40 protein-coding genes and 2 pseudogenes are annotated in these 43,041 nt (G+C 69.6%); 28 read left to right on the top strand and 14 right to left on the bottom strand.

What is annotated here, in order from left to right; all coding sequences use genetic code 11:
- Positions 1-1,182: helix-turn-helix domain-containing protein (locus ACFYUZ_RS36290; protein WP_389316548.1), on the bottom strand; the 1,182-nt coding region annotated here is incomplete at its 3' end.
- Positions 1,183-1,355: 173 nt separating this feature from the next.
- Here ACFYUZ_RS36290 and ACFYUZ_RS36285 point away from each other — a divergent pair.
- Positions 1,356-1,487, top strand: a complete 132-nt coding sequence (locus tag ACFYUZ_RS36285; RefSeq protein WP_389316547.1) for a hypothetical protein — start codon at positions 1,356-1,358, stop codon at positions 1,485-1,487.
- 623 nt (positions 1,488-2,110) lie between these two features.
- On the top strand, positions 2,111-2,335 hold the full coding sequence (locus ACFYUZ_RS36280) for a hypothetical protein (protein ID WP_389316546.1): 225 nt from the start codon (positions 2,111-2,113) through the stop codon (positions 2,333-2,335).
- Between the two features lie 393 nt (positions 2,336-2,728).
- Here the strand turns inward: ACFYUZ_RS36280 and ACFYUZ_RS36275 are convergent, their stop codons facing one another.
- The gene (locus ACFYUZ_RS36275; protein ID WP_389316544.1) at positions 2,729-3,085 is read right to left on the bottom strand and encodes a hypothetical protein; all 357 of its coding nucleotides are present in this window, start codon (positions 3,083-3,085) and stop codon (positions 2,729-2,731) included.
- Positions 3,082-3,351 carry a hypothetical protein gene (locus ACFYUZ_RS36270; RefSeq protein WP_389316542.1) on the bottom strand — a complete coding sequence of 90 codons (270 nt, stop codon included), beginning with the start codon at positions 3,349-3,351 and terminating at the stop codon, positions 3,082-3,084. The genes ACFYUZ_RS36275 and ACFYUZ_RS36270 overlap by 4 nt, the downstream gene beginning before the upstream one ends.
- Before the next feature lie 394 nt (positions 3,352-3,745).
- Between ACFYUZ_RS36270 and ACFYUZ_RS36265 the strand changes: the two genes are divergently transcribed.
- The 3 genes from ACFYUZ_RS36265 (at position 3,746) to ACFYUZ_RS36255 (ending at position 7,735) form a co-directional block, all read left to right on the top strand.
- Positions 3,746-3,964 carry a hypothetical protein gene (locus ACFYUZ_RS36265; RefSeq protein WP_389316540.1) on the top strand — a complete coding sequence of 73 codons (219 nt, stop codon included), beginning with the start codon at positions 3,746-3,748 and terminating at the stop codon, positions 3,962-3,964.
- A gap of 289 nt (positions 3,965-4,253) precedes the next feature.
- Entirely contained in the window at positions 4,254-4,469 is a 216-nt protein-coding gene (locus tag ACFYUZ_RS36260) for a hypothetical protein (protein WP_389316539.1), read from the top strand.
- 1,061 nt (positions 4,470-5,530) lie between these two features.
- Positions 5,531-7,735 (top strand): hypothetical protein, encoded by a 2,205-nt coding sequence (locus ACFYUZ_RS36255; RefSeq protein ID WP_389316537.1) that lies wholly within the window; start codon positions 5,531-5,533, stop codon positions 7,733-7,735.
- A 350-nt stretch (positions 7,736-8,085) separates the two neighbouring features.
- On the opposite strand, the gene ACFYUZ_RS36250 is transcribed toward ACFYUZ_RS36255, so the two are convergent.
- Positions 8,086-8,541 carry a helix-turn-helix transcriptional regulator gene (locus tag ACFYUZ_RS36250; RefSeq protein WP_389316535.1) on the bottom strand — a complete coding sequence of 152 codons (456 nt, stop codon included), beginning with the start codon at positions 8,539-8,541 and terminating at the stop codon, positions 8,086-8,088.
- 216 nt (positions 8,542-8,757) lie between these two features.
- Here ACFYUZ_RS36250 and ACFYUZ_RS36245 point away from each other — a divergent pair, with 216 nt between their 5' ends.
- The 11 genes from ACFYUZ_RS36245 (at position 8,758) to ACFYUZ_RS36195 (ending at position 20,809) form a co-directional block, all read left to right on the top strand.
- Positions 8,758-9,870 (top strand): hypothetical protein, encoded by a 1,113-nt coding sequence (locus tag ACFYUZ_RS36245; protein WP_389316534.1) that lies wholly within the window; start codon positions 8,758-8,760, stop codon positions 9,868-9,870.
- A gap of 45 nt (positions 9,871-9,915) precedes the next feature.
- The gene (locus tag ACFYUZ_RS36240) at positions 9,916-10,167 is read left to right on the top strand and encodes a hypothetical protein (RefSeq protein WP_389316532.1); all 252 of its coding nucleotides are present in this window, start codon (positions 9,916-9,918) and stop codon (positions 10,165-10,167) included.
- Between the two features lie 2 nt (positions 10,168-10,169).
- Positions 10,170-10,733 carry a hypothetical protein gene (locus ACFYUZ_RS36235; protein WP_389316531.1) on the top strand — a complete coding sequence of 188 codons (564 nt, stop codon included), beginning with the start codon at positions 10,170-10,172 and terminating at the stop codon, positions 10,731-10,733.
- Positions 10,730-13,291 carry an ATP-binding protein gene (locus ACFYUZ_RS36230; protein ID WP_389316529.1) on the top strand — a complete coding sequence of 854 codons (2,562 nt, stop codon included), beginning with the start codon at positions 10,730-10,732 and terminating at the stop codon, positions 13,289-13,291. Before ACFYUZ_RS36235 ends, ACFYUZ_RS36230 begins: the two co-directional genes overlap by 4 nt.
- The gene (locus tag ACFYUZ_RS36225) at positions 13,288-13,899 is read left to right on the top strand and encodes a hypothetical protein (protein WP_389316527.1); all 612 of its coding nucleotides are present in this window, start codon (positions 13,288-13,290) and stop codon (positions 13,897-13,899) included. The genes ACFYUZ_RS36230 and ACFYUZ_RS36225 overlap by 4 nt, the downstream gene beginning before the upstream one ends.
- A 4-nt stretch (positions 13,900-13,903) precedes the next feature.
- Positions 13,904-15,946 carry a hypothetical protein gene (locus ACFYUZ_RS36220; protein ID WP_389316525.1) on the top strand — a complete coding sequence of 681 codons (2,043 nt, stop codon included), beginning with the start codon at positions 13,904-13,906 and terminating at the stop codon, positions 15,944-15,946.
- 6 nt (positions 15,947-15,952) lie between these two features.
- On the top strand, positions 15,953-16,726 hold the full coding sequence (locus tag ACFYUZ_RS36215) for a hypothetical protein (protein WP_389316524.1): 774 nt from the start codon (positions 15,953-15,955) through the stop codon (positions 16,724-16,726).
- Positions 16,727-16,758: 32 nt separating this feature from the next.
- Positions 16,759-17,943, top strand: a complete 1,185-nt coding sequence (locus tag ACFYUZ_RS36210; RefSeq protein WP_389316522.1) for a peptidase M23 — start codon at positions 16,759-16,761, stop codon at positions 17,941-17,943.
- A 12-nt stretch (positions 17,944-17,955) separates the two neighbouring features.
- Positions 17,956-18,774: a hypothetical protein gene (locus ACFYUZ_RS36205; RefSeq protein ID WP_389316521.1), complete on the top strand. Its 819-nt coding sequence runs from the start codon at positions 17,956-17,958 to the stop codon at positions 18,772-18,774.
- 870 nt (positions 18,775-19,644) lie between these two features.
- Positions 19,645-19,890: a hypothetical protein gene (locus tag ACFYUZ_RS36200; protein WP_389316519.1), complete on the top strand. Its 246-nt coding sequence runs from the start codon at positions 19,645-19,647 to the stop codon at positions 19,888-19,890.
- Position 19,891: 1 nt separating this feature from the next.
- Positions 19,892-20,809: a Crp/Fnr family transcriptional regulator gene (locus ACFYUZ_RS36195; protein WP_389316517.1), complete on the top strand. Its 918-nt coding sequence runs from the start codon at positions 19,892-19,894 to the stop codon at positions 20,807-20,809.
- Between the two features lie 274 nt (positions 20,810-21,083).
- Here the strand turns inward: ACFYUZ_RS36195 and ACFYUZ_RS36190 are convergent, their stop codons facing one another.
- Positions 21,084-22,487, bottom strand: a complete 1,404-nt coding sequence (locus ACFYUZ_RS36190) for a hypothetical protein (protein ID WP_389316515.1) — start codon at positions 22,485-22,487, stop codon at positions 21,084-21,086.
- A gap of 463 nt (positions 22,488-22,950) precedes the next feature.
- A complete protein-coding gene (locus ACFYUZ_RS36185; protein ID WP_389316513.1) occupies positions 22,951-23,754 on the bottom strand; it encodes a peptidoglycan-binding protein in 804 nt (267 codons plus the stop codon).
- Positions 23,755-24,671: 917 nt separating this feature from the next.
- On the opposite strand from ACFYUZ_RS36185, the gene ACFYUZ_RS36180 reads away from it, so the two are divergent.
- Positions 24,672-25,733 (top strand): peptidoglycan-binding protein, encoded by a 1,062-nt coding sequence (locus ACFYUZ_RS36180; RefSeq protein WP_389316511.1) that lies wholly within the window; start codon positions 24,672-24,674, stop codon positions 25,731-25,733.
- A gap of 532 nt (positions 25,734-26,265) precedes the next feature.
- Here the strand turns inward: ACFYUZ_RS36180 and ACFYUZ_RS36175 are convergent.
- The gene (locus ACFYUZ_RS36175; RefSeq protein ID WP_389316510.1) at positions 26,266-26,394 is read right to left on the bottom strand and encodes a hypothetical protein; all 129 of its coding nucleotides are present in this window, start codon (positions 26,392-26,394) and stop codon (positions 26,266-26,268) included.
- 514 nt (positions 26,395-26,908) lie between these two features.
- Here ACFYUZ_RS36175 and ACFYUZ_RS36170 point away from each other — a divergent pair.
- Both ACFYUZ_RS36170 and ACFYUZ_RS36165 read left to right on the top strand, forming a co-directional pair.
- Positions 26,909-27,919 carry a peptidoglycan-binding protein gene (locus tag ACFYUZ_RS36170; RefSeq protein WP_389316508.1) on the top strand — a complete coding sequence of 337 codons (1,011 nt, stop codon included), beginning with the start codon at positions 26,909-26,911 and terminating at the stop codon, positions 27,917-27,919.
- A 437-nt stretch (positions 27,920-28,356) separates the two neighbouring features.
- Entirely contained in the window at positions 28,357-29,040 is a 684-nt protein-coding gene (locus tag ACFYUZ_RS36165) for an HNH endonuclease family protein (RefSeq protein WP_389316507.1), read from the top strand.
- 216 nt (positions 29,041-29,256) lie between these two features.
- Here ACFYUZ_RS36165 and ACFYUZ_RS36160 read toward each other — a convergent pair whose 3' ends face one another.
- Positions 29,257-29,676, bottom strand: a complete 420-nt coding sequence (locus ACFYUZ_RS36160; protein ID WP_389316607.1) for a lamin tail domain-containing protein — start codon at positions 29,674-29,676, stop codon at positions 29,257-29,259.
- A 634-nt stretch (positions 29,677-30,310) separates the two neighbouring features.
- Between ACFYUZ_RS36160 and ACFYUZ_RS36155 the strand changes: the two genes are divergently transcribed.
- Positions 30,311-33,439: a Tn3 family transposase gene (locus ACFYUZ_RS36155; RefSeq protein WP_389316505.1), complete on the top strand. Its 3,129-nt coding sequence runs from the start codon at positions 30,311-30,313 to the stop codon at positions 33,437-33,439.
- A gap of 52 nt (positions 33,440-33,491) precedes the next feature.
- Here ACFYUZ_RS36155 and ACFYUZ_RS36150 read toward each other — a convergent pair whose 3' ends face one another.
- Positions 33,492-33,770 (bottom strand): hypothetical protein, encoded by a 279-nt coding sequence (locus ACFYUZ_RS36150; RefSeq protein ID WP_389316504.1) that lies wholly within the window; start codon positions 33,768-33,770, stop codon positions 33,492-33,494.
- A gap of 364 nt (positions 33,771-34,134) precedes the next feature.
- Complete coding sequence (locus tag ACFYUZ_RS36145; RefSeq protein WP_389316502.1) at positions 34,135-34,428, bottom strand: hypothetical protein; 294 nt, start codon at positions 34,426-34,428, stop codon at positions 34,135-34,137.
- Positions 34,429-34,744: 316 nt separating this feature from the next.
- On the opposite strand from ACFYUZ_RS36145, the gene ACFYUZ_RS36140 reads away from it, so the two are divergent.
- Together ACFYUZ_RS36140 and ACFYUZ_RS36135 are read left to right on the top strand one after the other, a co-directional pair.
- Positions 34,745-35,662 carry a recombinase family protein gene (locus ACFYUZ_RS36140; RefSeq protein WP_389316500.1) on the top strand — a complete coding sequence of 306 codons (918 nt, stop codon included), beginning with the start codon at positions 34,745-34,747 and terminating at the stop codon, positions 35,660-35,662.
- A 219-nt stretch (positions 35,663-35,881) separates the two neighbouring features.
- Positions 35,882-36,898, top strand: coding sequence for a hypothetical protein (locus ACFYUZ_RS36135; protein WP_389316498.1), 1,017 nt, complete (start codon positions 35,882-35,884; stop codon positions 36,896-36,898).
- A gap of 113 nt (positions 36,899-37,011) precedes the next feature.
- On the opposite strand, the pseudogene ACFYUZ_RS36130 reads toward ACFYUZ_RS36135, so the two are convergent.
- A pseudogene (locus tag ACFYUZ_RS36130) lies at positions 37,012-37,197 on the bottom strand (Tn3 family transposase); the annotation flags it as partial.
- A gap of 475 nt (positions 37,198-37,672) precedes the next feature.
- Between ACFYUZ_RS36130 and ACFYUZ_RS36125 the strand changes: the two are divergent.
- Positions 37,673-37,972 (top strand): hypothetical protein, encoded by a 300-nt coding sequence (locus ACFYUZ_RS36125; RefSeq protein WP_389316496.1) that lies wholly within the window; start codon positions 37,673-37,675, stop codon positions 37,970-37,972.
- A 239-nt stretch (positions 37,973-38,211) separates the two neighbouring features.
- Here the strand turns inward: ACFYUZ_RS36125 and ACFYUZ_RS36120 are convergent, their stop codons facing one another.
- A complete protein-coding gene (locus tag ACFYUZ_RS36120; RefSeq protein WP_389316494.1) occupies positions 38,212-38,484 on the bottom strand; it encodes a hypothetical protein in 273 nt (90 codons plus the stop codon).
- 47 nt (positions 38,485-38,531) lie between these two features.
- Between ACFYUZ_RS36120 and ACFYUZ_RS36115 the strand changes: the two genes are divergently transcribed.
- Positions 38,532-38,699, top strand: coding sequence for a hypothetical protein (locus ACFYUZ_RS36115; RefSeq protein ID WP_389316492.1), 168 nt, complete (start codon positions 38,532-38,534; stop codon positions 38,697-38,699).
- A 279-nt stretch (positions 38,700-38,978) separates the two neighbouring features.
- On the opposite strand, the gene ACFYUZ_RS36110 is transcribed toward ACFYUZ_RS36115, so the two are convergent.
- Entirely contained in the window at positions 38,979-40,679 is a 1,701-nt protein-coding gene (locus tag ACFYUZ_RS36110) for a hypothetical protein (protein ID WP_389316490.1), read from the bottom strand.
- A gap of 191 nt (positions 40,680-40,870) precedes the next feature.
- Between ACFYUZ_RS36110 and ACFYUZ_RS36105 the strand changes: the two genes are divergently transcribed.
- Positions 40,871-41,047, top strand: coding sequence for a hypothetical protein (locus tag ACFYUZ_RS36105; RefSeq protein WP_389316488.1), 177 nt, complete (start codon positions 40,871-40,873; stop codon positions 41,045-41,047).
- Between the two features lie 127 nt (positions 41,048-41,174).
- Here the strand turns inward: ACFYUZ_RS36105 and ACFYUZ_RS36100 are convergent, their stop codons facing one another.
- Entirely contained in the window at positions 41,175-41,387 is a 213-nt protein-coding gene (locus tag ACFYUZ_RS36100; protein WP_389316486.1) for a DUF6207 family protein, read from the bottom strand.
- Between the two features lie 310 nt (positions 41,388-41,697).
- Here ACFYUZ_RS36100 and ACFYUZ_RS36095 point away from each other — a divergent pair, with 310 nt between their 5' ends.
- The 3 genes and pseudogenes from ACFYUZ_RS36095 to ACFYUZ_RS36085 form a co-directional block, all read left to right on the top strand.
- Positions 41,698-42,003: a hypothetical protein gene (locus ACFYUZ_RS36095; protein WP_389316484.1), complete on the top strand. Its 306-nt coding sequence runs from the start codon at positions 41,698-41,700 to the stop codon at positions 42,001-42,003.
- A complete protein-coding gene (locus ACFYUZ_RS36090; protein ID WP_389316483.1) occupies positions 41,997-42,590 on the top strand; it encodes an RNA polymerase sigma factor in 594 nt (197 codons plus the stop codon). The genes ACFYUZ_RS36095 and ACFYUZ_RS36090 overlap by 7 nt, the downstream gene beginning before the upstream one ends.
- Before the next feature lie 5 nt (positions 42,591-42,595).
- A pseudogene (locus tag ACFYUZ_RS36085) lies at positions 42,596-43,041 on the top strand (hypothetical protein); the annotation flags it as partial.

The following is a 43,041-nucleotide window of genomic DNA, read 5'->3' as shown; positions in this document are numbered from 1 at the left end:
TGCGCCGAGGATGCGGGTGTGGTCGGTGATGAGGGCGGCGTACAGGTCGCGTGCGGCGGCCGGGTCGCCTGCCTCCCCCGTCCAGCGCGCGTAGTCGAGGCGGCAGACCAGAGTGTCCTCGTGGTCGGGGCCAAGGTAAGCGGATGACAGCGCTGCGACGGTGCCGTAGAGCTGTGCGGCACCTGAAGCATCCCCGCGTGCGACGGCTTCTTCGGCTTCTTCCTGCAGTTGAAGAGCAGACTTGTTCGCTGTATCCGGGCTGGTGGGGGAGTTGTCCGGGACAAAGGGCTGCACTCCCGTTAGTGGTTCACCGGTGATCTCGGTGCTGATCCGATCGATGGTGTCCGCGTCCTCGTTGTTGATCGCTGTGGCTCGGGCGAGCGCGGCATCGATGTCGTCGGCCTCTGCGTCGCCGGCCTCTGCCGACTTCTGCGAAGGATCTCCAGGCAGGGCCGGGAGGTCGTCGTGGGGTGAGGGGCCGTCGCCGCGAAGCCGGTCGAGTTCGTCTGTGAGAGCCTCGATCTCCCGCCGGAGCTGGTCGGCAAGGTCTTCCGCCTGCCGCCGCTTCTCCTCAGCACGGGCCAGTTCCGACTCCGCCCTGGCCTTCTGATCCTCCGCCCGGTCAAGGCGCTTTCGGGCAGCCTCCACCTCACCGGAGCCCGTTTGGTCGGCGAGCCGATCGCGCTCACCGGTCAGCTTGCGTACACGCTCGTCGAGAGTGCTGACCATGCCCAGCAGTACCCAGATCAGACGAGCCGAGTTCTCCGCCGCCTGACGCAGCTCGCCCTCCTGCTCCAGCGCCCGTGTCAGCCGCTCGTACAGCTGGATCTGCTCAGCTTGCGTCTGAGCCACGACCACGGTGGGGGTCGGCGTTGGCACGGCGGTGCGGGGCGGGTTCACAGCGTCGTTCAGGCGCCGGAGCGCCTCAGCTTCCCGGCGTTCACGCAGCAGGGGCGGTGTGGTGGCGGCGATCAGCTGGATCACGAAGGCGCGGGGTGGGATGCGTCCGCTGAGGTGGGTGCTGACCTGGCTTTTGGAGTAGCCGACCTCCTTCGACAACGTCGCAAGGGTCTTTCCCGAGCTGTCGACCTGCTGCCTGAGGAACTCCGCAAGGTGGCCAGCCTGGCTGTTGACCGGACGAATCGGCGCCCACCCGCGCCCCTGCTTCTTTGTCCCCGCCACCCTGCACAACCCCCGGTCGCCTGCTGCCTACTTGTCCGACCGTCCTGAACAACGGTCAGCGCATCCGGAACTTACCTGCAATGTTCGGTCCGGAGGGTCCGTACAAGCCAGCTCCCCCGCAGCCTCTGCCCTGCAGCCGCAATCCCGCGGTTCCACCCCATGAAGGGCAGACCATGAACGACAGCATCTCCCTCGCCGCCGACATCCTCACCATCGCCGGCGTCATCCTGAGCGCGACCCTCGAAGTCCTCCGAGCTCGCCGCGAGGCCCGCCGCACCGACCCGAGGAAGAACACCAACGGATAGGGCTGGCGGCAGCCCACGCCGACATGACGTGCGCGGGTGAGGCCCGGATTCCGGTATCCAACGCCAATCAAGCAGTGCCGGCTGATCCGCTCATGAAGTCAGGACCGAGCCGACTGGTCAAAATCGCGCTCCAGGCCCTGCCTTACACCGTGCCCTCGTGTTCCGGCGGGGGCACGGCGGTGTCCCCGCCCCACCTTCGTACCCGATTGGGATCAGCGATGAAGGAGGCACGTAAGAAAAGACTGCTGCGCGGCCGAACATTTCGCGGTTACCCCCACACAACTATCACGTAGGGATGCGGCCTATCGATGTCCGCTGCTGGTAGTGCCTGCGCCCCTAACCCGGCGTCCCTGTTGAGTCCCCCTGGCCGCGCACGCCGTTTCTGCTCGGCGCCTCCCTCCACCCACAGATCCAGCGAGCCCGCAGCAGCAGCCTGGCAAGCCAACGCCCCGCCAACCCAGCCCGCCCAGGCATCCGACTCCCTAGAAGCGAACTGCGGGCCTAAGTCCTGGCTTTGCCATCACCGAGTCGTCTGCCTCCGTGCCCGGAAACAACGATTTCCGCCCTGTTCGTCCATTCGTTTCCGAGCGCTGTTCCGCGTACCACCAATCAGAAGGAGACCCATGTCCTCGTCTCAGGCCCCCATGCCCACCCCGCCGCGTGACCAGGAGTCGAAGCCGGAGCCGTCGCGCTCGACGCTCCTGCACCGCGCTGTGACCGTCACTCTCGGCCTGCTTCTCGTCGGCTATGTCCTGCACGAGCATCCCGTCGTGCGGGAGACGGCGTCAGCCGTAGCCACCGTGGCTGCCGTCGGCATTGCGGCACTTCCCTACCTGCGCCGCCGATGACCATGACCGCCGGCCAGTGAGCCGGGACGGCAGGGCGCTGGATGGAGCGTAGAAGTCCGGTTCCAGGATTCTGGAACGGTCACCGTCGCGCGGGGCGCCGCCGCGCATTTCACGGCCGCACTGGCCCGCCAGCCACCACTGCGACGGGGACTCCTGCACTACGACCACCGCTGAGCCTGCCGTGGAGGCATCGGAGGGGGACCGCCCGGGCCTTCCGCCCCGCAGCGCGCCTTCTGCGACCTTCGTGCGGGTGACGCGGACATGCGCCTGGCGGGTATGAGCGCGCTCCGTGCGGTCCTGGCTCAGGGAAGGTGAATCACGGCGAGACCGTGGCCGGCAGAGAGTCATCTTGAATGGGATGCGGTGGGCCTGACGTCTCAGCCGATCTGAGAACTACGCGCCCTGGGCTGCTTCGCGCTCGGCAGTGAACTCGTCGAGGAGCTCGAACAGGACCTTGATCGCGTGTTGCTCGTCCTCAGGCGGAAGGTTCCAAATGTTGTCCCAGCCGTGGGGGAGGGCTATATGGAGGACCTGGCCGGGCCAACCGTGATTGCAGCCGCGTCCGCGACGTGCGACGAGCCAGTTGTGCCAGCCGGTAAGTCCGTGCCCACCGTGCCGGAGAGCATGCTGGTCATAGCCGGTCAGGAACGAGGTCAGCATGTGGAAGGAGGTCTTGCCGACGAACATGCTGGGGCGCTGGCCCACCCTGGCGAAGTACTCGCGTTCGGTCATTTCCGAGAGCGGTTTCATGTATCCGACCCTTTGTGATCACTGGTGTCATCGTCCTCGGCTGGACGGAGTCTGCGGCGGGCTGCTTCCAGACGTTCGGCATAGTCCGCTGCGAAGATCCCCGGCAGCGACTTGTCGAGCATTCCAGCGATGCGGTGAAGGGGCGGCCAGACCGCCGCATCGTCGACGAGCCGACTGAGGTCCGTCATCTGTACCCGCTCTAGCCAGTCCGACAAGACCAGCGCCTCATCCGGGGTGAGCCTGAGGATGATCTCTGGGTTCTCCACTGCTCGAACATAGTCCGTTGCCGTCCCCCGGCCGCTTCGCAGTCAAGCAAAGTGACCAATCCGCGCCCACCGCGTTGATCTCCTCGCGACGCAGGGACCGAGTCGACTGGTCAAATCGTGCTCCCCATCCCTGCCTCGCACCGTGCCCCCGCCTTCGTGCGGGGGCACGGCCACAGCCAGCACGGATGCGGCACGCTAGGGTCAGCGGCAGCCCGCGTCGATATGGCGTGCGTGGGTGAGGCCCGGCGCCCAGATGCGCTCTGGGAGCAGTACCGTCGGGCCGCCTCTTCTTCCCCGCCTCCGTGCACTGGCCGCTGGAATCGTCAGCGGCCGGCGCCGGGGGCAGGAGAGCCGCACCGAGACGCCATCCGCGTCCGCTGACCAGGAGCCCGCAGTGTCGTACGTCGCCGCCCTTCAGTTCGTCCCCGGCGGTCCCCGCGTCACTGGCACATGGGACGACGAGGCGGCGGCCGAGCGGCGTTTCCTGGGCTGGGTCGGGCTTTACGACGGGCACCCCACGGCCGTGATCACTCTGGCCGAAGTGACCGCCGACGGTCGCGAGCACGTTTCGAGGGAGTGGCCGGAGAAGCAGACCACCGCCGGTTCCCGCTGACGACAGCACGCCCCCGCAAGCCCCGAAGGGCGCGGCATCCCATCCGGGATGCCGCGCCCTTCGGCATGCGCCCGCGAGGACTGGACGGTACGGGAGTCGGCCAGGTACGAGGCCGCCGCGGAGAAGCCGGGCTGTCGACTGCCTCCATGACTACGAGGGTTGCGGGGCTAAGGCCGGTCTTCTTCACCATCCGACCGTCCGACTCTGTGCCCGAGACACAAGGGTCGGAGACCTGCTCATCTACCCGTCCCGTGCGCAGTCCCGCGCGCCATCGAGCTAGGAGACCGCTGTGTCCTCGTCCCAGACCCCCACGTCCATCCCGCCGCACGACCGGGAGCCGGAGCCGCCCCGCCCGACCTACCACCACATCGCGACCGCCGGGCTTTTCCTTCTCTTCACGGCCTACGTCATGCACGAGCACCCGGCCCTGCGGGAGACCCTGGTGGCCGTGGGAACGGTGGGCGGAGCCGTCATCGCCGGCCTCGCCTACCTGCACCGCCGATGACGGGCAACCGCCGGCCCGCGTGCCGTAACGACAACAGCGCGGCACGCCGCCCTGAGCACCGGAGGCCGTACAGGCCCCGTTCCAGGATTCTGGAACGGCCGCCATCGCTCCGTCTCCGCTTTGCGCGCGCCTACGTGCTCGCGGGTGCGGGGCCGGATCCGAGCCGGCGCCGTCCCGGCACGGCTGTGTGCTCGGGGCGCTCGGCGGGGGTGGCGTCCGAGAGGAGCTCGGCGGCGAGCCGGGAACGCGGCGTGGGCGCGTCTGGCGCCTGGGGCGTCTTGGAGTCGGTTCTCAAGAGACGGCGGGTGGTGCTCATTGCGTGATCTGCCCTGTGCGCAGTTGACGCGCTGCACACAGGGAAGAGGCCCCTGCGTTGCAGGGGCCTCAGTCAGGGTCTTAGCGGCGAGTCTGGATCCACAGAATGATCAGGGACACGGCACCGCTCCCGAGCTGGGTGCCTGCGCCGTACAGAATGCCGGTGTGGACGCTGTGTCCATGGTTTCTGACGTATCTCCGCAGGCGGGACCACCTGTCGTCATGCGACTTGTCCACCGGGCTGCTAGTTCTGATGGGTGTGCTGTTGTTAGGCTTATCCACGCGAGTCCTTTCATGGTCTGTCGAGACGTAGCTAGGGCAGCGCACGCAGGGGCCCACTCGACCAGTGGCCTAGGAAACCGGGTCGAGACAGGGCCCTTTGTGCTGCCGATGATTCTACGTGCCGTCAGAAGCGTCGCCCCGGTCTCACCAGCAGCAAGTGCCTTTCGGACATGGGGATTGCGCGCAGAGCGCGCAGTCGGGCTACACCCTCAATACGCGTTGGAGCACTTTCCCTACCCGTGACCCCGGATTACTCAGGTTTCCTCCGATCCCACGGCCGCGTAAGTGATCTCAGTCACACGTTCTTTCGTTGGCGTGTCGCTACCGACCATTACGAAGTCTTCTCATCTGGCCTGCGCTCCAGGACATGCCCTGCCGCTGACGACAACCTGTCGCACGGTTCACTGGGCGAGTGTTTTCGGCTTTCTGCATAGGGTCAGCAACGTCACCAGAAGGGGGAAGACGTGACCGACGTTGCAGCTCCATGGGAGGGCGTGGACCTCTCCAGTTATGCGCTGCCTGGAGGCGGCACGTTGCTCGCGGCGCTCGCGCTCACCGCCTACGCGATGCAGGGCAAGAGCAAGGCCGGGAGCCGCTCGAACGAGGAGCTGAACGCCGCGATCGAGAGGACGGTGGGCGGCTTCTTCCGCGGGATCGGCCGATACGTCGCCGGCCGCGACCTTGTGGGTGAGCCGCGCAGCACGGCGACGTGGTGGCGTTCCGGGGTCCTGGTCAACGACGCCGGCGCCTCGGTCGAGGACGTCGCCGCCATCCCCGGCCCACGGACCCCTACTTCCCCTGTCTCGCTCTCCAAGCCCGCCCCCGCCGGTCGCCCGCCGGCCGGGCGCTGGCTGCTGATGCCGCTGCGAGTGGTGGCAAGCATGGGCCGCGCCCTCGCGGCGTGGACGCGGTGGCCGCACGCGGCCCGCTCCCTGGTGCGCCTGGCCCCGCTAGCCGTCGCCTGGGGCCTGTGGCGGCACCCCGAGCAGACCGGGCCCGTGCTGATCGGGGCGGGAGCCGTCGTGCTGCTGGTCGCCTTCACCGGGCCGGGCGGGCTCGCGTGGTGGGCTCCGCGCCGGGCAACCGATGACGAATTGCTGGGGCCGGCCGTGTGGGCGGCAGCGCGTCAGGTTCTCCGACTTGACGAAGAATCGACCCGTCGAAAATGGCTGCGACTCGATCCCGACCTGTCGGCGGAGGGGGCGCGGATCGTGCTCCGTCTGCCGCTGGAGTGGATGGGCGGCAAGGACGCCATGGGCGCGTTGCAGCACATCATCGATACCCGAATTCCGGGTGAGTGGGTGGCACAGTGGGAGCGCAGCGGGGCCAGCCAGTACGTTCAATGGACCCGGAAGCCGAAGTCTGCGGAAAAGCCGGTCCTGCCTGAATACGTGGAATGGAAGTCCACCGGAAACCGGTACGAAGTGTTCGTGGGGCAGGCGATCGAAGGGGACCGGATTGTCGATGTCATGGTCCACACGCAGAGCGCTACCCCGCACTGGGGCGTGGGCGGTGACACCGGATCGGGTAAGTCGACGGTGCTCTACATTCCGATCGTCCATGGCCGCCAGCACGGCGAACTCATCGACATTCTCGACACGAAACAGAACTCCCTGATCGAAGCCGAGGGTCATTCAGGCGTCCGCGTCCACAAGACGGTGCGCGAATGCATCTCCGCCTTCGCCGAGTTCATGGTCTCGATGATGGCCGCCGAAGGTGCCATGGGAAAGGACGCAGCCCCCGGAGCGCGGGCGCAGCTCATCCCGAGGCTGCTCGTCATCGACGAACTTCCGACGCTGATCAAAATGGCATACGTGTGGTGGCGCTACGGCCTGAAGGGGAAGGGCACGCCGCCCTTCCTGGAGTGGTTCTCCATCATCTTGCTGCAAGGCAGGTCCTCCGATCACCGCATCGTGGTGGGAACTCAGCAGTTCGCCAACACTTTCTTCGGCGGAACCATGGAACGGTCGCAGATCGGCACGAAGATTGTCGTCGGACTCCAGGACCGGATTTCCTGGGGCGTCGCGTTCGGCCAGTCCACCCCCGTCATCCAGTACGACACCACGGTCAAGGGCCGCGGTGCTTTCGCGGACAAGCGGCAGGCGCCGGACGCGGAGCACCTGTACGTAAGGGAATTCCAGCCCGCCTACATCACGCCCCACGTCGCGCAGCTCCTCGCCGCATGCCCGTCCGCACCCGGCTGGTTCGACGCCGGAGAAATGGCCCCCTGGATCACCGAGGAGGTCCTGAAAGAAGCGGACCTGGTCGCCGCCGTGCGCAGCTTCCTGCCCGGCGGCGCCTACGGCCCCACCGCGCCGACCACAGTCACACCCGCCCCCGCGGCGGGGGTACCAGCGCCTTCGCCCAGCTCAGGCCATGTGACAGGCCAGGGAGGGGCGCCGGGTGTGACTGCCCATGCGACGGCGCCCGGCGGCGGGCCGGCCCCCGCCGAGGACGACGCGCTCCCGCCCACCTACTCCCTGGCCGAGGCCTGCGCTGCGGGCATCGTGCCGTGGAAGCACGCCACCGCCCGGCAGTACAAGAAGCGGTCGGAAGAGCGCGGTATCAGCTTCCCCGAAGGGGTGACGGACGGCCGGACCACCTCCTACAGCGAAGAGGAACTGAAGGACTGGGTCACTCGCTGGCAGGCAAGCAATAAGCGCGGATGATGCCGAGGGGTAGCTAATGAGGGAAGTGGGTGTAAATGCCGCTCGGGCATCGTACGGCGCCATATACAGGCGGACGCGGAACACTGACCGCAGCTGATTTCATCGGCTGGCAAGGGCCCTTCGCCGCCCTTGCCGGTTTCCTCTTCGGAGCCTGACACGAGCACTGACGAGGAAGTCGGATATGAGCCCGCTCTGGGATGCCTATATCTCAGGGGGAACGTCGAAAGATAGTGCGACACTCAGGGATATGACCGACGTTTCCAGGGCCGGGATGTTCCCTGATTTCTGCCACCCCCAGCCGCATTTCTCGCTGAAGATCTGTAGATGATGTGTGGTGCACGAGGAAATCGCTAGTGTGCTACTCGTCGTGGCGCCGATAATCCGAGCGATTCCCGTACAGTGGACTCCGGCTGGCCGAATACATTCGCGAGAATGGGAATCCAGCGTGCGGGAACGGCCTGTCGGCCCCGCTCGACATCGCTGTACGAACCCTTCCCCCGAAGCCCAAGAGCGGCCGCCATGTCCTCCTGGAGAAGACCGCAGGAAAGGCGAAGGCTGCGCAGTGCCGAGCCGCCGGAACCTTTGAGTAATCGATGGACCTCCACGCCCAGTACGGCAGTGAGCCGGGAAAGGTGCTCCGGTGTCGGAACCGCCCGCGAGGTCTCCCACATGCCGACTGCGCTGCGGGAGCATCCCACCGCCTCGGCCAATTGCCCTTGGGTGCGGAAACCGTTCTTTCTGCGGAGGTCTCTAACGAGTGACCCGTGTATCCGTATCGGCCCCCGTGCCCGGTCGTTGTCTGGCATGGGGCCGCACTCTAGTGCGCGTCTGCGCGAGCTGAGTACCTGTACTCATGCCGGCCGAGGCGCAGAGGTGACAGGGTCGTGGCAATGCCGCCCCCGGGGCAACTGCGGTTCTTACGAACTTCTTTGACCGTGTATCAAGGGCCCCTCTAGGGTCGGTGACCCAGACATATGCCTAGGGGGGTGCGAGGAATGCCGCTTGGACCGACTGCCCGGCGTGTGCTCGGCTTACCGGATGCGGCGGACTGGGACGAGCGGAAGAAGCGCCGCGAGAAGAAGACCTTGCAGAGCGCGAGCGCGTTACCGAAGCAGCCCGTCAACCCCTGGGAGAGGGCGGCGGAGCAGCTCAAGGAGCAGCGCACCGCCCCCACCCTGGCCGCGCCCGCGCCCCGTACCGCGGCCGCCCCGGAGCCGGCCGCGCCGTGGGTCACCGTGGAGGAGCGCTCCGGCAGCGCGTTCGCCCGCCGCTTCGGCCGCGGCGTGCTGTGGACCCTGGTCGCCGCCTTCGCGCTCCTCGGTGCCAAGAGTGTGCTGATCCCGAAGAAGACGCCCGCGCCCGTGCAGTCCACCGCCCCGGCCCAGGCCGGCCCCACCTACCCGGACGACGAGGCCCAGGCCGTCGCCGGTCGCTTCGCCCGCGCCTACCTGTCGTGGGACGAGAAGGACCCGGAGACCCGTGCCGCCGCACTAGCGGCGGTCCTGCCCGAGGGCGCCGACACGAAGATGGGCTGGGACGCCAAGGGGAAGCAGGACGTCCTGGCCGTCGAGCCCGGCACCGTCACCCCGGCCGCCCAGCAGCAGGCCCGCGTACGGGTCGACGTCCTGGTCCGCCCCGTCGACTCCGCCCCGCCGGCGAAGCCCGGAGCGGCCGCCGTGCCCGTGCTGCCGGCGCACTGGGTCGGGCTCGACGTCCCCGTGGTCCAGGCCGGCGGCCGCGTCGTCGTCACCGGCCCGCCCGGACTGGTCGGCGTCCCCGCGACCGGCCCCAAGGCCCCCCAACTCGCCGGCCCGGAGGCCGACTCCGCCTTCGGCGAGCAGACCGCCGAGACGGTGGACAAGTTCTTCACCGCCTACGCGGCCGGCGGGGACACCGAGTCGGTCACCGCCCCCGGCGCCTTCGTCCCCCCGCTCCCGGCCGGTATCTCCCTGGTCGGCGTGACGTCCTGGACCGCCGACAAGGGCAGCGGTACGGACCGCACCGGCACCGCCCGCGTCATGTGGCAACTCGGCGGCGCCCAGCTCGAACAGACCTACCGCGTCCAGCTGACCCGCGTGGCCTCCGCGGACGCGCAGCGCTGGCAGGTCGCCTCCGTCCACGGCGGCACGGCATAACGCCACCCCCCCCGCTCACCGCTCATCTTTGAAGGGGATCCCCTGATGCACCACGACGTCGTGACGCTCGCCGCCCTGACCGACGGCAGCGCGCTGAGCTCCTGGGTCCTGCTCGTCGCGGGCAACCTGCTGGCCGCGCTGATCGGCATCCGCGCCTTCAAGCACTTCGTGAAGGAGGACTGGGGCGCCATGATCACGATGGCCATCGCCGCCATCTTCGTCGCCGGCTTCGTCTGGTTCCCCGGTGAGATGCGCACGCTCCTGGGCGACCTGTGGGACAAGGTCCGGGAAGCCTAAAGATGCGCACCGGCACCACCTACACCCGCCACTTCGACATCGAGACACGCCAGCACGAGCTGCTGGGCCTGGACCTGGGCGAAGGCGCGCCGCGCCGCGCCCTGGTCCTGGGCCTGGTGCTCTACCTCGTGTGGACCGGTGGTCTGCTGCTGCTCTTCGGGCTCCCCTCCCAGGTGACCTTCACGCTGTACTTCCTGCCGCCGCTGCTGGTCGCGGTCATCGGTACGCAGCGCAGCCGCAAGAGCGACCGGCGATGGAACATCACCTACTGGGCCCTCAATGCCCGGTACCTGGTGCTCGGGCACCGGCCGATCATCTGCGGCGGCCGGCGCGCCGCCGCCCGCGTCGAGTGGATCCCGCGCCGCGCGCGGTGGGGAACGAAGGGCGACGCGCTGCGCCGTGAGTCGGTACGGCGCCGCCGCGAGTACGAGATGGACACCGAGGTGCCGGTCATCGTGGCCGGCGCCCCGATCGCGCTGAACGCCCAGCCCCGGCTGTACGGACCGGACGCGGTCTACCGGGCGCGGCAGCGCGGCGGACGCAAGAGCACAGGGGGCACGGCATGAAGCTCGTGGAGCGGATCTCGAACTTCCTCGGGGTGGGCGGCGACCGCAGCGCGCCGGCCCCCCACTACGTCACCCTCGCCGACGGACTGGTAGTCACCACCACCCACGCCGAGGCCTGGTTCACCCTGTCCAGCAGCAACACCGACCTCATGTCCGAGTCGGCGCGGGATGCGGAACTGGACGAGGCCGCCGCGGCCCTCGCCAAGACCCTGGCCGGCAGCGACGTGCACCTGAAGGTGTTGTGGTCGCCGCTGAACGCGAGCGACTACATGGACGAGGCCGCGCAGCTGTTCACCTCCGGGAACTGGTCCGAGTGGGCGGCCATGCGGGTGGAGCGACTGGACCACATCGCCCTGCCCTCCCGTCACCTCCTGATGGGCGTGCGGATCACCGAGCGCACCGGGCAGGCCGCCGCCGTCAGCCGCCGCAGCCTGGCCGAGGGCCTCGGGATCGCGTCCACCGCGGTCAGCAGCCGGGAACTCGCGCGGCTGGACGCGATGATGCGCCGCCTCGGCCGCCGCCTGGAGGCCACCCCCTGGCGGGCCCAGCCGGCCGCCGTGGAACTGCTGGCGTGGATGGTCGCCCGCGAGCAGCACCGCACCACCCCCCTGCCCTCCCCGAACGCCGGACTGATCAGCGGCGCGAAGCTCGCCGCCCTGACCCGCGGCCGCGTCCTGCCCTACCCCGACCACCTGCGGGTGATGGACGCGACCGGCGAGAACGCCGCCTGGGTCGCGGTCCTGACCATGTCCGGCTTCCCGGAGAAGATGGAGTCGCCCGGCTCCGGCGAGTGGCTGCGCACCCTGTCCGAGATCACCTACGTACCCGACATCGACGACAGCGACCTCGCCGACGACGTCGACCCGGCCAGCCTGATACTGCCCGTCTCCCCAGAAGCCTCGGTCCGCTTCCGCGTCATGCCCAAGCGCGAGGCGATGCGAAAAGCCGACGAAGCCCGCCGACTCGCGAAGGAACAGCGCCGCTCCGCCTCCCAGCACTCCGCCGAAGACCCCGGCCGCGCCGTGGAAGAGACCGAAGGCGTCATGGCGGGCCTCGTCCGCGACATGGGCCGCGAGGACGTGACCCTCGTCGAAGACCACCCCCGGCTGATCGTCACCAGCACCACCTCCCTCGACGACCTGCGCGCCCGCGTCGATGCCGTCGTCACCTTCTACGGCGGCCTCGGCATCGAAGTCGGTGTGGGCGAGGAAGAGCAGCGCGAGCTGTGGCTCGAAGCCCAGGCCGGCGACCAGCTCCGCGTCCCCGACATGGGCCATGTGCGCGACGTGACCGCGCTCGCCGGGAGCTGGTGGTGGGGCGGGGCCAAGGTCGGCGACGACCAGGGGCCCATCGTCGGCTACCTCACCGGCTCCACCCCCGGCGTCTACCGCAACGACCTGACCATCGGCAGCGAGAAGGGCGACGCGACCACCACGGCCCTGATCGGCCGCTCCGGCCGCGGCAAGACCACCGCCATGATGCTGTCCCTGCTCGACGCCGCCTTCCGCGGCGCGTTCGTCCTCGCGCTCGACTTCAAGGGCGACCTCGGCGGCCTCGCCGCGGCCGGCAAGCGCTACGGCCTCAACGCCCACCTCATCGAGACCGGCCCCCGCTTCTCCGGGGTCGCGGACCTGTTCCGGCTGCTTGACAAGGAAGGCGCCGAGCGAGCACAGATCGAAGTGCCCGCCCAGCTCGGCATCGCGATGCCCCCGCACCTGCGCGCCCGCGGCGCGGAGACCCCGGTGCAGCACGCCGTGAACCAGGTGATCGCGCAGGGCTCCCCGGCCACGTGGAAGGTGATCGACTTCCTGCGGCACTCGCCGGACACGCTCGCGAGGGAGACCGGCGAGGCCCTCTATGAGCTGAGCCAGACCGCGATCGGCGCCCCGTTCATGGGCCGCCCGGCCGAAGGCGCCCCGCCCCTGACCCCCGAACCGGGCATCTGGGTGGTGCAGATCCCCGGGCTGTCCCTGCCCGGCACCGCCGACGACCGCGAGGATTGGAACGTCCTGCAGCGCATGTCGGTGGCGCTCATGCACTCGATGCTGGCGTACGGCATCACCACCGCCGGCCGCAAGGACCTTCGAGGCCTGCGCAAGGTGGTGGCCGTTCCGGAAGTCCACGTGCTGACCGCGACCAAGGAAGGATCCGCCTTCCTGGAGTACATCGCCCGCGTGGGCCGGGCCCTGTCCACGGCCCTCGTCTTGGACACCCAGGACCCGCAGTCCCTCTCGGCCCTCGTCGGCGTCGTCGAGCAGCTCACCACGGTAGTGGGCTTCCAGCTCACCAACTCCGTCCAGCAGGACGCGCTCGCCGAAATGCTCAACCTCCCCGCGGGCCGGCACACCCGGGACCTGATCCAGTCCATCGGCCTCAACCCCGACGGAGAGGTCCGCCACGGGCACGCGATCATCCGCGACCGCCGCTTCAACTCCGCGACCGCCCAGTGGGACATCCCCACCGTGGAACTCATGGAACTGCTGGACACCACCCCCCGGGCCGACCCGCTCGACGACGACCCCGCCCCTGCCCCGCAGCCCGAGGAGGCCACCGCATGAAGCGCCGCCACGCCACCGCACCCGCCTTACTGCTCGCCGCCGGCGTCGTCCTCACCGGCTGCGGCGAGAGCGCCGACGACGCCAAGCAGGACGACCCGGCCGCGGCCGCACTCGCCGTCGCCCGCGACTACCAGAGCGCCGCCAACACCTTGGACTGGCACCGGGCATGCGAGCTGAGCACGATCCGGCTGCGCCGCGGCACGATCGAGGAGTGCGCCGGCCGGAACATCGGCCCCGCCCCCACGGCGACGGCCCCCCCGACCGCATCGGCGTCTCCCACGAAGACGTTCGACCCGCCCACCTACGCGGACGGCTCCACCATGCAGCCGCTCACCCGGCCCACCCCGTCCGGCCCGGACCGCGCGTCCACCGGACCGGTCACCCCCGAGGGAGAGCCGATCGAGATCTCCGCCTACGGCGACCACCCCGCCGGATACGGAGTGATGCTGAGCTACACCGTGACCTGGCCCAGCGAGACCACCACCGCCCGCCAAACGCTGCGGGTGGTCCAGGAAGCCGGCGAGTGGCGGGTCGACCAGTACGAGGACGTCCAGGACAACGACATGGCGCACGGAGACCCGATCCGCGACACACTCAACTGGGGATAGAGCCATGACCGCCCGCCTGCCCCGTCTGCGGACGCTGGCCATTCCCGCCATGCTCGCGCTCACCACCGTGATGGTGGCCGCCGGGCACGCCCACGCCGAGACGATCGACCCCGTCGGCATCGGCGACCTGCTGCCCTCACCGAACAGCCCTGTCCCCGACGGGCAGGGGACGCTGTACGAGGAGTACAGCAACCCCAACTTGTGGATCCTCGACAACGACTACGACAAGCTCGACGTCCTGGACCCCATGGCCGAGACCATCGCGGACATCTGCATGGCCCTGATCGTGGTTCTCGGTACGGCCGTCATCGTGATCGTTCAGTGGATCTTTCAGCTCACCTCCCTGCCGGAGCTCCAGAACGCGCTCACCGGCGCCATCGGCGGTGCTGCGAAGGGTCTGTCGACCACGCTTCTGCCGGCCGCGCTCGCCGTCGGCGCGCTGGTCGCCTTCGTGAAGCACCGTGAAGGCGGCGGCGGAGGCGGTCTCTCCCAGCTCGCCTGGGTAGCCGTCTCCGGAGTGGTCTCCATTTCCCTGCTGACCACCCCTCAAGTCTGGGTCGACGGGGTCGACACCACCCGGCAGGTGGGCGCGAGCGTCGCCCTGAACGCCACCGCCGGCGGCATCAGCGCCGGTGGCCAAGAGCACCCGTTCAAGCTCGGGCACGAGCCCACGTTCACCGGCTCCGGCCGGGACGACATGATCCGTAAGAGCGGCGATGCCGTCTGGCGGTCCTTCGTGGCCACCCCGTGGTGCCTGGCCGAGTTCGGCTCGATCGAAGTGTGCGAGAAGTACGGCAAAGACCTCCTCGACCAGGGCACTTCGAAGAAGGACCGCAGGGCGTGGCTTAAGCACAACGTCACCGAGAGAGCTGTAGGGCATGACTCCGAGCTCTGGCATCAGGGGCACAGCCCCATGGGCAGGATCGCGGTGACCGTGACCGCCCTGATCGTCCTGCTGATCTTTGCCGTACTTGTCCTCGCGCTCGCCTTCGCGTCACTCGCCTCGCTGCTCGGGGCACTCATGCTCCTGATCTCGGGCGTCGTCTTCGCCTGCTTGTGGGTGATCCCCGGAAGGCCCCGGCAATGGGGCTTGAGGTGGTTCGACCAACTCCTCGGGCTCACCCTGCAAAGTTTCATCGCCACACTGACGCTCGGCAGTGTCCTGGTCGTCCAGGTCGTCACGACCAAGATGTTCGGGGTCTACCAGTGGGCCCCGTCCGCGGGCCTGTCGATCGCGGCCGCCCTGATGGCGTTCAAGTTCCGCAAGATCATCGAGTCCATCGTGGGCGTCAGCGGCACCTCGTCCTCCCCCTTCGGTGCGGTGCTCGGCATGCTGACCGCGCGCAGCCTCACCCGTGCCATGAGCCGCGGAAGCAGCTCCGGCCACAGCAAGAAGGCCGCCCCCAGCCGCGGAAGCGGATCCGCCGGCGGCGATGGCGGCGGCCGCGGGGGCGGTGGTGGCGGAGACGACGGCCCCGGCCTCGGCACCGGTCCCGGCGGCGGGGGAGTGGGCATCTCCGCCAGGTGGGCGCCCTACCGCCGCCCCACGCCGGTTCCCTCCGGGGCGACGGACAGCGACTACACCGGACGCATCGTCAAAGAGCTCGCCCAGGGCGGGGCCCCCTCTTCCATTCCCTACGACCGGCCTCGCAAGACCCCTCCGCCGGTGCGCGGGCCCGGCCCCCTCCCGCTGCGCATGGCTGCTCGCGCCGCAGAGGCAGCCTCGTCCGACGCCGCGACCCCGGAAAGCGCCACCGCGGCGGCGGTCTCCGCGACCGTCTCGGCGGTGTCGTTCCGGCAGGCGCCGGCGCCGGACGCCCCCGGCCCCCGGGCGATCGAAGCCCGCGTGGTCCGCACCAGCACGCCCCCGACCCCCACACCGCCAGCTCCGGCCGGCCCGCACGGCCGGCAGCGCGCCACGCAGCCACCGCCGCCCGCGCGCCGCACAGCCCCGGCCCGGCGCCCCACCCCGTCCCGGCCCGCGCCCCGCCGCACGAGCAGTGGCACGGCCCGCCGCCCCGACATCCCCACGCAGAGAGAGGGATAGACCGTCGTGGCCAAGAAGGACGACGAGCGGACCCCGCAGCAGTTCCGCGAACTGCTGCGGGCCCAGTACGACTATCCCGAGGACGTCGAAGACGAGCGTGGCTGGCGCCGCCGCCGGGCCCGGCGCGCCTACCGCAAGGGAGAGCGGGGCCGCACGGCCGAGTGGATCGACCAGGAACGGCGACGGGAGCCGATCAGCTCCCGCGCCGCGCTCCTCGTCGTCGTCGCCCTGCTCGCCATCGGCGTGCTCGGGCGCTTCGGGCCCAACTGGATCACCGGCCACAACGACACTGCGACCACGGTCACCACCACCCCGAGCGCGACACCGTCCAGGGCGGACGGCAAGCAGGCCCCCAGCTCCCCGCCGCCCGCCTCCCCGTCCGCGACGCCCTCGGCACAGCTCGCCGACCCGGACGCGGTCGCCGAGGAGTTCGTCCGGCACTACCTCGCCCGCAACCCCCCGGTCGACCAGGATCACACCGCCGCCGTACAGCGCGCCGCGCCGTGGGCGACGACCGCCCTGGTCGACAACCTCAGCGGCCACGACGACCCCGCCTTCGCACGGCTGGTCAGCCGCGGCGGCGTGGCCACCGTCTCCGCCGTCGCCGTGAAGCCCGCCGGCACGCAGCTCCCCGGGGACACCCCGCTGCGGGTCTGGAGGACCGTCACGGCGAAGGTCGATGTCGTCGGCTACACCACCTACTCCGAGACCACCCGGCTCCAGACAGAACTGATCAACGACGGCACCGGCTGGCGGGTCGACCGGCTCTTGGGGGTGTAGCAGCAGTGGAGGGGAGGGACGCGCTCCGGGCCGTGGCGAACACCGCCGGCACCGGGGCCGCAATCAAGCTCGCCGTACCCGCGGCCGTCGTGTTCGTCTGCTTCCTGCTGGTCGTCGGCGTCTTCGGCGCCGGCTTGTCCGCGCAGGCCAGCGCGGACTCCTGCGGAGACCGCGGACAGCCCGGCGCGGAGCTGCCCGGCGGCTCCGGCGACACCGGAGGGACCGGCCAGAGCCCGACCGGGAACCTCCGGAAAAAGCAGATCGAAAACGCCAAGGTGATCGACGAAGTCGCCGAAGCAGGCGGCATGTCGGGCCAGGCGACACTGATCGGCCTCATGACGGCACTGCAGGAATCCACCCTCCTGAACATCGACTACGGCGACCGCGACTCACTCGGCCTGTTCCAACAGCGGCCCTCGCAGGGGTGGGGAACCAGAGAGCAGATCCTCAACCCCCGGTACTCATCCAAAATGTTCTTCTTCGGAGCCGACTCCGGCAGCCCCCGCGGCCTGGCAGACATCCGCGGATGGGAGGCCATGCCCCTGTGGAAGGCCGCCGCCACTGTCCAGCGCCCCGCCGAGGAGTACGAGCACCTCTACGCCGGCCAGGAGGACTCCGCGCGGGAGATCGCCGCCCAAGCGGGCATCGACCTGCTGCGCCCGGCGGAGAACGGCCCGGCACTGCCCGAGGGGGGCGCCACCGGAGCCCCCGGCCCGTCCGGCGAGGCCGCCGACCCCGAGGAGTGCTACACCGGAGGCGGAGGGCAGCCGGGAAAGCCCGGAGAGCCCTTCCACGATGGCGCGGCCGACTGGCCCGCCAGCGTCAGGAACCCCCGCTCCACCGCCGACGCCATCCGGTGGGCCAAGAACGAGGCCGAGACCGGCGGGAAGAACTGGTACCGGCTCTGCCTGTCCTTTGTCGCGAAGTCCTACGGATGGTCGTACTCCGGCGTCGGCTACGCCGTCGACCACTACCGCCAGATGCCAGCGGAGATGAAGCACGACAAGGACCGAAACCCGCCGCCCGGCGCGCTCATGTACTGGGAGACGGGAAACCGCGCCGGGCACGTGGCCATCTATCTCGGCGACGGGAAGATCGCCAGCAACGACATCGGCCGCCCCGGATACATCGACGTCGTCCCGGCGACGGACATCGAAACGAAGTGGGGATCCACGTACCTGGGGTGGGCGCCGCCCTACTTCCCCAAGGGCGGATAGAGGGAGCCGAGCATGACCGTGAATCCAGACCAGGTCCCCGCCGAGCCGATCTACACCGTCACCTTGACCGCCACCGGCGCCTACATCGACGGCGAACCCGTACCCGGAGCCACCGCCGACCCCGAAGAGTCCCGCCGGGCCGCCCTGGGGGAGATCTACGTCAAAGCCGCACTCCACGGCCGGCCCGTCCGCTTCCTCGCCAAGGAAGCCGACGGCACCACCTGGCCCATGATCATGGACACCAGCGGCAACGTCCTCACCCTGACCACCCCCCACCCAGCCCCGCCAGCACCCCCAGCCCCCGCTCCAAGGCCTCCCGCCGCCCCACCCTCGCCGACACCTCCGGCGGCGCAGACCGCGCACGACTGGACGGCACCTCTCCCGACCGCGTACCAGCCCCTCTACGACAACCTCCAGACCGCGGCGAACGCCGGGAACCTCACCGAAGCCGTCGCCCTCGCGGCCAAGCTCGAAGAGGCACTGACCGCCGACTACGGGCCGCTCCACCCGCACACCGTGAACATGCTGACCCTTCGGGCGTCCCTGACCCTCCACCACCGGGCCGACTGGTACGAGACCGTGGAGCTCCTCGTCCACACCGCCCTGCGCCGCCGCGAAGCTGGCGCCCAGCCAGCACAGGACACCGTCAGCGCAGTACGCAACGCACACGCCGCCTGGCGGGCTCTCGCGAAGGAAGATGCGGAAGGAGCGACCGAGCTCGCCCCGCTCGTCGCCGGGATGCTCGAGCAGTTCGGAGAGGACCGGCGTACGCGCGACGTCCTGCGCTGGGTCGAAGAAACCGCCCTGACGCCCGGGACGGCCCAGTCGTAAATCTTCATCCGTGACCTCCTGCCGTGGCGACATGGGCAGCAGCACAGGACGAAAGACACTCGCGGTGATCGCGATCGAGCTCAACAAGGCCGGGTGGACGACGATCCGCAGCTTCGTGAGTCACCGCCTCCCGCAGGTGGCGACAAGCGGGACAAGGGCCACATCATCACGACCGACACGTAGCTGCACAAGAACGTCGAGTTCATCGAGGAGGGCCCCGTCCGGAACATCGGCGTCGCGGACGGTCATCGAGCGCCTCAAGAACAGGGAACCTCGGCTCCTCTTCCCGATGCTGAACGGTATGCCGTCTCGGGGCTGACCTGGCAGGTAGGCACGCTGGCCAGGGCAAACATCGAGGGCCCCGCCGCTTCGGCGGGGCCCTCGATGGTGCTTTGCACCGGGCTCCCGGAGGGGGCCACCCTCCGGAATGCCCGATGATGCTGAAGTCCAGGCGAGTTCAAGGCCCATGTCCAGCACGAAGTATGTAACCGTGCCTACCCACGAGTTATGCCTCAGTTTTACGGGTTCCTCGTGTTGCACGTGTGCAATCCCGTAAATCTAGGGGTTATCTGGCCGGGGAAAACATGTTCTGTGTTCCCTCCGTCACACTCTGTAGAAATCGGGGGGCGTACTCCCGTGACGTGTGCTGTTCCCGATGCATTCCCGTACGTCTAAGGGTTGTTGGGCGGTGTCGCGCCGTGTCGGTAGAGTCTTCGGTTACCGGTCGTAGAAGACCCCTTCCACGGCTTGGTGCTGCAAGTCCGAAGAGTTCATTTGGCGGTCTCCGACTCCGGTCGGGCTCGGCTGTCCCCCCTCGCCAGGGACCGACAGCCGAGCAGTCGACCGCCCCCTACCCCATGGGGGGCCTCTATGTCCCTGCCCGCTCTCGCCACGGTGGCTGTGCTGTTCCTGATTGTCTTCGGGACCGCCTGCTACACGGTCTTCCACCTCAAGCCGACGCCCGTCCGTATCGCGGCTGTCCTGCTCGCGATCGGCGGCCTCATCGCGGCCATGGTGCCCATCGTGCGGCTTCTCGCCGAACCGCAGCAGCAGCTCGTCCCGCCCGGGGCCTCCGCGCCTGCCAGCCCCTTCCACCGCACTGGACAGGGGATCTGACGTGTCGAACCCTCCTGAGCCCCCCGAGTCGATCCGCCGGAAGCACGCCGACACGATGCCGACGATCACCGAGTCCTTTCCGCGTATCCGCTCGGTGGACCGTTTGCCCGCGTCCCTCCGCGTTGCAGAGGAAGCAAGAGCGCGTCGTCTCGCCGAGGCGTCGACCACCGCCTTCGAGACGGTCGAGTTCCGCGCACCCCGGAGCGGCACAGAGGTGAGGCTCGCCCGGTACTTCGGGATGCTGGGCGTGGGCACCACCGCAGCTACCGCTATCGCGGCCGGCAGTTTCGTCCACCTCCAGCACGCCGGCCCTCTCAGGAACCCGCGGCGCTCCGGGTACGTCGATGTCGTCCTCTCCGGAGTCGTTGCCGAAGCCAACCGGCTCTGGGGCAGCGAGTGGTGGCTCGGTGATCTGGACGTGTTCCGGGATACCCCCGGCACCGTCACCCGCCCGCAGATCGACGTCCTGGGACCCGCCTGGATCCTGCGCATCGACCGCGACGTGCTGCGCAGCTGGGCCATGCGGGACCTCTCCGTCCAGCGGATGCTCCACCAGGTGCACGCGGAGCGCTACCGGATCCTTGAGACCGTCTACGGCGTGGACCAGCGCTCGACTCTCGCCCGCCTGGCCCAGCTTCTGCAGTACCTCGCCCGCCGGCGCGACGTCCTCGACACGGCCCGCCTCGTCCCCAAGGACGACGATGTCCTCCACGGGCCCACCCAGAAGCACCTGGCGGACGCGCTGGGCCTGAGCCTGGCCTCGGTGGAGAAGAGCATGAGCGTCCTGCGGAAGCACGGTGTGCTCGCTTCCACGGGCAAGGGCCGCGCGAACAGGGCCTACAACATCCTTCGGCCGGAACTGCTTCAGGCCGCGGCCCACGGGCACGCGTTCGAGGCGCCTGATCTCAGGATGGCGTGACCGCTGGAAGGTGTAGCACTTCAGCGGTACGGCGGAGTCCTCGGCCCGCACCTCCCGGGACGGGAGAGCGGGCCGCGGGCTGGACAGAGAAGTGGGTGCCCCGCGACAGATCAGCCTGCACTACCAGTGCGGCCGGAGCGGGAGAGCAGCTCGTACGACGTCGTCGAATGTCTTGAGACCTCCGAGCCAGCCGCCAGCCGTCCTCTGGGTACAGTCACGGGCAGGGCCCGGAGCCACTGGTCCTGGCTCCGGGCCCTGCTGTCTTTCTGACTGGTCAGTCGTTCTTGACCGGCGGGGTGAGCAGGGCGAAGAACGGCTCGGCGTCCTCCTTGCTCAGCTTGCCCTCCAGGCTCGCGTACCGGTGCAGCGTGGAGAGGGTGTCCTTCGCCGGGATCTCCCAGCGGGTGTGGGCCTCGCGGGTGATCTCGCCGATGTGGTGGTGGGCGGACTCGGGGTGGTGGCGGATGAACCAGGCGAGCATCCCTGCTACGGGCCGCGAGACCCACAGGTGCAGCCAGTCCTTCTCCTCCTGCTGCTTCTTCTGCCGAGCCTGCACCTTGTGGTCCAGGTCGATGGCCTCGGCGAAGTCGTGCAGCACCGCGCTCTCGACGGTGGGGCCCAGCAGGTGGGAGGGCAGGACGCGGTCCAGGCTACTGGCGACGTTCCAGGCCAGCGCGTCGGCGATCTCCCGGACGGAGTCCTCGTTGCGGGCGCGCAGAACCCACCGCTTGCGCACGTCCGGCCGGCCCCACAGGGTGCCGTGGAAGTCGGCGGCGAAGTGGTCGCGGACCTCCGCCGCCCCGCGGGACAGCTGGTCGCGGTCACCAGCCGACATGACGGCCCGGACGCCCTCGTAGGAACGCTGGCGTGCCTCGACCCAGTCGTCGGCCACGGCCCGGGCCCACTGATCGCGGCCGCCGACCAGGGCCTGCGGCTGGGGCACCTCGCTGTTGCCGCGCGAGATGTACGCCCGCAGCGTCGAGGCGGTGATGCCGCCGAGCTCGGCCATCTCCGGCACGCCGATCAGCTGGGCGCCGGTCAGCTCGGGGGTGGCGAGGTCGACCACGCACCGCTCCAGCGGCAGCGCGCCGTCGTGTTCGGCGCGGCGGGCGGCCCACAGCGCAAGGTGGTCGCCCCAGTTCTCCACGACCGGGGCGGACGCCTCGGCGTCGATGTCGGCGACCTCGAGCACAGATGCCCGGGCCGGGTCGGCGCGGCGGTCGAGCATGTCGGCGGCGCTGACCGTGACCGCGGCGCGCGCCTTGCGCTTCTCGTAGTCCTGCTCGACCGGATCCCAGACCTGACCGGGCCGGTACCAGGTGCTGCCGTTCCACCAGTAACCGCCGGAGCGGAACAGCAGCTGCTCGCCGTCCCAGGTGCTGTGCAGGGACGAGGTGTCGTCGTCGCGCATCAGCAGGACGGTCCGGCCGTGGTCGGGGTGGTAGCGCACCGACCAGCCGAGCGAGTGGTCGAGCGGGTCGGTGGTGAAAGCGTGCCAGCCGCCGCCGCGGTGGTTGGGGTCGTAGCGCCCCCACATGCCATCACCCTTGTTGCGGCCGACGGCCTCGATGGCCTCGGGGCCCTTGTCGAGCGGGATGTGCGAGTCGTCGACGAACGGCAGGCCGGGCACCGGGTGGTCGGTGCTCAGGCCGTTCGCGAGCGGGTGGATGTGTGCCAATTTGATTCCTTCTTTCGTATCGAGTGCTGCACGCCTTGTGCAGCGTCTTGCTTACCCACTTATACATCGTCACCAAGCGAGTGGGTGCAGCATTTTCTAGAAAACTTTGTGCAACAGCGTTGTGGCCGACTGGTGTTCAGCTGGCCGACGGTTCGCGCTTCGGGAGGCGGAGTTGGCGTTGGCGCAGGTCAGAGGTCGTTAGGCCTGTCAGGTCTGCTCGGTCTGATCAGGCGTGCTGCCGGTCTGGCGGCTTGATGCGGCTGCGTGCAAAGACTGTGGCCCCCGGCGTTCTGCCGGGGGCCACGGGGCGTGGGGGAGGTCTCGGTTGCTCACCGGAGCTGGGATCGGAGGGGACTGGAGGGTGATGTCCCAGTGGACGCCGCTCCTGCGGGGGCCTCACGGACGTGCTCGTTGGAGAGGCTGGCGAGGGCGCTGTATCAGCGGGGCTGGTGCCGCGCGGGGGTCAGTGGCCGCAGGCGGCCTTCGGGTAGTCGAGGTACTTCCAGGTGTCGGGGCCGACCTTGCCGTCGGCGGTGATGCCGGAGCACTGCTGGATGGCTTTGACGCCGGCCGTGGTTGCGGGGCCGAATTTGCCGTCCTCGTTGAGGTGGTAGTCGTAGTTGTGGTTGAGCAGGCACTGGACCTGCGCGACGTTGGTGCCGACCATGCCCTCGGCCAGGATCACCCGCCGGTTGGGCTTGTAGTGGGCGCACGCGGTACGCCCTTCCGCCCCGAGCGAGGCGGGGGAGGTGGCCGGGGCCGTGGTGGGAGCGGGGGCCGTCCGGGGCGGTGATGCCGCCGGCGCCGTGGGGGTGGTCCCGGGTGTGGAGCCCGCTCCGTCCGAGGGGGCCTGCTGGGCCGGGGGAGCGGTGTTGTTGCCGGTGGATGAAGCGCCGGGCGCGGGGGTCTCGGTGTGCCCGGGTGCGGCCGGGCCGTCGGCCTGGAGGTCCTCGGCTTTGCCGTCGCCCGCGGTCGGGCCGTCGGCCGGCGGGGGTGTGTCCGCGGGCGGTTGGGCAGCGTCGGCGTCGTCGGTGTCGCTGCTGTCGCCGGGCTGGGTCTCGGTGGTGGCGGGGGGCGTGGCGGTGTCGTCCTTGCCGGAGCCGTTCATGACGGCCCACCGGCCGAGGAGCAGCGCCACCAGAAGCGTGAGGAAGACGATCGCCAGCTGGGCGACCCTCCCCGTCCGCGCGACCGGCGCAGCGGCAGGGGAGGGGACGGGCCGGACGACGGCGATCTCCTCACCCCCCGTTCCCGCGGCGGCCGGCACCGCGGACCGGTCCCGGCCCGCAGCCTTGGGTTCCGGCGGCGTAGTCGCCGAGGCGGGTGGAACGCTCTGACCTGCTGGAACAGAGGCTGGAACGGTCGGAACGCTCTCGGCCCCGCTCTGCCCGTCCTGCTTGCCGCGGGTGTCCGTGGCTGGGGGAGAGGGGGCGGTGGGAGCCGTACCGGCCTCTTCATCAGGGCGGGGCGGTACGCCGCTGCCGGCGGTCTGCGCCGCCTGGGTGGGGCCAGCCGTCACAGCAGGTTCCCCTGAAGCGGGCGAAGGCGAAGCGGCAGGGCCGGGCGCCGGGGCCGCGGCAGGATCCTGGGACGGTACGCCGGCTGCCGAAGGCCCGGCATTGTCATTGCCCGGTGCCGCCGGCTTGCCGGTCGTCGCGGCGCCCGTGCCCGCGGCCCGCTTGAGTGCCACGTCGGCGGCCTCCCACAGCCCCACCAGGTGCTGCGCCTCGAACCGCGGCCGCTTGCTGAGCCGCTCGATCGCGTCGCGAGGCGGGAACGACTCACCTTTCAGTACCCGGTGCCACGTCGTCCGGGAGATCGTGCTGTCACGGGCGAAGGAGTCCAGGGAAAGCTTCTTCTCCTCCTTGATCCGCACCAGTTCGGCCCGCAGGGCCTCGACCTCCGCCGGCGGACCGGCCTTCCGGCGGTTTTCATCCCCAGGCAGCACGCGTCCCCCTCGACACGATCATGAAAGCCGCGCGTTCCAAATCCTCTGTTTCTGCAGGTCAAAGGTCGTGCGGAACGACTGGTACACGCGGAACGACTGGAATAGTGGATCAGGCTACCGATGGAACGCCGGTACCCCGAATCTTCACCTCGTCAGCGCCGCCCACCAGGACGGCGACACCGCTCCCACGCCTCCCGTACCAGCGGGAAGGTGGGGCACGCGATCGAAGGATGAAGATGCGTAAGAACGTCAGGAACCTTCTGCTCCAGGGACTTGCGGCCGTGCTTCTGGCCGGCGGGACGCTCGGCGCGGTCAACGCCACCGGCGACGAGGCCAACGCCTCCACCAAGCCCGGCCCGCGCACCGGCTCCTACGGCACCCCCGCCCAGCCCGCCGGGTTCAGGGGCGTGTGGCCGGTGCTGAAGACCGGCTCCCGGGGCACGGACGTCAAGACCGTCCAGTACCTGCTCGCCGCCCGCGGCCACGCCGTCACGGCCGACGGCACCTACGGCAAGAAGACCGCCGCCGCGGTCCGCAGCTTCCAGACCCGCGCCGGCCTCAGGGCCGACGGGGCCGTCGGGCCGAAGACGTGGGCCAAGCTCACCGCCCTCACCCTCCGCAGCGGCGCCCGCGGCCACGCCGTCAAGGCCGTCCAGGTCCAGCTCGACCTCAAGGTCGACGGCGTCTTCGGCAAGAACACCGCCGCCGCCGTCAGCCGATTCCAGACCAAGAAGAACCTCCCCCGCACCGGCGTCGTCGACGCGAAGACCTGGAACTCCCTGATCAGCGGCTCCTTTGCCAAGCCGGCCATCAAGGGCTACTCCCTGCAGTTCTCCAAGAACTGGAAGTCCCCCACCTACTCCAAGCTCTCCCTCGTCCGCGACGGCAAGACCCTCAAGTCCTGGCGCGCCGGCTCCGGCAAGAACAAGGACGAGTGCGCCTCCGGGCTTGGCTGGCTGCCCAGCGGCACCTACCGGGTCCAGGCCCACTTCACCAACCGCGACGGCAACGCCATCGACGGCTACGCCATCCAGCTCCCCAACAAGTCCTGCCGCCCCAAGGCCGGCACGAAGCAGAAGCGCGTCCTGCGCACCGACCTGTTCATCCACAGCGAGATGACCCGCTACGGCACCCAGGGCAAGGACACCCCGGGCCGCGACGACGCCGACCGCTGGGAGAACGCCAACGACTACAAGTCCCTCGGCTGCATCAAGCTCACCCCCACCGACATCAAGGACCTCTTCAAGCGCCTCGACCAGGCCCGCTGGCCCAAGAACCTGACCCTCTACGTCAACTGACCCGCCCCACCCCGACCCGCCCCCGGCAGCACCTGCCGGGGGCGGTCGGCGTTCTCGCCCCAGCGCTCGAGGGCGGCTGCACACGGAACAAGAAGAGGAGCAGAAACAGGGCTCGACCGGCTTTGCGCCTCTCGGTCTCCCGGCAGTCAGGGCGAACCGGGGGCGTCACCACAGACACCGACCGCCGACCCCGCGGAAGCGGCGCGGCGACCGAGGGCCTCGAACCTGGACACATATCCCATAGGTTATTGAATAGGGATTTTATGGGGCGCTATTCGCCATGTTGCGCCAGTCGGAACCCGGGTGCGCCAGGGCACCGCTCGACACGGGGGAACACCATAATCAGGAGATGAAGCGCCCCTCCGGCTCGCCCGGAGGCCGTACACGAAAACGGCCGGGGCTCTGGGTGCCACCAGAACCCCGGCCACGGTGTGCGGAGCGTCGAGGTGGGTCCGGCCGATCATGTGCCGGTCGGGCCCACTTCACTCAGGCCACGACTTGCCGTCCGGTACCTCACCCACCCGCAGCGCTGCTAGCGCGCGAACTGCGCCACACACCCCGCGATCGATGTGACCGCGCCGAGCACAGCAATGACCACCTGTGCTCGGATGTCCGGGCCGATCCGCTTGCGCCGGCCCGGGTGCTTGACCCGCTTTTGCATGTTCACCTCCCTCCGGAAGACACCAGTCGGCAGGCGCGCCTCCGTCCTCGGATCGGGGCGCCCCACTTCCACCTCACACCCGCGTGCGGGTGGCGGAACAGTGCACGCACCCTGGCGAAGCCGGGCGAATAGTCGCCCGCCATGTCGCCAGAAGGCCCTTCACCAGCCACTACTTCAGGCGGACTTCAGACGGTGCGAGCCGGAGCGCATGCCGATGGCCGCCTGCCTCTTCTGCGGCTCCTGAACGACCACTGTTCCGGCGTCCCCAACAGTCCAGGCACACCGGCGCCGGACGCTCCCACGCGTTTCAAGTAACTCTGTTTCTCCAGGTCAGCACCTTGCGGAAGGGATGGCGCGGGCGCTGGAACAGACGGAACGGCAGGAACGCGGGTCGGGCTTCCAAAGGAACAGCGATACGCCAAGTCTTCACCTCGTCGGCGCCGCCCAGCAGGACGGCGAAGCACCCCACGCCCCCGCCGAGAGCGGAAACGGGCAGACCCGAATGAGGATGAGAATGCGTAAGAACGCCAGGAACCTTCTGCTCCAGGGCCTCGCGGCCGTGCTCCTGGCCGGCGGCACGCTCGGCGCGGTGAACGTCACCGGCGACGAGGCCAACGCCTCGGCCAAGCCGGTCCCCCACGCCACCCACACCCCCCGGATTGCCGCGTGGCCGGTCCTCAGGACCGGCTCCCGGGGCACCGACGTCCTGACTGTCCAGCACCTGCTCGCCGCCCGCGGCCACGCCGTCACGGCCGACGGCACCTACGGCAAGAAGACCGCGGCCGCCGTCAGCCAGTTCCAGAAGCGCGCCGGCCTTCGGGTCGACGGGATCGTCGGTGCGAAGACGTGGGCCAAGCTCACCGCCCTGACCGTCCGCAGCGGTGCCCGCGGCCACGCCGTCAAGGCCGTCCAGGTCCAGCTCGACCTCAAGGTCGACGGCGTCTTCGGCAAGAACACCGCATCCGCCGTCAGCCAGTTCCAGAAGCGCTACGGCCTCAGGAACGACGGCATCGTCGGACCGAAGACGTGGAACGCCCTGATCGGCACCTCCACCCCCGCCAAGCCCAAGCCCGCCACCAGCGCCACCGCTCTGGCCCGCCAGCTCCTGGGCAAGCGCGGCATCACCTACGCCACCAAGCACTCCAAGACCGTCGACCCCCGCTCCACTGCCTACCGCAACATCCACGACATGGCCCAGGGCATCGGCGCCGCCACCAGCACCAACAGCCACGTCGGCTTCAAGCGTGTGCAGCTCGACCCCCGCATGCTCAAGGCCCTGATCACCCTCCACGACAAGCACCACTACAGGCTGCAGATCTCCGAGTTCGTCGGCGGCAGCCACAGCAAGAACTCCCGCCACTACCGAGGCCTCTCCTTCGACGCGAACTTCATCAACGGCATCCACGTCGGCAGCGGCGCACCCCACAAGCAGGTCATGAAGCTCTGCCGCGACCTCGGCGCCACCGAAGTCCTCGGCCCCGGCAACAAGGGCCACAACACACACATCCACTGCGCCTGGAAGTAACCCGGCCAGCGCCCCACCGCACCCCGCCAGGGTTACGCCCTGAACTCTCCAGCCCCGCCCGGACCCCTTCCGGGCGGGGCGGCTCCCGTTTACCGAGGGTGTGCGGCGCGGCGCCTGCCTCGCCCCCGAGGAGGAGCCCCGGCCCGCCGCCTCGAGATAGGCCCGGCCTCCCCGGCACCGCACCGCTCCCGTAGGGTCAGCGCCAGCCCGTGCCGATATGGCGTGTGCGGGTGAGGCCCGGCGCCCAGACGCGCTCTGGGGGCAGTACCGCCGGGCCGCCTCATCCTCCACACCTGAGCCTCATGGCCCGGAGATGGCGCACAGCCGTCTGAGGAGGGCAGGCGCACCGTTTCTTCCGGTGAATTCGTTCCCCCGGACGGCTCGTCACCTGTTGGAACCTCTGTCCCGCAGGCAGGCCGGCCGCTATTCCTGCCTTCGTGATCAAGAACCTGGTGCGCGGTGTCGCCGCGCTCTCCCTAGCCCTGTCCCCGCTCGCCGTCCCCCACGCCGCGCTCGCCGCGCCCGCGGAGCCGGGGATCGCCGAGGTGGTGACCCTTGCCGCGGCGGTCAAGCAGATCCCGGTCGCGGATGAGTCCCGTGAGGGCTACGCGCGGACGAAGTTCAGGCACTGGAACGCGGGCCTGGACCCGGCGGACGGCTGCAACACCCGCAACGAGGTCCTGCTGGCCGAGGCGGTCGAGTCCCCGGAGGTCGCGGCCGGCTGCAAGCTCGCGGGCGGCCGGTGGATCTCGTACTACGACGGGCAGGAGGTCACCGATCCGGGCAAGCTCGACATCGACCACATGGTCCCGCTCGCCGAGGCCTGGGACTCCGGCGCGAGCGCCTGGGACGCCGAGCGCCGTGAGGCGTACGCCAACGACCAGGAGGCCGCCACGAGCCTGGTGGCTGTGACGGCGCGGACCAACCGCTCGAAGGCTGACCAGGATCCGCGGGAGTGGATGCCGCCGGCCCCGGAGGCCACCTGCCGGTACCTCTCCGAATGGGTCGCCACGAAGCTGCGCTGGGGCCTTGCCGCGGACCGGGGCGAGGCCGACGCGCTCGCCCTGTACGCCGACGGGCCGTGTGAGGACTCGATCGTCCACTACACCCCCGCCGCCTGACCGGCGAAGACCCCGCAGCATCGACGGGGCCCGCTCGGGCCTTCGGCCGGCCCCGCCGTCCCCGGCGCCCTCTTCATCAACAAAGCCGCCTCACGCCCTCATCAGACCGGGGCACCGGTGACCGGAAGAGGGCAGGCGTGCGTGTGCCGGGCAGGCCCCGTCCTGCCCGGCACACGCGTATGTCAGAGCCCCGGCCCCGAGCCGGGGCAGGGGGGATCAGTGGTGATGGTGGTGGCGGCGGCCGCCCCAGGACTCGGTGTCGACGGTGCGGCCGCGGTCGTCGCGCAGGGTCGCGGTGTCGGAGTGGTTGTCCCAGACGTAGTCGCGGCGGTCCTGGTAGAGGTCGGTGCGGCTGTCGCGGCCCTCACCGGTGTGGATGCGGACGGTGGCCCGTCCGGCGAGGCGGAAGTCGTGGAAGCGGTAGCGGTGGCCGTCCTCGTCCTTCAGGGTCCAGCCGTCGAGATCGACCGAGCGGCGGGAGTTGTTGGTGATCTCGACCCACTCGGCGTTCAGCGACCGGTTGGAGCGGGTGTCGCGTCCGGGGCTGTCGGCCTGGACGGCGCTGATCTCCACCTTCGGCGTGCGGTGGCGGTCGTCGTCGTGGGCGGAAGCCGGCAGGGCGACGAGGCAGACCATGGAGCCGGCCGCGAGGACGGTCGCGGCGATACGGCGGGCGGACGAAGAAGCAGACACGGGTGATGACTCCTGGGGAACAGTGCTCCGCCGACCGACAGCGGCCGACGTGAGCGGTACGAGTCCCGGTCCGGTGCTGGGCCGAGGACCCGAACTCTGCCGCCCCGAACCGCCGGTTGGAATGCCTGCTATGCCCGGTTACGGGGTGAGGACATTTCCGTAACTGTCACCTGCATCGGGCACGCATATGCCACGACGCGGCCCTGACATTCACTGTGGGCTACACCCACCCGTTCAGTGATCAACAACAAGCTCTTACGGCCTCCGGCGCACTACCGCCCGCACTGCCCGGTGCACTGCGCCAACCGGGTGACCATGCCGGGTAACAGCCGTTCTGCGTATTTCTTCGCACGCTTTGACCCTCATCGCGCAGGTGGGTGGATTTGTTGTCCGAGGCGAACGGCCATGAGAACGGACGCAGACCGTCCCCGAAGGCCCCTACCTCGGCCTCGGGGAACATCGGTACAGCGGTTATCGGTGAGAAGGATCATGGCCGTCTAGCACAGTGATCCACTTCGCCGCTGAGGTTCGGTGAAACGCCTCCGGGCCTGGTCTGGGGCTGGCTACGGTCCGGCTCGTGCCGGTGGAATTTCTGAGCGATGAGCAGGCCGAGGCGTACGGGACGTTCGCCGAGGAGCCGACGAGGCCCGAGCTGGAGCGGTTCTTCTTCCTGGATGACGTGGACCGGGATCTGATCGCCCTGCGGCGGACGGAGCATCACCGGCTCGGGTTCGCGCTCCAGATGTGCACGGTGCGGTACGTCGGCTTGTTCCTGGAGGACCCGCTCGCGGTGCCGTGGCCGGTGGTCGAGCACCTGGCCGTGCAGCTCGGCATCGAGGACCCGTCGGTGGTCAAGCGGTACACGGAGCGGCGCCAGACGCTGTACGACCACGCGTGGGAGATCCGGGACGCCTACGGCTACCACCCCTACGAGGACGCCGAGTGGGGCCGCCGGTTCCGTACGTTCCTGCACGGGCGGGCGTGGACACACGCTGAAGGCCCGAAGGCGCTGTTCGACCACGCGGTGGGCTGGCTGCGCCGTCACCGGGTCCTGCTGCCCGGGGTGTCCGTGCTGGCCCGGCAGGTGTCGGAGGCGCGGACGGTCGCGGAGAAGCGACTGCACGCCACGGTCGCGGGCGCTGCCCGGCGCGCGGACCCGGCGCTACCGGGTGATCTGGTGGCGACGCTGAAGACGCCGGAGGGCTCGCGGTTCTCGGAGTTGGAGCGGTTGCGCCGGCCGCCGACGCGGACGACGGGGACGGCGTTCGCCCGTGCGCTGGAGCGGGTGGACGAGATCGGCGCGTACCGGCTCGGCAGGTTGAGGTTGTCGCAGATCCCGCCGAACCGGATGGCGGCGCTGGCCCGGTACGCGCTGGGGTCGAAGGCGCCGCTGCTGGAGCGGGCGGCGGAGCCGAAGCGCACGGCGATGCTCACCGCGGTGATGCGGCACCTGGAGGCGAAGGCGATCGACGAGGCCCTGGACCTGTTCCAGGTCCTGATGGCCACCCGGCTGCTGAACACGGCGAAGCGCAAGACGGAGAAGGAGCGGCTGTCGACGCTGCCGCAGCTGGAGAAGGCGTCACGGGTGCTCGCGCGGGCGGCGAAGGTGCTGTTCGAGGAACTGGAGCTGGTCCAGGAGCAGGAGACGGACCTGGACGTGGCCGCGCTCTGGGCGGCCATGGAGGAGGTCGCCCCGCGTGCCGCCGTGATGAGCGCCGCGGCCACAGTGGTCTCGCTGGTGCCCGAGGACGAGAACTCGGCCGAGGTCGCCATGCGGGCCGCGCTCGCGAACCGGTACGCCACGGTGCGCCCGTTCCTCGCGCTGCTGGGCGAGTCGAAGGCGCTGGACGCGGCGAGCGCAGGCAAGCGGGTCCTGGCAGGGGTGCGCGGCCTGCCGGCGCTGGCGCGGCGGAAGGTGGGGGTCAAGCCGCTGCTGCCGCGCGAGGTGGACGACAAGCTCGTGCCGCCCGCGTGGCGCAAGGCGGTGTACGCCAACCCGGACCTGCCGCAGGGTGCGGTGGACCGGGACGCGTACGTGGTGTGCGTGCTGGAGCAGCTGCACCGGGCGCTGAACAACCGCGACGTGTTCGCCGCCCCGTCGCACCACTGGTCCAACCCGCGGGCCCGGCTGCTGGACGGGCCCGACTGGGATGCGGTCGAGGAGGACGTCCTGGCGGCCCTGAGCCTGGACATGCCCGTCACCGAGCACCTGGCGGAGCTGGTGCGGGGCCTGGACGCCGGATGGAAGCAGCTCGCCGAACGTCTTGAGGAGGCGGGGCCGGCGGCGAAGGTCTCCATCGAGGTCGCCGGCGACGGGCGGGTGAAGCTGAACGTCGACAAGCTCGGCGCGCTCGGCGAGCCGAAGTCCCTGACCTGGCTGCGCCAGCGGGTCGAGAAGATGCTCCCGAAGATCGACCTGCCGGACCTTTTGTTCGAGGTGAACGCCTGGACCGGCTTCCTCGACGCCTTCGTGCACCTCGGCGACGGCACCACCCGGATGAAGGACCTGCCCACCTCGGTGGTCGCGCTGCTGGTGTCCGAGGCGTGCAACATCGGCCTGGCCCCGGTGGTCAACCCCGCCCATGAGGCGCTGACCCGGGCCCGGCTCGTGCACGTCGACCAGTACTACCTGCGCGCCGACACCATCGCCGCGGCGAACGCCGCGCTGATCGCCGCCCAGGCCGGGATCCCGATCGTGCGGTACTGGGGCGACGGACTGCTCGCCTCGGTGGACGGGCTGCGCTTCCAGGTGCCGGTGCGCACCATCAACGCCGCCCCGTCACCGAAGTACTTCGGGTTCAAGCGGGGCATCACCTGGCTCAACGCGGTCAACGACCAGGTCGCGGGCATCGGGCAGATGGTCGTGCCCGGCACCCCGCGCGACTCCCTGCACATCCTGGACGCCCTGCTGAACCTGGACGGCGGGGTGAAGCCGGAGATGGTGGCGACCGACAACGCCTCGTACTCCGACATGGTGTTCGGCCTGTTCAAGATCCTCGGCTACAACTTCAGCCCGCGGTTCCGCGACCTGGACGACCAGCGGTTCTGGCGGGCCACGATGCCCGGCGTCGAGACGGGCACGTACGGCGCGGTGGAGGACCTGGCCCGCAACCGGGTGAACCTGAACAAGGTGATCACGCACTGGCCCGACATGCTGAAGGTCGCCGGTTCCCTGGTCACCAACCAGGTCCGCGCCTACGACCTGCTGCGCATGTTCGGCCGCGACGGCCGCCCGACCCCGCTCGGGGCGGCGTTCGCCGAATACGGGCGGATCGCCAAGACCGAGCACCTGCTGCGGGTGGTCGACCCGGTCGACGACACCTACCGCAGGCAGATGAACCGGCAGCTCACCGTGCAGGAGTCCCGCCACAAGCTCGCCCGCGACGTGTGCCACGGCAAGCGCGGCACCATCCACCAGGCCTACCGCGACGGCATGGAGGACCAGCTCGGCGCGCTCGGCCTGGTCCTCAACGCCATCGTGCTCTGGACCACGAAGTACATCGACGCCGCCGTCACCCGGCTCCGCGCCGAAGGACACGAGATCCGAGATGAGGACATCGCCCGCCTGTCCCCGCTCAAGCACCGCAACCTGAACCTGCTCGGCCGCTACAGCTTCACCGCCAGCGTTCCGGCCGCCGGCGCGCTGCGCCCGTTGCGCGACCCGGACGCACCGCAACTGGACGAGGATGGCGAGGGCGAAGAATGACCACACTGCCTCGACGTCTGCTCCGGGGTCACCCGGTCGGCAGGCCGACCGTTCAGCCGAACCGCACCGCGCGAGGCAGCGTCCCTCCCTCGAAGCTCCTCGCCATGCCCGGCTGGAGCGTCCCGAGGGTCTGGGACTCGCAGTCCCCCGGCTCCTCGTAGAACGTCGCCCTGGCGTTCGTGCCGTTGTTCGCCGTCCGGGCGCCGCCCACCAGCAGGAAGCACTCGCCGTCGGCCGGGTCCTCAAGTGTGTACTCGTCCCCGTCAGCAGAGACGTAGTCGAGCGGGCCCGTGGCAGCCTGCGCGCCGGTGGCGAGCCCGGTAGCCAGCACGAACGCGGCCCCCATAGTCCCCGCGGCCCGTCCCAAAAAACGCGTGAGCACGTACATGAACATCCTTCCCTGAGGTGCGGGCCGACACCCGCTACACAGGGATCTTGTATGCCGCCGACAGTCGAAACCGCCGGCCACGAGCTCAGGCTCCGAACATCACCCACACCAGCGATACGCGGAACTGGGGCCTGAGGGACATGAGTGTCAGAGGGCGGTACGTGGGTTGATGTCCGTTTCGAGGTAAGGGTGGGGCTGGACTGGCGGTCCCGGTCCTTTCCCGGCCGCCCGGCACCAGATCGAATGACCCACCGCCGAGCAGAGTGATGCCCCGGACCCTGCCGGGCCCGGGGCATCTCGAAGTCCTCTAGTCGAGAACGACCTTATACGCCGGAGCGATCGAGGGCTCCCTCTCCGGGTATTCGAGGTCAGCCAGGATCGGCTTCAGGACCTCCAAGAACATCTCCAGGGCTTCCTTGTTCTTCCAGACCTCGATCCACCGCCAGCCGTCGTCGACCGGACCGGCAACGTGGGCCATGAGGCCCGGAGCCGGCACTTCGATGACAGAAGCGAACTCTCCACTGTCGGTCAGACGGTCGATGACGGTGTCGTAGAGCTCCTGCCCGAAGCCAGGGAACTCCATAGTGACGATGATGGCCATGCGGATCTCCGATCTCTGTCAGCCGCGCAAGCCGCGGCCCGACGCAGGGATCCTAACTAAACGTGTCTGACCTGTTACGAGAAGCGATTGGTTTGCTCGGGCGTGAGGGCTGCATACCTCAGCGGCTTGACTTAGTGCAGAGAAGGCTTCCTGCCTGTCGTCAAACGATCGTTTGACGACAGGGCGGCGGTGCGCCCAATGAACCCTTGCAATCCGGGGTCCGCGGCGGCCCGAATCCAATCAGATCCGATGGTGATTGCTGACAGGGTTTGACGACAGATAGGGTCCGATCCTCCGTACGGAAAGGGGCCCTCCGGTGGCGAACCTGGTCTACAAGCGGGTCTCGACCGACCAGCAGTCCACCGCCCGGCAGGACCTCGTCCTGGCCGAGGCCGGGATCGAGGACCCGGTCGTCTTCGAGGAGGACCCCGGCACCTCCAGCCGCCTCCACCCGCTCCAGCGCCCGAAGTTCGGCGAGCTGATCACCTACGCACGGCCGGGCGACACTGTGCACATCTCCGAGATGTTCCGCCTCGTGCGAGGCAACCAGCACATCCTCGACGTGCTCGACGTTCTGCATCGCGACCGTCTCGCCCTGCGTATCCACGACGGCGCGTTCTCCGCCATGGACCTCACCGCCCGCCACCCGCGCACCGGAGAGCTGCTGTCCACCGTGAAGTTCATGGTGCAGACCCTCGCCGCCGCCGGCGAACTCCAGCGCGACCTCCAGCGCGAGCTGACCTACGACGGGCTGCGCGCCGCCGAGGCCAGGGGCGCGAAGGGCGGGCGCCGCCCCGCCGTCGCGGCCGCGACGGCCGCCGACGTGCGCACCGCGTATCTGAAAGGCCGCTCCATCGCCGCCCTCGCCCGCGACCACCGGGTCAGCCGCGGTGCGATCCGGACCGCCCTCGCCGACCTCCTGCCCGAGCACACGGCCATCGAGAAGGACGCCCCCGCCACGGAGCTGTCGGTCACGCTCGACATGCCGGGCAAGGTCGCCGACTACCTCCGCAGCACCGAGCTGGAGCCCGCCGAGCGGGTAGCGCTCGACCAGGGGACGACCGTACGACGCGGCCAGGGCTACACCCTGCGCGTGACCGCCGTCCTCGCGGTGCACCGCCAGCTCCTCGCCCGCTGCCAACCGCTCGGTGGCGCCCAGGGCGTCCCCGCAGTCCCGGCACAGCGCAAGGCCCGCCGCGAGTACGAGAACCGGGTCAGCGCGCTCACGCCCTGACCATGATCGTTCTCAGCGCCAACCGCTGTACCGATGTTCCCCGAGAGGGGCACCTAGCCGCACCGTCTCAGCTGATTTCGTCGTCATTCACTTGATCAGGCGAAAGATCGGCTGACGTGTTCCTGGTGAGTTGTTGGACTACTACGTTCGGCCGAAGTCGATCAAGACGCCCGACAGAGGAGAGGCCGACCCGTGGGATACCTTCGCAAGCGCAGTTTCATGATCTTTCACGACCCGGACGCGCCGGACGAGGAGAAGACCCTCGACCCGCAGCAGATCGCGGAGATCGAGTCCGCGCACCAGGAGGCCCTGAAAGACCGTGTCGAAGCCCTGCTCTGGCAGAGGCTCCCCGCCTTCATCCCCGAGGTGTCCCCGGCGAAGACCGCCGTTGAAGTGGCCACAGAGAGGGGCCTGCTCTCCGAGAGGAACCTGCAGTCGAAGACTCTGATGTTCGCGATGCTGCCGGAAGCCAAACAGCAGGAGATCCTGGCGAAGGAGCAGGAAACGCGGGACGCGGTGATCAAGAAGTACGGCATCGAGGACTGCGCCGCCGTCACCGAAGAAGACGTGAAGGCCGCCAAGGAGCGCGCCAGGGAGCAGCTGGCCTCCACCCCGGGCGGGCAGGGCCTCCTGAGGCTCGCGCAAACCGTCCAGGAGAGCGATGAGGCGGCGCTGAAGGAGTACCTGATGGCCACCACCCGCCCGGAGGAGAAGTCCCAGCGGGACCTCGCGTGGGAGATGTTCGCGATCGTGACAGCCGGCGCCGATCTTCCGGACACCCGGTACCGTCCGTGCCGCACACAGGAGGGCACCGTCCGGTTCAAGGACGGCGGCTACATCGGGATCAACGAGAGCCCAGGGGGCAGGGGCTCCGGGCCTGTCATCGACGACCCGGACAACGAATTTCAGATGAAGGGCGTGTCGTTTAACGGCCAGCGGCCCGCGTTGTGGGTGAAGGTGGTGGACGGATGGGCCAAGGACGGCAACTGGGGTGGCCACCTCCAGGTGACCTGCGCCACCGCCAACGGGTACTGGATCGCCGCCCACAAGGGCTCGATGAAGGCCGCCACCAACAAGACCGAGCCGATCACCTTCTACGACATGGGCCCGTACTACGAGATCTGGCACCAGGACCGCACCACCGGCGCGCCCCTGGTCGTCCGAGGCGACCGGCTGCACTTCGAACCCGGCGCCACGCCCGACAGGTTCAACCTGCAGGACGCCACCTGGGGCTGACCTGGCACCGTGCCATCCGCGCGAACCCGCTGCCCCCGGCCCGGCAGCGGCGTGCTCGCGTCACCCAGCGAAACCCGGAGCGGGCTCCGACCACCCTAGTGACCTTGGGGCGGTCACCACTCCCTGCCGGCGGTCGGATCGCGCAGGGAACGCAGGCCCCCGGGCAGCTCCGGCAGTTGGAAGGAGTACCGGCCCAGCATGTTGACGTGGCGGCGCACGAACGGGGAGAGGCGTGCGACGTCCTGCTCGCGCACCTCGAAGCCCTTGGCGCGCAGCCGGTCGAGGGCGGCGTCCATGTATCCCCGACAAGGCGCTGCCCGAGGACCCGATGAACGTCCCGCCCGCCAATGCCGAGTCGGAGGTCTGGGCCCGGGACGAGGCAGAGCATCAGGTCGACTGCGGGGAGGGTGAGGACAGCACGGTGAAGCGGTCCTCACGCATCTCGCACTTCTGGCGGAGCGCCTGACGAGCAGCCCCGGCCGCTGCCTGCGCTTGACCAGCAGGTGGCGGCCTTCGCGCGTCGTGCGACTGATACAGACTCTCGCCGCTGGCGAAGTCCAGCGGGAGCTGACGCACGACGGGCTGCAGGCTGCGGCGCACGCGGCTTCCGGGCGATCGTCGAGCGCGCGCCTGGCGCACTCGGGACCTGCGGTTTTGCGCTCCCTCGTTCGTGCGAAGGGCGCATGGCCAGTGAGCCGGCCGAGCATGCTTCGGCGGGACGGACCGGCCGGACTGCCCGATCAGCAGGAAGAACTCGATGAAGGGTACGGACCTATGAGCATGACGCTGACCGGCAAGCTGACCCTGCGTTCCGACAACCCGGTGGAGACCCGGGGCGGCAACACGTCCACCTTCACCCGGGTCACCTTCCCCACTCCCTTCCCGGAGGGTGCAGAGGTCGTGGTGCTCGCGCAGGTGCAGACGTTCAACGGCCCCCACACCCCCGGCCTGCGCCTGGCCAACGTGACGCGGGAGGGTTTCCTGATCCGCATGAACGAGCTCTACGGCACCAACGTCCAGAGCGACGGCACCCACGGCAACGAGACGGTGGGCTGGTTCGCCAGCACCATCTGACCCACAGCAAGGCCAACAAGGGCTCCACCGGCAACTGACACCGGAACGAATCCACGCCGCGCGAGCCGCTGTGCCCGACACCGCGCCTACGGGGTCGGGCACAGCGGCGTTCTGACACCCCTGCTCACGGGCCATAGGCGGTCACCCGCGCACCTGCGAGCTGCTGTCCACCGTGAAGTTCATGGTGCAACTCTCGCCGCCGCCGACGAACTCCAGCGCGACCTCCAACGGGAGCTGACCTACGACGGACTGCGGGCCGCCGAGGCGAAGGACAGCAAGGGCGGCCAGCGCTCCGCCGTCGCGGCCGGAAAGACAGCCGACGTGCGCACCGCCTCCCGCGAGAACGGCCTCAGCCGCAGCGCCTCCGCACCGCAGTCGCCGACCTCCTGCCCGAACACACCGCCATCGAGGAGGACGCCCCCGCGCCGGAGCTGCCGGTCGCCCTCGATATGCCCGGCAAGGCCGCCGACTTCCTCCGCGGCACCGAGCTGGAACCCGGAAGGCCGCTCCATCGCGGGCCTTCGCCCAGCCGGACGACCGCGCCGCCCTCGACCAGGGCGTGCCGGTACGGTGCGGCCAGGGCCACACCCTGCGCGTCACCGCCCTCCCTGCGGTGCACCACCAGCTCCTCGCCCGCTGCCAGCCGCTCGACGGCCCCCAGAGTGTCCCGGCCCAGCGCAAGGCCCGCCACGAGTACGAAAACCGGGTCAGCGCACTCACACTCTGACCATGATCGTTCTCACCGATAACCGCTGTACCGATGTTCCCCGAGGCCGTACCTGAACCAGGGCCGGCGGCCGCGGACCTCGGCAGGCTCGCCGCCGTCGCCCTGGTCCTCAACACGGCGGTCGTCGGCCGGCTCCAGCAGCCGGTAGGCCCGGCGGGGCACCCGACTGTGGCCTTGACCGCGACGTTGGCGGACGAGCCATCGCCTCCTTCATCGGATTTCTCCAGACGCCGTCTCAGAGCCGTCGCCACGCGCCTGCTGGATGCTGGCCGAAGTGGTTCAGTCGAGGGCTGCCATGGCGAGTGGCGGCAGGCATGTCAGTACCCAGGCGAGAGCGTGGACGACGGCGGTGGTGGTGCTGGTCCAGCTTTCGGGGCGCCAGCCGTTGAAGGTGAGCCCGAGAAGGACCGCGTTCCAGATGGTGGCTATCGGGACCAGGCCGATGAGCTTGATGGAGATGAAGAAGCGGTCGGCGGAGACGATCAGTGGGAGCGCCGCGGCGGTCATCAGCGCAAGGGGGGTCGCCAGCTGTTTCCAGGACAGGAAGGCGGAGGCGTCGGCGACGTCGGCGGTCAGGGTGCCGTGGGTCAGGGTGACGATGGTGCCGTTGTAGGTGTGGATGGTGACGGGGGTGTGGGGCGGGGTGCCGTCGTGGAACGACTGATCGACGTCCCAGGTCTCGGGCTTGCCGCTGGGGGTGGTGACGGTGACGCTGTAGGAGGTGGTGTCGTCGTGAGTCTCGCTGGCGCGGTCGGTGACGGTTCCGGCCTGCTGGGTCAGGCAGCCGCTGCTGTCTCCCCGGCTGATCTGGTCCTCGGTGCACAGTGCGGCGCGGGTGTAGGCGAATTGCTGGATGTGGGCGGCGGCGAACGCTGCGACGGCGCCTGCGAGGAGCAGCAGCGAGAACACCATCCCCACGGCCCGGGCCACTCCCGGCCGGGGCAGGTCTCTGAGTGCAGGACGCCACCGGCGTTTCGCGGGGCGGGCCGGCTGCGGCATCCGGCGATAAGGAGCCGGGGCAGGACGGGGCGCCGGCACGGACGGCGGCGCGGGGGGCAAGGGGGTGGGGGTGATTGCCTGCCCGGCAACTGGGGGCTGGAGCTGCGCCGTGACCAGTTCTGCCGCGTTCCGGCCGGTGGCTTCCTCGTCTGCGGAGGGCGGTGGGGTGAAAGCGTCCGGGGCGAGAAACGGCTCCTTGAGCAGGGCGCGGACCTGCCTGCGCAGAACCTCGATCTCGGCGCCCAGTGCGGTGGCGCGTTCCTGGGCTCGGGCGGCGTCCCGGTCGGCGTCGCCGACGAGCCGGACCGCGGCCGCGAGCTGGGTGTCGGCGTCGGAGAGTCGGCCGGCGAGTTCGTCGGCACGTGCGGCTTCGGCAGCAGCCTGCTCTTCGGCGTCCCGACGGGCTTCGTCGGCTTCGGTGAGACGGGAACGCAAGGTGGCGATCATCGCGTCCTGCTCGGCCAGGGACCGGCGCAGCCGATCAGCGTCACCCTCGGCTTTCTTCAACCACCCGGCCAGCTTCTGGTCGCGGTCCTCGACGTCGGCCAGAGCCCTGTGAAGCGACTCCTGCACGGCCGACAGATCCGTCTGCAGGGTGTCGCGCTCGTCCTCCAGCTCCGCGATCCGCATGCCGTCGGGCGACCGGTGGCGCCGCACGTTGCGTTCCAGGAGCTCCAGCTCGCGTTGCTGAGGACCGGTCAGGGGATGTCCGAGCGCGGCGAGGTGGTCGGCGAAGGCCGGCAGAAGGTTGTGGTGCAGGATGCGCTGGCCGGTGAAGTACCGGGACATCGTTCCGGGGTGAATGTGCAGTGCGGCGGCCAGGTCGGCCTGGCGCGCGCCTGCGGCCCGGCAGGGTGCGAACGCCGCCGTGAGGGCGGCGGTATAGGCGGCGACGGCCGTCCGCAGCGCGGCGCCGCCCGTTGCGGGGCCACCACTTGAGGCTTGGCCCGGAGGCTGGGGTATCGACGCTTCTTCGTCCACGGGGGCCTGTCCCTCCTGGCACAGCTGTCAGTGGTGCTGATGCGGATAGTGAACACCGTCCTGGCCTGCGCGTTGCCAACTTCCGGCAAGCCGCCGATTGCCGTTCCCGCAACCCGCCCAGACCGGCACCGTCGGACACACGACCACTGGGCACCAAGCCCAGCGGCACATCCCTATCCGGGAGGTCCACGATGCGAACCACCTTCACCGTCCGCGCCGCCGTTGTTTTCCTGCTGACCGTCCTGACCGCCACGGCCGCCGGTGTCCTGGCCGCCCTGACCGGTGCCCCGGCCGCAGGGGCCGTCCTCGCCGCCGGCGCGGCGGCCGGCGCGGCCCTGCCCCTCTTCGACGCCCTCATCGACCACTGATCCAGCACCGTCGCCGAGCGGAGGCAACCCTGCTGATCGACAGCGCTCTTGCCTCCGCAGTCGGCCGAACCGCCGGCCAGCGGAGACGTACCCCCTTTGCGCCTGACGTCACGAAGGAGTCCGGTGCCTATCGGGAGGTGCCGGAGCGCCGGAGGTCTGCGTACAGCCGCGCTCTCACTCCGGGCTCGCCGGGGATACGCCGCACCTTCGGCGCGCCCGAGGTCGCCCACCAGCTGGTGATCTCGACCGCGGCAGCCTGCACGGTCTCCTCGTCCGGTCCGGTGATGTCCAGGACCACGAGGCCGGGCTCGCTGAGGTGGATCGGATTGATCGGTTCCATGCCGTGTGAACGCGGTACCGAAGGAACTGGTTCAGGAGTCGGCGCTGAGATCACCTGGACGAGCGGGGGAGAGAGGACGACGAAGCCCAGGGGCAGCGTGTAATGCGGCCTACCCCGCGCCAGCGCCAGGACGCTGCGGGCCACGGCTGGTGGTGAGCCTACGGCCATGCAACGTCGTGTTCTGGTCAGGGGCCTGGCGGTATCGGTCGGCTTCGATCATCTGGGGAAATTTTCGGTCGCCGGGGGGATAACTGGGGAGCGGGGTCGTCGGGTGGGGCGAAGGCGCTTGGTGCGCCTCCTGATACTGACGATGGAGATCAAGTCGATGACGTCGTGCTTGGCCGTGTCCGAGCTCGCCGCGGTGGCAGCGGCAGTGGTGCAGACCGCGGCTGCCGTGGTTCAGGTGTGGTGGGACCGGCGGTCGTACCGTGCCGGGACGGCGCTGGAGCCTGGAGCCGTCGCCGCCGTACCCTTCCCGGCGGCCATCCCGGGACCGGTCGGCGTCCGGATCGCCGTCCTGCCTCCCGCGCAGGTGGAGATCTCGGTCTTTCTTCCCGCCGGAGGTGGTCCCGGCTCGGGGCCGCATGGACCGGTGAAGGAGAACGGCCCGTGGTAAGCGGCGATATGTCCGTGCAGCCCTCTCTGACCGATGTGGAGCAGCGGCTGCTGGACTGCTATCCGATGTTCATGGCGGCGGAGCCGCTGGTGCTGTGGCGGAAGTACCGGCCGCTGCTGTCGCAGGCGGCGTGCGAGGACATCGCCCAGGAGGCGTACGACCGGGTGGCGGCCAAGGCCGCCTCCGGCGAGCTGGACTCGGTGACGAAGCTGCCCGGCTACCTCCGGACGGCCTCGCGGAACCTGGCCAAGGACGCGCTGCGCGCCCTGCAGCGAGACCCCGTCCGCTACGACAGCGAGTTCGTGGCCGCGATCCCGCCACCACGCGTTTCTCCCGAGGACGCCGACATTCTGGAACGCCTCGTCGTGCCCTTGATCGACGCGATGCCCCGCACCCGGCGCCGCAAGATCGTCCAGTTGCAGAGCCAGGGCCTTGAGGACACGGACATCGCCAGCGTGCTGGGCATAGACAAGATCCGGCTGCACAAGGACCGCTCATCCGCCGTCGTTGAGCTGCGGGACAAGTTGGGCAAGCACATCCGTGACGGGCATCGGAAGCAGACACGACGCGTAGAGAAGGATGGGTGACAGCGGTGCGCCGCTTCAGCAAGGACAACGGCGCCGGAAGCTCTGCGCCCGAATCCCCTGGCGGGCTGCTCGCCCTCCGCAGGAAGTTGCAAGGGCCGCCGGACTTCTGGGACCGGCCCGACGGAGACTTCGGACCCCTGGCCCGCCTTTCCCTCCACGGTGTCGAGGCCCGGAAGAAGGCGAACTCGTTCTACCGGCTCGGTTCGAAGGCGCTGCTGCGGGGCGAGCTCGCCCCGGCGGTGGACTGGCTGGGCACTGCCGCCGCCGCAGGCCACCCCGGCGCGCTGTTCCGCCTGGCCGTGATCACGCTGCGCACGGGACCGGAGTGGGCAGAGGAGGCGCGCTTCCTCATTGTCGAGGCGGCCCAGCACGGGCACGGCGACGCGCGACGTCTCCTGCAAGAACCGGACGACGCGAACCCAGCAGAGACAAAGGCCAGGCCCGAGGACGA

The organism is Streptomyces sp. NPDC004266 (assembly GCF_042874095.1).
GTDB lineage: Bacteria > Actinomycetota > Actinomycetes > Streptomycetales > Streptomycetaceae > Streptomyces.
This window is presented reverse-complemented; position numbering and strand designations above follow the sequence as displayed.

Coding starts and splice junctions, on each gene's coding strand:
- ACFYUZ_RS36285 (WP_389316547.1), top strand. CDS start 1,356: ATGAACGACAGCATCTCCCTCGCCGCCGACATCCTCACCATCGCCGGC.
- ACFYUZ_RS36280 (WP_389316546.1), top strand. CDS start 2,111: ATGTCCTCGTCTCAGGCCCCCATGCCCACCCCGCCGCGTGACCAGGAG.
- ACFYUZ_RS36275 (WP_389316544.1), bottom strand. CDS start 3,085: ATGAAACCGCTCTCGGAAATGACCGAACGCGAGTACTTCGCCAGGGTG.
- ACFYUZ_RS36250 (WP_389316535.1), bottom strand. CDS start 8,541: ATGCCAGACAACGACCGGGCACGGGGGCCGATACGGATACACGGGTCA.
- ACFYUZ_RS36240 (WP_389316532.1), top strand. CDS start 9,916: ATGCACCACGACGTCGTGACGCTCGCCGCCCTGACCGACGGCAGCGCG.
- ACFYUZ_RS36235 (WP_389316531.1), top strand. CDS start 10,170: ATGCGCACCGGCACCACCTACACCCGCCACTTCGACATCGAGACACGC.
- ACFYUZ_RS36230 (WP_389316529.1), top strand. CDS start 10,730: ATGAAGCTCGTGGAGCGGATCTCGAACTTCCTCGGGGTGGGCGGCGAC.
- ACFYUZ_RS36225 (WP_389316527.1), top strand. CDS start 13,288: ATGAAGCGCCGCCACGCCACCGCACCCGCCTTACTGCTCGCCGCCGGC.
- ACFYUZ_RS36220 (WP_389316525.1), top strand. CDS start 13,904: ATGACCGCCCGCCTGCCCCGTCTGCGGACGCTGGCCATTCCCGCCATG.
- ACFYUZ_RS36205 (WP_389316521.1), top strand. CDS start 17,956: ATGACCGTGAATCCAGACCAGGTCCCCGCCGAGCCGATCTACACCGTC.
- ACFYUZ_RS36200 (WP_389316519.1), top strand. CDS start 19,645: ATGTCCCTGCCCGCTCTCGCCACGGTGGCTGTGCTGTTCCTGATTGTC.
- ACFYUZ_RS36180 (WP_389316511.1), top strand. CDS start 24,672: ATGCGTAAGAACGTCAGGAACCTTCTGCTCCAGGGACTTGCGGCCGTG.
- ACFYUZ_RS36175 (WP_389316510.1), bottom strand. CDS start 26,394: ATGCAAAAGCGGGTCAAGCACCCGGGCCGGCGCAAGCGGATCGGCCCG.
- ACFYUZ_RS36170 (WP_389316508.1), top strand. CDS start 26,909: ATGCGTAAGAACGCCAGGAACCTTCTGCTCCAGGGCCTCGCGGCCGTG.
- ACFYUZ_RS36160 (WP_389316607.1), bottom strand. CDS start 29,676: ATGGTCTGCCTCGTCGCCCTGCCGGCTTCCGCCCACGACGACGACCGC.
- ACFYUZ_RS36145 (WP_389316502.1), bottom strand. CDS start 34,428: ATGGCCATCATCGTCACTATGGAGTTCCCTGGCTTCGGGCAGGAGCTC.
- ACFYUZ_RS36135 (WP_389316498.1), top strand. CDS start 35,882: ATGATCTTTCACGACCCGGACGCGCCGGACGAGGAGAAGACCCTCGAC.
- ACFYUZ_RS36125 (WP_389316496.1), top strand. CDS start 37,673: ATGAGCATGACGCTGACCGGCAAGCTGACCCTGCGTTCCGACAACCCG.
- ACFYUZ_RS36120 (WP_389316494.1), bottom strand. CDS start 38,484: ATGGAGCGGCCTTCCGGGTTCCAGCTCGGTGCCGCGGAGGAAGTCGGC.
- ACFYUZ_RS36105 (WP_389316488.1), top strand. CDS start 40,871: ATGCGAACCACCTTCACCGTCCGCGCCGCCGTTGTTTTCCTGCTGACC.
- ACFYUZ_RS36100 (WP_389316486.1), bottom strand. CDS start 41,387: ATGGAACCGATCAATCCGATCCACCTCAGCGAGCCCGGCCTCGTGGTC.
- ACFYUZ_RS36095 (WP_389316484.1), top strand. CDS start 41,698: ATGGAGATCAAGTCGATGACGTCGTGCTTGGCCGTGTCCGAGCTCGCC.